Source organism: Actinospineispora spinosispora DSM 44797, from assembly GCF_000429025.1.
Classification (GTDB): Bacteria; Actinomycetota; Actinomycetes; order Mycobacteriales; family Pseudonocardiaceae; genus Pseudonocardia; species Pseudonocardia spinosispora.
The window spans coordinates 115081-170959 of the sequence record NZ_AUBB01000010.1 but is presented as its reverse complement, the minus strand read 5'-3'; the positions used below and the strand labels follow the sequence as shown (position 1 = coordinate 170959).

59 protein-coding genes (2 of these 59 running past the window's edge) are annotated in these 55879 nt (G+C 70.1%); 32 read left to right on the top strand and 27 right to left on the bottom strand.

Annotated features, from left to right (window positions below; translation table 11 throughout):
• Nucleotides 1–948, top strand: partial view of a DUF8017 domain-containing protein gene (locus tag G406_RS0104630; protein ID WP_156934679.1) — the 3' portion only. 126 nt of this gene lie to the left of the window's left edge; the window shows 948 of its 1074 coding nt (coding positions 127–1074); its start codon lies off the left edge, out of view; it ends in the stop codon at nucleotides 946–948.
• A 48-nt stretch (nucleotides 949–996) separates the two neighbouring features.
• Here the strand turns inward: G406_RS0104630 and G406_RS0104625 are convergent, their stop codons facing one another.
• Nucleotides 997–2745, bottom strand: a complete 1749-nt coding sequence (locus G406_RS0104625; protein ID WP_028932915.1) for a proline--tRNA ligase — start codon at nucleotides 2743–2745, stop codon at nucleotides 997–999.
• Between the two features lie 33 nt (nucleotides 2746–2778).
• A complete protein-coding gene (locus G406_RS0104620) occupies nucleotides 2779–4125 on the bottom strand; it encodes an FAD-dependent oxidoreductase (protein ID WP_028932914.1) in 1347 nt (448 codons plus the stop codon).
• Between the two features lie 148 nt (nucleotides 4126–4273).
• Here G406_RS0104620 and yaaA point away from each other — a divergent pair, with 148 nt between their 5' ends.
• From yaaA to G406_RS0104605, 3 genes are all read left to right on the top strand, one after another.
• Nucleotides 4274–5020 carry a peroxide stress protein YaaA gene (yaaA, locus tag G406_RS0104615; protein WP_028932913.1) on the top strand — a complete coding sequence of 249 codons (747 nt, stop codon included), beginning with the start codon at nucleotides 4274–4276 and terminating at the stop codon, nucleotides 5018–5020.
• Between the two features lie 203 nt (nucleotides 5021–5223).
• Nucleotides 5224–6198 (top strand): serine protein kinase RIO, encoded by a 975-nt coding sequence (locus tag G406_RS0104610; protein WP_028932912.1) that lies wholly within the window; start codon nucleotides 5224–5226, stop codon nucleotides 6196–6198.
• 127 nt (nucleotides 6199–6325) lie between these two features.
• Nucleotides 6326–7687 carry an FAD-dependent oxidoreductase gene (locus G406_RS0104605; RefSeq protein WP_037075128.1) on the top strand — a complete coding sequence of 454 codons (1362 nt, stop codon included), beginning with the start codon at nucleotides 6326–6328 and terminating at the stop codon, nucleotides 7685–7687.
• On the opposite strand, the gene G406_RS44605 is transcribed toward G406_RS0104605, so the two are convergent.
• Complete coding sequence (locus G406_RS44605; RefSeq protein ID WP_064742844.1) at nucleotides 7629–8372, bottom strand: flavin reductase family protein; 744 nt, start codon at nucleotides 8370–8372, stop codon at nucleotides 7629–7631. The two genes, G406_RS0104605 and G406_RS44605, sit on opposite strands and share 59 nt — an antisense overlap.
• Nucleotides 8373–8411: 39 nt before the next feature.
• The gene (locus G406_RS0104595) at nucleotides 8412–9080 is read right to left on the bottom strand and encodes an alpha-ketoglutarate-dependent dioxygenase AlkB family protein (RefSeq protein WP_037075126.1); all 669 of its coding nucleotides are present in this window, start codon (nucleotides 9078–9080) and stop codon (nucleotides 8412–8414) included.
• Between the two features lie 56 nt (nucleotides 9081–9136).
• On the opposite strand from G406_RS0104595, the gene G406_RS0104590 reads away from it, so the two are divergent.
• From G406_RS0104590 to G406_RS53645, 3 genes are all read left to right on the top strand, one after another.
• Nucleotides 9137–9622, top strand: coding sequence for a hypothetical protein (locus G406_RS0104590; protein ID WP_051341606.1), 486 nt, complete (start codon nucleotides 9137–9139; stop codon nucleotides 9620–9622).
• Nucleotides 9623–9659: 37 nt separating this feature from the next.
• Nucleotides 9660–10562 (top strand): LLM class F420-dependent oxidoreductase, encoded by a 903-nt coding sequence (locus G406_RS0104585; protein WP_028932908.1) that lies wholly within the window; start codon nucleotides 9660–9662, stop codon nucleotides 10560–10562.
• Between the two features lie 105 nt (nucleotides 10563–10667).
• On the top strand, nucleotides 10668–11261 hold the full coding sequence (locus G406_RS53645) for an Rv1733c family protein (protein ID WP_028932907.1): 594 nt from the start codon (nucleotides 10668–10670) through the stop codon (nucleotides 11259–11261).
• Between the two features lie 624 nt (nucleotides 11262–11885).
• Here G406_RS53645 and G406_RS0104575 read toward each other — a convergent pair.
• Complete coding sequence (locus G406_RS0104575) at nucleotides 11886–12677, bottom strand: TIGR03084 family metal-binding protein (RefSeq protein WP_028932906.1); 792 nt, start codon at nucleotides 12675–12677, stop codon at nucleotides 11886–11888.
• A gap of 96 nt (nucleotides 12678–12773) precedes the next feature.
• Nucleotides 12774–13040 (bottom strand): hypothetical protein, encoded by a 267-nt coding sequence (locus G406_RS0104570; RefSeq protein ID WP_028932905.1) that lies wholly within the window; start codon nucleotides 13038–13040, stop codon nucleotides 12774–12776.
• A gap of 244 nt (nucleotides 13041–13284) precedes the next feature.
• On the opposite strand from G406_RS0104570, the gene G406_RS0104565 reads away from it, so the two are divergent.
• Nucleotides 13285–13509 carry a hypothetical protein gene (locus G406_RS0104565; RefSeq protein ID WP_028932904.1) on the top strand — a complete coding sequence of 75 codons (225 nt, stop codon included), beginning with the start codon at nucleotides 13285–13287 and terminating at the stop codon, nucleotides 13507–13509.
• Here G406_RS0104565 and G406_RS0104560 read toward each other — a convergent pair.
• The 5 genes from G406_RS0104560 to G406_RS0104540 all read right to left on the bottom strand — a co-directional run bounded on the left by G406_RS0104560 (nucleotide 13506) and on the right by G406_RS0104540 (nucleotide 18680).
• Complete coding sequence (locus tag G406_RS0104560; protein WP_028932903.1) at nucleotides 13506–14744, bottom strand: SAM-dependent methyltransferase; 1239 nt, start codon at nucleotides 14742–14744, stop codon at nucleotides 13506–13508. The two genes, G406_RS0104565 and G406_RS0104560, sit on opposite strands and share 4 nt — an antisense overlap.
• A 5-nt stretch (nucleotides 14745–14749) precedes the next feature.
• Nucleotides 14750–16117 carry an FAD-binding oxidoreductase gene (locus tag G406_RS0104555; RefSeq protein ID WP_051341604.1) on the bottom strand — a complete coding sequence of 456 codons (1368 nt, stop codon included), beginning with the start codon at nucleotides 16115–16117 and terminating at the stop codon, nucleotides 14750–14752.
• A gap of 132 nt (nucleotides 16118–16249) precedes the next feature.
• Nucleotides 16250–16870, bottom strand: coding sequence for a malonic semialdehyde reductase (locus G406_RS0104550; RefSeq protein ID WP_028932901.1), 621 nt, complete (start codon nucleotides 16868–16870; stop codon nucleotides 16250–16252).
• 131 nt (nucleotides 16871–17001) lie between these two features.
• Entirely contained in the window at nucleotides 17002–17613 is a 612-nt protein-coding gene (locus G406_RS44595; protein WP_037075125.1) for a TetR/AcrR family transcriptional regulator, read from the bottom strand.
• Nucleotides 17610–18680 (bottom strand): alpha/beta fold hydrolase, encoded by a 1071-nt coding sequence (locus G406_RS0104540; RefSeq protein WP_028932900.1) that lies wholly within the window; start codon nucleotides 18678–18680, stop codon nucleotides 17610–17612. The genes G406_RS44595 and G406_RS0104540 overlap by 4 nt, the downstream gene beginning before the upstream one ends.
• A 45-nt stretch (nucleotides 18681–18725) precedes the next feature.
• Between G406_RS0104540 and G406_RS0104535 the strand changes: the two genes are divergently transcribed.
• Together G406_RS0104535 and G406_RS0104530 are read left to right on the top strand one after the other, a co-directional pair.
• Nucleotides 18726–19868, top strand: coding sequence for an acyl-CoA dehydrogenase family protein (locus G406_RS0104535; RefSeq protein WP_028932899.1), 1143 nt, complete (start codon nucleotides 18726–18728; stop codon nucleotides 19866–19868).
• A gap of 14 nt (nucleotides 19869–19882) precedes the next feature.
• Nucleotides 19883–20554 (top strand): M15 family metallopeptidase, encoded by a 672-nt coding sequence (locus G406_RS0104530; protein WP_028932898.1) that lies wholly within the window; start codon nucleotides 19883–19885, stop codon nucleotides 20552–20554.
• 6 nt (nucleotides 20555–20560) lie between these two features.
• Here the strand turns inward: G406_RS0104530 and G406_RS0104525 are convergent, their stop codons facing one another.
• Entirely contained in the window at nucleotides 20561–21004 is a 444-nt protein-coding gene (locus tag G406_RS0104525) for a hypothetical protein (RefSeq protein ID WP_028932897.1), read from the bottom strand.
• 90 nt (nucleotides 21005–21094) lie between these two features.
• Here G406_RS0104525 and G406_RS0104520 point away from each other — a divergent pair, with 90 nt between their 5' ends.
• The 11 genes from G406_RS0104520 (at nucleotide 21095) to G406_RS0104470 (ending at nucleotide 28735) form a co-directional block, all read left to right on the top strand.
• Nucleotides 21095–21694 (top strand): RNA polymerase sigma factor, encoded by a 600-nt coding sequence (locus G406_RS0104520; protein WP_084215769.1) that lies wholly within the window; start codon nucleotides 21095–21097, stop codon nucleotides 21692–21694.
• Nucleotides 21691–22290, top strand: coding sequence for an anti-sigma factor (locus G406_RS0104515; protein ID WP_156934678.1), 600 nt, complete (start codon nucleotides 21691–21693; stop codon nucleotides 22288–22290). The genes G406_RS0104520 and G406_RS0104515 overlap by 4 nt, the downstream gene beginning before the upstream one ends.
• Before the next feature lie 115 nt (nucleotides 22291–22405).
• A complete protein-coding gene (locus G406_RS0104510) occupies nucleotides 22406–22876 on the top strand; it encodes an Asp23/Gls24 family envelope stress response protein (RefSeq protein ID WP_028932894.1) in 471 nt (156 codons plus the stop codon).
• Nucleotides 22873–23148, top strand: coding sequence for a hypothetical protein (locus G406_RS0104505; RefSeq protein WP_028932893.1), 276 nt, complete (start codon nucleotides 22873–22875; stop codon nucleotides 23146–23148). Before G406_RS0104510 ends, G406_RS0104505 begins: the two co-directional genes overlap by 4 nt.
• A 65-nt stretch (nucleotides 23149–23213) precedes the next feature.
• Nucleotides 23214–23444: a hypothetical protein gene (locus G406_RS44590; RefSeq protein ID WP_169736599.1), complete on the top strand. Its 231-nt coding sequence runs from the start codon at nucleotides 23214–23216 to the stop codon at nucleotides 23442–23444.
• Nucleotides 23441–23620: a hypothetical protein gene (locus tag G406_RS0104495; protein ID WP_028932892.1), complete on the top strand. Its 180-nt coding sequence runs from the start codon at nucleotides 23441–23443 to the stop codon at nucleotides 23618–23620. The genes G406_RS44590 and G406_RS0104495 overlap by 4 nt, the downstream gene beginning before the upstream one ends.
• Nucleotides 23617–23997, top strand: a complete 381-nt coding sequence (locus G406_RS0104490) for an Asp23/Gls24 family envelope stress response protein (RefSeq protein WP_051341600.1) — start codon at nucleotides 23617–23619, stop codon at nucleotides 23995–23997. The genes G406_RS0104495 and G406_RS0104490 overlap by 4 nt, the downstream gene beginning before the upstream one ends.
• A gap of 13 nt (nucleotides 23998–24010) precedes the next feature.
• Complete coding sequence (locus G406_RS0104485) at nucleotides 24011–24556, top strand: DUF6286 domain-containing protein (RefSeq protein ID WP_028932890.1); 546 nt, start codon at nucleotides 24011–24013, stop codon at nucleotides 24554–24556.
• On the top strand, nucleotides 24553–25152 hold the full coding sequence (locus G406_RS0104480; RefSeq protein WP_028932889.1) for a hypothetical protein: 600 nt from the start codon (nucleotides 24553–24555) through the stop codon (nucleotides 25150–25152). Before G406_RS0104485 ends, G406_RS0104480 begins: the two co-directional genes overlap by 4 nt.
• A gap of 351 nt (nucleotides 25153–25503) precedes the next feature.
• Nucleotides 25504–27027: an HNH endonuclease signature motif containing protein gene (locus tag G406_RS0104475; protein ID WP_084215768.1), complete on the top strand. Its 1524-nt coding sequence runs from the start codon at nucleotides 25504–25506 to the stop codon at nucleotides 27025–27027.
• Between the two features lie 106 nt (nucleotides 27028–27133).
• Nucleotides 27134–28735 carry an alpha/beta hydrolase gene (locus G406_RS0104470; RefSeq protein WP_169736603.1) on the top strand — a complete coding sequence of 534 codons (1602 nt, stop codon included), beginning with the start codon at nucleotides 27134–27136 and terminating at the stop codon, nucleotides 28733–28735.
• On the opposite strand, the gene ligD is transcribed toward G406_RS0104470, so the two are convergent.
• Complete coding sequence (gene ligD, locus G406_RS0104465; RefSeq protein WP_051341599.1) at nucleotides 28736–29764, bottom strand: non-homologous end-joining DNA ligase; 1029 nt, start codon at nucleotides 29762–29764, stop codon at nucleotides 28736–28738.
• A 48-nt stretch (nucleotides 29765–29812) separates the two neighbouring features.
• Between ligD and G406_RS0104460 the strand changes: the two genes are divergently transcribed.
• The gene (locus G406_RS0104460; RefSeq protein ID WP_028932885.1) at nucleotides 29813–30118 is read left to right on the top strand and encodes a hypothetical protein; all 306 of its coding nucleotides are present in this window, start codon (nucleotides 29813–29815) and stop codon (nucleotides 30116–30118) included.
• A gap of 63 nt (nucleotides 30119–30181) precedes the next feature.
• The gene (gene msrB / locus G406_RS0104455) at nucleotides 30182–30607 is read left to right on the top strand and encodes a peptide-methionine (R)-S-oxide reductase MsrB (RefSeq protein WP_028932884.1); all 426 of its coding nucleotides are present in this window, start codon (nucleotides 30182–30184) and stop codon (nucleotides 30605–30607) included.
• A 3-nt stretch (nucleotides 30608–30610) separates the two neighbouring features.
• Here msrB and hemQ read toward each other — a convergent pair whose 3' ends face one another.
• Genes hemQ through hemE form a run of 3 tightly spaced genes read right to left on the bottom strand, consistent with a single transcriptional unit; the run spans nucleotide 30611 to nucleotide 33877 of the window.
• On the bottom strand, nucleotides 30611–31306 hold the full coding sequence (hemQ, locus tag G406_RS0104450; RefSeq protein ID WP_028932883.1) for a hydrogen peroxide-dependent heme synthase: 696 nt from the start codon (nucleotides 31304–31306) through the stop codon (nucleotides 30611–30613).
• 16 nt (nucleotides 31307–31322) lie between these two features.
• Nucleotides 31323–32795, bottom strand: coding sequence for a protoporphyrinogen oxidase (gene hemG / locus G406_RS44585; protein WP_051341597.1), 1473 nt, complete (start codon nucleotides 32793–32795; stop codon nucleotides 31323–31325).
• Entirely contained in the window at nucleotides 32792–33877 is a 1086-nt protein-coding gene (gene hemE / locus G406_RS44580; protein ID WP_051341595.1) for a uroporphyrinogen decarboxylase, read from the bottom strand. The genes hemG and hemE overlap by 4 nt, the downstream gene beginning before the upstream one ends.
• 74 nt (nucleotides 33878–33951) lie before the next feature.
• On the opposite strand from hemE, the gene G406_RS0104435 reads away from it, so the two are divergent.
• The 3 genes from G406_RS0104435 (at nucleotide 33952) to G406_RS0104425 (ending at nucleotide 36761) form a co-directional block, all read left to right on the top strand.
• Complete coding sequence (locus tag G406_RS0104435) at nucleotides 33952–34521, top strand: DUF3000 domain-containing protein (protein WP_037075124.1); 570 nt, start codon at nucleotides 33952–33954, stop codon at nucleotides 34519–34521.
• A gap of 336 nt (nucleotides 34522–34857) precedes the next feature.
• Complete coding sequence (locus G406_RS44575) at nucleotides 34858–35511, top strand: LuxR C-terminal-related transcriptional regulator (protein ID WP_156934696.1); 654 nt, start codon at nucleotides 34858–34860, stop codon at nucleotides 35509–35511.
• Nucleotides 35512–35567: 56 nt separating this feature from the next.
• Nucleotides 35568–36761 (top strand): HRDC domain-containing protein, encoded by a 1194-nt coding sequence (locus G406_RS0104425; RefSeq protein ID WP_051341593.1) that lies wholly within the window; start codon nucleotides 35568–35570, stop codon nucleotides 36759–36761.
• Between the two features lie 342 nt (nucleotides 36762–37103).
• Here the strand turns inward: G406_RS0104425 and G406_RS53640 are convergent, their stop codons facing one another.
• The 5 genes from G406_RS53640 to dxs all read right to left on the bottom strand — a co-directional run bounded on the left by G406_RS53640 (nucleotide 37104) and on the right by dxs (nucleotide 44379).
• Nucleotides 37104–38672 carry a DUF3710 domain-containing protein gene (locus G406_RS53640; protein WP_051341590.1) on the bottom strand — a complete coding sequence of 523 codons (1569 nt, stop codon included), beginning with the start codon at nucleotides 38670–38672 and terminating at the stop codon, nucleotides 37104–37106.
• 303 nt (nucleotides 38673–38975) lie between these two features.
• Nucleotides 38976–40103 (bottom strand): sensor histidine kinase, encoded by a 1128-nt coding sequence (locus tag G406_RS0104415; protein ID WP_028932879.1) that lies wholly within the window; start codon nucleotides 40101–40103, stop codon nucleotides 38976–38978.
• 20 nt (nucleotides 40104–40123) lie between these two features.
• Nucleotides 40124–40789 (bottom strand): response regulator transcription factor, encoded by a 666-nt coding sequence (locus G406_RS0104410; RefSeq protein WP_028932878.1) that lies wholly within the window; start codon nucleotides 40787–40789, stop codon nucleotides 40124–40126.
• A gap of 72 nt (nucleotides 40790–40861) precedes the next feature.
• The gene (locus G406_RS0104405) at nucleotides 40862–42337 is read right to left on the bottom strand and encodes a hypothetical protein (RefSeq protein WP_156934676.1); all 1476 of its coding nucleotides are present in this window, start codon (nucleotides 42335–42337) and stop codon (nucleotides 40862–40864) included.
• Nucleotides 42338–42432: 95 nt separating this feature from the next.
• Nucleotides 42433–44379: a 1-deoxy-D-xylulose-5-phosphate synthase gene (gene dxs / locus G406_RS0104400; RefSeq protein ID WP_028932876.1), complete on the bottom strand. Its 1947-nt coding sequence runs from the start codon at nucleotides 44377–44379 to the stop codon at nucleotides 42433–42435.
• Between the two features lie 102 nt (nucleotides 44380–44481).
• Here dxs and G406_RS0104395 point away from each other — a divergent pair, with 102 nt between their 5' ends.
• From G406_RS0104395 to G406_RS0104385, 3 genes are all read left to right on the top strand, one after another.
• Nucleotides 44482–45237: an SDR family NAD(P)-dependent oxidoreductase gene (locus G406_RS0104395; RefSeq protein ID WP_028932875.1), complete on the top strand. Its 756-nt coding sequence runs from the start codon at nucleotides 44482–44484 to the stop codon at nucleotides 45235–45237.
• A gap of 36 nt (nucleotides 45238–45273) precedes the next feature.
• Nucleotides 45274–46290, top strand: a complete 1017-nt coding sequence (locus G406_RS0104390; RefSeq protein ID WP_028932874.1) for a prenyltransferase — start codon at nucleotides 45274–45276, stop codon at nucleotides 46288–46290.
• Nucleotides 46291–46393: 103 nt separating this feature from the next.
• Nucleotides 46394–47122 (top strand): SIMPL domain-containing protein, encoded by a 729-nt coding sequence (locus G406_RS0104385; RefSeq protein ID WP_084215767.1) that lies wholly within the window; start codon nucleotides 46394–46396, stop codon nucleotides 47120–47122.
• A gap of 23 nt (nucleotides 47123–47145) precedes the next feature.
• On the opposite strand, the gene G406_RS0104380 is transcribed toward G406_RS0104385, so the two are convergent.
• Both G406_RS0104380 and G406_RS44565 read right to left on the bottom strand, forming a co-directional pair.
• Nucleotides 47146–48351, bottom strand: a complete 1206-nt coding sequence (locus G406_RS0104380) for a class I SAM-dependent RNA methyltransferase (protein ID WP_051341588.1) — start codon at nucleotides 48349–48351, stop codon at nucleotides 47146–47148.
• Nucleotides 48348–50471, bottom strand: coding sequence for an APC family permease (locus tag G406_RS44565; protein WP_084215766.1), 2124 nt, complete (start codon nucleotides 50469–50471; stop codon nucleotides 48348–48350). Before G406_RS44565 ends, G406_RS0104380 begins: the two co-directional genes overlap by 4 nt.
• 101 nt (nucleotides 50472–50572) lie before the next feature.
• On the opposite strand from G406_RS44565, the gene G406_RS0104370 reads away from it, so the two are divergent.
• Together G406_RS0104370 and G406_RS0104365 are read left to right on the top strand one after the other, a co-directional pair.
• Entirely contained in the window at nucleotides 50573–51235 is a 663-nt protein-coding gene (locus tag G406_RS0104370; protein WP_028932871.1) for a potassium channel family protein, read from the top strand.
• 8 nt (nucleotides 51236–51243) lie between these two features.
• Nucleotides 51244–51909 carry a potassium channel family protein gene (locus G406_RS0104365; protein WP_028932870.1) on the top strand — a complete coding sequence of 222 codons (666 nt, stop codon included), beginning with the start codon at nucleotides 51244–51246 and terminating at the stop codon, nucleotides 51907–51909.
• 70 nt (nucleotides 51910–51979) lie between these two features.
• On the opposite strand, the gene G406_RS0104360 is transcribed toward G406_RS0104365, so the two are convergent.
• Nucleotides 51980–52657: a DUF3159 domain-containing protein gene (locus G406_RS0104360; protein ID WP_028932869.1), complete on the bottom strand. Its 678-nt coding sequence runs from the start codon at nucleotides 52655–52657 to the stop codon at nucleotides 51980–51982.
• Entirely contained in the window at nucleotides 52654–53031 is a 378-nt protein-coding gene (locus G406_RS56490) for an OB-fold nucleic acid binding domain-containing protein (protein ID WP_028932868.1), read from the bottom strand. The genes G406_RS0104360 and G406_RS56490 overlap by 4 nt, the downstream gene beginning before the upstream one ends.
• A 102-nt stretch (nucleotides 53032–53133) precedes the next feature.
• Here G406_RS56490 and G406_RS0104350 point away from each other — a divergent pair, with 102 nt between their 5' ends.
• The gene (locus tag G406_RS0104350) at nucleotides 53134–53883 is read left to right on the top strand and encodes an alpha/beta fold hydrolase (RefSeq protein ID WP_064742843.1); all 750 of its coding nucleotides are present in this window, start codon (nucleotides 53134–53136) and stop codon (nucleotides 53881–53883) included.
• A gap of 172 nt (nucleotides 53884–54055) precedes the next feature.
• Here G406_RS0104350 and G406_RS53635 read toward each other — a convergent pair whose 3' ends face one another.
• Both G406_RS53635 and dut read right to left on the bottom strand, forming a co-directional pair.
• The gene (locus G406_RS53635; RefSeq protein WP_051341586.1) at nucleotides 54056–55510 is read right to left on the bottom strand and encodes a DUF3710 domain-containing protein; all 1455 of its coding nucleotides are present in this window, start codon (nucleotides 55508–55510) and stop codon (nucleotides 54056–54058) included.
• Nucleotides 55511–55879: the 3' portion of a dUTP diphosphatase gene (gene dut / locus G406_RS0104340; protein ID WP_245607009.1), read on the bottom strand. 102 nt of this gene lie beyond the right edge of the window; 369 of the gene's 471 nt are visible here — the last part of the coding sequence; its start codon lies beyond the right edge, outside the window — the gene reads right to left on this strand; it ends in the stop codon at nucleotides 55511–55513. It lies immediately after the preceding gene.

Here is a 55879-nt window from a genome sequence, read left to right as displayed (position 1 = left end):
CAACCGGCCGCACCGCTTCCCGCCCACCGTCCGGTGCGGCCGGCGGTCCCCCAGCGCCCCGCACACCGTGTCACCCAGCCTCCTCGTTCACCGGCGACGCCATCGCCCAGCCGTCCCACGCGAGCCGGACAGGGCATCGGGCTCGGGATGGAGCTCGGCGGCCGGCAGACCGGGTTCGGCGCGGCACCCCGCCAGGCACCGGTGCCGATGTACCCGTCGACGCGCGGGATGGCCGAGCCACCCGCGGGTCTCGGCTCGCACTACCCGATCCCGGCCGGTCAGAGCGCCTCCGGACCGGGCAGGTACTGGTGGGCGATCGCGCTGGGCGCGGTGGTGGTGCTGGCCGGGATCGGATTCGGGGTGTGGGCGCTGGCCGGTCGCGCCCTCGAAGCCTCTGGCCCTCGGGGGCAGCTGGTCAACGGGCTCGACCTGAGCTACCAGGTGCCGGCCGACTGGAAGACGGGCCCGAAGGACGTCGCGGACTGGCCGCACAAGACCACGCCCGACGGCTTCGCCTCGAGTGCCACCCTCGACTGCGACGGCGCACCTCACGCGAGAGCGAGGATCGGTGTCGTCCTGATGTTCCGCGGCGACGGCAGGGAGCTGCGCGGAGAGGACGTCGTGACCCAGCTCGGCCCGGACTTCGCGGCGCAGTTCTACGGCATGAACGCAACGGTCAAGGCGAGTCCGGCGACGACGGTCGAGGTCGACGGCGTGTCGACCTCGAAGTCCGTCGTCGCCGTCCGCCAGACCAGCGGCTGCGGGCTCCAGGGTCAGGTGGTCCTGCTCGCTGTGCCGTACTCGCTGCCGAGCGAGACCGGTGCGAAGACGGTGCGGCTGCTCGTCGTCCAACGCGACACCGCTGGCGGCGGTACCGACGCACCGCCCCTGGTCAAGGACCAGGGGATCAAGACACTGCTCACCAGCATCCGGATCAACAGGAAATAGCTCGTGAGTGGTACGGGCGCCCCGTGGCGCCCGTACCACTCACGAGTCTCAGCTTCTGACCAGCTCGGTGAGGTGCGCGACGGCGCCGTCCACCGGGACCTCGGTGCGCTCGCCGGAACGGCGGTCCTTCACCTCGACGACACCGTTCGCCAGGCCCCGACCGACCACGACGATCGTGGGCACGCCGATCAGCTCGGCGTCGGCGAACTTCACCCCGGGGCTCGCGGTCCGGTCGTCCAACAGCACGGTCAGCCCGGCCGCGTCGAGGTCGGCGGCGAGCTTCTCACCGCCGGCCCGGATCTCCTCGGACTTGCCCGCGATCACGACGTGCACGTCGGCGGGCGCCACCTCACGCGGCCAGATCAGGCCGTGCTCGTCGTGGCTCTGCTCTGCGACCACCGCGACCAGGCGGGACACCCCGACGCCGTAGGACCCCATGGTGATGCGGATCGGCTTGCCGTCCTGGCCGAGTGCATCCAGCCCGAAGGCGTCGGCGAACTTGCGGCCCAGCTGGAAGATGTGCCCGATCTCGATGCCGCGCGCCGCGACCAGCGGTCCGGAGCCGTCCGGGGCCGGGTCGCCGGGGCGGACCTCGGCGGCCTCGATCGTGCCGTCCGGGGTGAAGTCGCGCCCGCACACCAGGTCGATCACGTGGTGGTCGTGCTTGTCAGCGCCGGTCACCCACGCGCTGCCGCTCACCACGCGGGGGTCGACCAGGTAGCGCACGTCGTTCGCGGCGAGCGCGCCCGGCCCGATGTAGCCCTTGGTCAGGAAGGTGTTCGCGGCGAAGTCCGCGTCGTCGAGCAGCGCGACCTCGTCGGGGTGCACGGCGGCTTCGAGGCGCTTCATGTCGACCTCGCGGTCGCCGGGAAGCCCGACGCCGAGCAGCCGCCACTCCGTTGCACCCGGGGCACGCGTCTTGACCAGCACGTTCTTGAGTGTGTCGGCCGCGGTGACGGTGCGGCCGAGGTCGGCGGCGTTGAGGAAGTCGACCAGCGACTCGATCGTCGGGGTGTCCGGCGTGTGGTGCACGGCTGCAGGGGCCTGGCCCTCGATCTCGATCGCCGGCGGTGCCGGGGTCACGACCGCCTCGACGTTGGCCGCGTAGTCGGAGCCGGTACTGCGGACGTAGGTGTCCTCGCCCTGCTCGGCCTCGGCGAGGAACTCCTCGGAGGCCGAGCCACCCATGGCACCGGACATCGCCGACACGATCACGTACTTCAGCCCGAGCCGGTCGAACAGCGTGATGTACGCCGCGCGGTGGCGCTCGTAGGACGCGGAGAGCCCTTCGTCGCTCAGGTCGAACGAGTACGAGTCCTTCATGATGAACTCGCGGCCACGCAGGATGCCCGCGCGCGGGCGCTCCTCGTCCCGGTACTTCGTCTGGACCTGGTACAGGATCACCGGGTAGTCCCGGTAGGAGCTGAGCTCACCCTTGACGGTCAGCGCGAAGATCTCCTCGTGGGTGGGCCCGAGAAGGTAGTCACCGCCCTTGCGGTCCTTGAGCCGGAAGATGTTCGGCCCGTACTCGGTCCACCGGTTCGTGGTCTCGTACGGCTCCTTCGGCAGCAGCGCCGGCAGGTGGATCTCCTGGCCGCCGATCGCGTCCATCTCCTCGCGGACCACCCGCTCGATGTTGCGCAGCACGCGCAGGCCGAGCGGCAGCCACGAGTAGATACCCGGCGCGACCCGGCGGACGTAGCCGGCCCGGACCAACAGCCGGTGACTGGGCAGCTCGGCGTCGGCGGGATCGTCGCGCAGAGTGCGAAGGAACAGCGAAGACATCCTGGTGAGCACGGCAGGCAGCCTAGTGTCCAGTCGTTTCCGCCCTTACTGGGACCGGGACACGTCGAGCATCTCGCTCCTGGACACGACCTTCATCCGTTCGCGCCCACGGCTCTCCCCCAGCTGCCGTTCGTGTTTGTCCAGGCGCAGCCAGCCGTCCCAGCTCGTGTACTCGACGCCTCGCTCGATCAGCAGGTCGACGATCGCCGACGGCTCGGGGTAGACGGCCGGCACGAGACCGGGTGCATCGGTGAGCAGGCTACCCACGGTCTCCAGCGCACAGCCCTTCGTGTGGCCGATCAGGCCGACCGGGCCGCGTTTGATCCAGCCGACCGCGTACACGCTCGGCACCAGCTGGCCGTCCATCGCCAGCACCCGGCCGGCGTCGTGCGGGATGACCCCGGCGTCGTGGTCGAAGTACAGCTCGGCGACGTGGCTGCCCAGGTAGCCGACGGCGCGGTAGACGGCCTGCAGCGGGAAGTCCGTGAGCTGACCGGTTCCGCGCACCGAGCCGTCCCCCGCCAGTTGCATCCGCTCGGTGCGCAGACCGGTCACCCGCTCGGTCCCCAGGACCTCGACCGGGCGACGCAGGAAGTGCAGGTGCAGCCGCCTCGGCTCGTCCTGCCGGTCCCGCAGGGCCCAGCCCTGCAGTGTCTTCACGATCATCTGGGTCTGCTTGCTGGACCGGATCTCCGCCATCGACCCCTCGTCGAACTCCACGTCGGCGGGATCCACCACGATCTCGACGCCGGGCACGTGGTCCAGCTCGCGCAGCTCCAGCGGCGTGAACTTGGCCTGGGCGAGGCCCCGGCGGGCGAAGACGTGCACGTCGGTGGCCCGGTTACCGACGAGGCCCCGGAAGACGTCGTCCGGGATCTCGGTGTCGAGCATGTCCTCGGCCGACTTGGCGAGCACCCTGGCGACGTCGAGCGCGACGTTCCCGGCGCCGATCACCCCGACGTGCACCGCGTCCAGCGGCCAGTGCCTCGGCACGTCCGGGTGCCCGTCGTACCACTTGACGAACTCGGCGGCCCCGAAGCTTCCCGGCAGGTCGATGCCCGGGATGTCCAGCGGGCGGTCCCGTTCGCAGCCGGTCGCCATGATCACCGCGTCGTAGTGGGCGCGCAGGTCGTCGAGGCGGACGTCCCTGCCGTAGTGGACGTTGCCGAACAGCCGCACTCCCGGCTGGTCGAGCACCCGGTGCAGGGCGTGCACGATCTGCTTGATCCGGGGATGGTCGGGCGCGACCCCGTAGCGGACCAGACCGAAGGGCGCGGGAAGCCGGTCGAACAGGTCGATCTCACAGGGCGTGTCGGACTTCGTGAGCGTGTCCGCCGTGTAGATGCCCGCGGGACCCGCCCCGATGACCGCAACCCGCATCGGCCTCGCCATGCTCGACTCCTCGACTCGTAGGTCTGTGATCGTTCCGTGAGTGATCGTCCGAGGAGACCGTAGCGTAGATTAGGTAAGGCTTACCTAATTATCTTCGTCACACCCGGCGCTCCGGGCACAGGAGTCGGCGCCGGATATTCTGGCCGCCGTGCTGATCCTGCTGCCGCCATCGGAGACCAAGGCGGAAGGCGGCGACGGACCACCGCTCGAGCTGGACCGGCTGTCCTTCCCCGACCTGAACCCCACCCGCAAGGAACTGACCGGCGAGCTCGTGGCGCTGGCCGCCGACCTTCCGGCGAGTCGCGCGGCGCTCGGCCTGTCCGAGCGGCAGGACGCCGAGATCGCACGCAACGCGGCGCTGTGGACCAGCCCGACGGCGCCCGCGCTGTCCCGCTACACCGGCGTGCTCTACGACGCGCTCGACTTCGCGTCGCTGCGTGGCACCGCACTCGACCGGGCACGTTCCAGGCTGGTCGTCGGGTCCGCCCTGTTCGGGCTGGTCAGGGCCGATGACCCGGTGCCGGCCTACCGCCTGTCGGCCGGTTCGATGCTGCCCGGGCGAGGCACCCTCGCCGCTCACTGGCGGCCGGCGCTCGAACCCGTGCTCGCGGAGCAGGAAGGCCTGATCGTCGACCTGCGGTCCGGCTCGTACGCCGGGCTCGGCCGGATACCCGGGGCGATCACGGTGCAGGTGCTCACCGAACGCCCTGACGGGACCAGGAAGGTCGTCAGCCACCACAACAAGTCCAGCAAGGGGCGGCTGGCCCGGCTGCTGGCCGGTGCGAGGGCGGAACCCGGCGATCTGTCCGGCCTGCTCAAGGTGGCGCGACGAGGCGGGTTCGAGCTGGAGCGCGGCTCCACCGCCACCCAGCTCGACCTGATCCTGCGCGACTGACGAAAACTCGGTTGCCGGCCGGACAGCGGTCCGGCACAGTGACCGACGACCAGATCAGCGACCGGCTCGACCGGCGGACAAGGGAGGTGGCCGATGTTGACCATTGCCGTCCAGGACGTGCCCCGTTCCCGTCCGATCGCCCCGCTCGGCTAGTCGACACGCGCCGGTGGGGCGCCCCTTTCTGATCTTGGAGAACCCCACCAGTGCATCCGCACAACTTCGACGACTATCTCGATGACTTCTCCGACGACGCCGACGAGCGTCCGATGCGTTCCGCCGCCCGGAAGGGCCGTCGTCGCGCCGAGGACACGCCGGAGCCGACCCGTAGGGGCAGGCTGACCGAGTCCGAACGGGCCCGGCTGACCGAGCAGCGCGAGGACCAGCTCGACCAGGCCGGCGCTCCACCGTCCGGCGACCGCTGGTCGAGCTGGGACGGAGCCGAGCACGGGCCGCTGCCCCACCCGAGCTGGCTGGTCACCGAGCTGAGCGCGGTGGACACCGAACTCGGCGTGCTCAAGACCGGCAAGGAGGCCGACGTCCACCTCGTGGAGCGTCTGCTACCCGGCACCGGCCGCCGCTGCCTGCTCGCCGCGAAGCGGTACCGCGCGCCCGACCATCGGCTGTTCCACCGGGACGCCGGCTACCTGGAGGGCCGGCGGGTCCGGCGCTCCCGGGAGATGCGGGCGATGAACGGCCGGACCGCGTTCGGCCGCAACCTGCTCGCCGAACAGTGGGCGGTCGCCGAGTTCAGCGCGCTGGGCACGCTGTGGTCCCACGGTGCACCGGTGCCCTACCCGGTACAGCGGGCCGGTACCGAGGTGATGCTGGAGTTCCTCGGCGAACCCGACGGCACGGCGGCACCTCGGCTGGCGCAGCTGCGCCCGGAACCCGACCAGCTCACCGACCTGTGGTCACAGCTCGTCGGGGTGCTCCACCAGCTCGCTCGGCAGGGGTTGGCGCACGGCGACCTCTCGGCCTACAACCTGCTGGTGCACCGGGACCGGCTGATCATGATCGACCTGCCGCAGGTGGTCGACGTGGTCGCCAACCCGAACGGCCCGGAGTTCCTGGAGCGTGATGTACGCAACATCGCGTCCTGGTTCCTCGGCCGGGGCATCCCACCGGACCTCGCCGACCCCGGCGAGCTCACCGCGTCTCTGCTCAGCGAAGCGTTCTGAACCACGTCGTCAGCAGCGGGTCGGCGCGCCGGTGGCGCGCTGACCTGGCAAGGTGGAGTGTGCGCGCCACCACATCGGTCGGACCACCACACGACCGAACGCCTGCAGTGACCGGGAAGTGACCTGAATGGATGCACCAGGGAATCCGTTGACCGTCGCGGTGATCGGCTCGGGGCCGTCCGGCTTCTACGCGGCCGGCACACTGCTCGAGCACGATGAGCTCGACGCCCGGGTGGACATGTTCGAACGGCTCGCGACGCCCTGGGGTCTGGTGCGGTTCGGGGTGGCACCCGACCACCCGAAGATCAAGTCGGTGTCGTCGGTGTACGCGAAGATCGCGGCACTGGAGTCGTTCCGGTTCTTCGGCAACGTCGAGATCGGCACCCACATCAGCCACGACGAGCTGACCGAACGCTACGACGCGGTGATCTACGCCGTAGGCACACAGGGCGATCGCACGCTCGGCATCCCCGGTGAGGACCTGCCGGGCAGCGTCGCGGCGGTCGACTTCGTCGGCTGGTACAACGGCCATCCCGACTACGCCGACCTCAGTTTCGACCTGAGCAGCGAGCGCGCCGTCGTCGTCGGCAACGGCAACGTCGCGCTGGACGTGGCCCGCATCCTCTGCTCACCGTACGAGCGCCTGGCGAAGACCGACATCGCCGACCACGCACTGGAAGCACTGCGCGACAGCAACATCACCGAGGTGCTCGTGGTCGGGCGCCGGGGCGCGGCGCAGGCCGCGTTCACCACGCCCGAGCTCAAGGAGCTGCCCGAGTTCACCGAGTCCGGGGTCGACGTCGACCCCGAGCAGCTCGCCGAGGTCGACGAGGATGCCCTGTCCCGGGTGGCGAAGCGCAACGTCGGGGTGATGCGGGACTACGCGGCCGGCGACACCGAGCTCGGCAAGCGTCACATCACGCTGCGGTTCCAGCGCTCGCCGATCGAGCTGCGCGGCGACGGCCGGGTCGAGGAGATCGTGCTCGGTCACAACGAGCTGCGCACCGCCGAGGACGGCTGGGTCAGTGCGCACGACACGGGCGAGCGGGAGACCGTCGAGACCGGGCTGGTGCTGCGTGCGGTCGGCTACCGGGGGGTGCCGATCGACGGCCTTCCGTTCGACGAGCGACGGGGCATCATCCCGAACGACAAGGGCCGGGTGGTCGGCACCGAGCGCGAGTACGTGGTCGGCTGGATCAAACGTGGTCCCACAGGGATCATCGGCACGAACAAGAAGGACTCGGTAGAGACCGTCAACCAGCTCCTGGAGGACCTGGCGGCCGGCACGCTCCGTCGCCACGAGCGCGACGGCACCGTCGACATCGAGTCCTGGCTGGCGCAGCGCCAGCCCGACCTGGTCACCGAACAGGGCTGGCAGCTCATCGACGCCGCCGAGCGCGCCGCCGGCGAACCGCACGGCCGCCCCCGGGTCAAGATGTGCGACCTGGACGCCCTCCTCGACGTCGCTCTGAGCCGAACCCGCCCGTAGAACCGAGGTCGGGGGTTCGGTAGAGGGACTCGGGCACCGTCGCCAGACGTGACGGGGCCAGCTCGTTCGGGGCCAGACCGTAGAACCGCTGGAAGCTCATGATCAGCGGGCGCCAGCGGTCCGGGTCGATCCGGTCGGGCTCACCGGAACACAGCACCGACGGATCGGCATGCACCCGCAGGATCCGGGTTTCCAGGATCAGCGACCGGCCACGCCACTCCGGGTTGTCCTCCGCCATCGCGTGGTCGGCGGCGAGGACCGCCTCCAGCTGGACCGGGCACTCACGGACCCGGGGAACGTCGACGAGGTCCGAGGCCTGGGCGGTCGCACCGGCCACCCCGAACTTGTCGCGCTCGTGCCGGTAGCCGCGCCGGCCCTTGCCCTCCGGGACCGGGTCCGAGCCGGTGGTCAACGCAAGTCCGTCGACCATCGCCGTCTGCCGGTCGGACGGCAGGTTCAGCACGCACTCCCCGGTGCGCAGCAGGTTCTCCGTCGTCTTCGAGCCCGACGCCAGCCCCAGCACACAACGCCAGCCGAGCCACCACGCCGACGACATCGGGGCGAGGTTCACCGACCCGTCCTCGTTGCGCGTGCTGATCAGCACGACCGGTGTGCCGAAGTACAGGATCGGCGGCTCGGTCACCAGGTGGTCGGATGTCCACGCGTCCTCGAAGTGTGTCTGCACAATGTCGAGAACACCAGCGCGCGCCGGCCGGTTGCACCGCTACGGAGTGTCCGCCAGCCCGGACACCCGCAGGGTGATGTTCAACCGGCCACGGGGCAGACCGATGTCCGGATCACCCGTTCCCGGCAACGTCTTGGGCACGCCGTGATAGGCCAGTCGGGACGGTCCACCGAACACGAACAGGTCGCCGGAGACAAGCGGCACGTCGGTCCACGGACGGTTGCGGTTCTCCGTGTTGCCGAACCGGAACACGCAGCTGTCCCCGAGGCTCAGCGACACCACCGGCTCCCGGCTGCGTTCGTCCCGGTCCTGGTGCAGGCCCATCCTGGCGGTGTCGTCGTAGTAGTTGACCAGTGCCACGTCCGGCCGATACGCCTCTCCCACCGCCTCGTCCTGGTAGGCGTCGGCGACCGCTCGGCGTCCCAGCTCGGCCAGCCACTCCGGGAACGGCGTGACCGGCGAGCCGTCGCCGTCGTCGATCGTGCGGGAGTAGCGGTACGGCACCCAGTGCCAGCCGAGACACAGGGTGCGCACGGACATCACGCCACCACCCGGCAGCCGGGTCGCCCGCAGCCGGCCGGGCGGCCGGGCCCATTCCCGGCAGGCGTCGACCAGCCGCCGTCGGCCGGCGACATCGAGCCAGTCCGGGACGTGCACGGCGCCCTCGGCCACCGTCGTCCTGTCCCTCGGTATCAACGCGTCAGTCATCTCGCGCTCCAGTGTGGCGCCTCCCGTCACTCGCATACCGGTGGGATGCTTGGCCCATGGCAACACTCGAGCAGCTGACGCCGCGAGTCCGCAACCCGATCGCACGCCGCGACTCGGCGGCCGTCACGGGTTCGGTGGCGGTGACTCGTTCCGTGGCCGTCGCCGGCTCGGTGGCCACCACCGGCTCCGTCGCGGTCAGCGGCTCGGTCGCCACAGCGGGCAGCGTCGCGGTCACCGGGTCCGCCGCCACGGCGGGCAGCGTCGCGGTGGCGGGCTCGGCGGGCACCGCCGGCAGCATCGCCGTCGCCGGGAGCCTGCTCACCGCGGGCAGCATCGCGGTGGCGGGCAGCATCCTGGCCTGGCTGTCCATCGCCATCGTCTCCTGCATCGGCATGCTCGCCTGCCTGCGCTGCACGTCCTGCATCGGCTGCGTGGCCTGCGTGAACTGCACCGACTGCATCGGGTGCGTCGGCTGTGTGAACTGCTCCGGCCTGCGCGGCGTGGTCGGAGCGCGTGATGTTCATGTGACGCCGGCCGACTGACCCAGCGCCTCGCGCACACCGAGGTTAGGTTCGGGCCATGGCTGATCATGAGCGATTCGACATCCCCCGGATCGGTATCTGGACCGGTGCGCTCGACACCGTCCCGGCGAGCCGTTCACAGGAGCTGGCCGCCGAGCTGGAAGAGCTCGGCTACGGCGCGGTCTGGCTGCCCGAGGTGGCCGGGCGGGACCCCTTCGTCCACCTCGCGCTGATCCTGTCCGCCACGGACACGCTGATCGGCGCCACCGGCATCGCCAACATCTGGGCCCGCGACGCGGTCACCACCTCCGGCGCCGTCAAGGGACTGACCGAGGCGTTCCCCGAACGCGTGCTGCTCGGGCTCGGCGTCAGCCACCAGAACCTGGTCAGCGACCTGCGCGGACACAACTACAACAAGCCGCTCACCGCGATGCGCACCTACCTCGACGGCATGGACAACGCGCCCTACCTCGCGCAACGCCCGACGACCCCGGTCCGCAGGGTGCTCGCCGCGCTCCGGCCGAAGATGCTCGGCCTCGCCGCCGAACGCACCGACGGGGCACACCCCTACTTCGTCACCCCCGAACACACCGCGAAGGCCCGCGAGACCCTCGGCGCCGCTCCGCTGCTCTGCCCGGAACAGGCGGTCGTGCTGGAAACCGACCCGGAGAAGGCCCGCGCCATCGGCCGCGAGTACACCAAGGTCTACCTCGGCCAGCCCAACTACGTGAACAGCATCCTGGAGCTGGGCTTCACCGAGGACGACCTCGCCGACGGCGGCAGCGACGCCTTCGTCGACGCGCTGGTGGCCTGGGGCGACGCCGACCGGATCGTCGCCAGGGTGCGCGCCCACCTCGACGCCGGCGCCGACCACGTCGCGGTGCAGGCGCTGCCCGCCGAGAAGCGCGGTCTGCCCGACGAGCAATGGCGCGAACTAGCCGCACCGCTGAGCTCACTCTGAGTCCAGCGGGCGTGACGCATCTCGCCCCATGTTTCGCTCACGTTTCGTCGACGTGTCCCCCGGCGCTCCGGAATGCTGGAAGCTGGATTTAGGGAGAGTGAAACCATGCGCGCCGGCCGCGAGCGTCGTAGTCAGTCACAGCAAGAGCGTTTTCCGAAACGTGGAACCGACTGGGCCGAGGACGCCGCCGCGTGGGTGCTCGCGTCCCTCGGCCTGATCGCCGCGGTGACCTCGCTGTTCATCGGGATGCGGGTGCACGGCGACCTGATGGACCGGGCCGAGCACGAGGCACACACCCGCAGCTCCGTGAACGCCCAGCTCACCGAGGACCCGACGCCCCGCATGCCGGCCCGCATCGAGCAGGACGCGCCGCTGACCGCGAAGGCCCCCGTCCGCTGGTACGACAGCGGCGGCAACCTGCAGGTCACCCAGGCCGACGTGCCCAGCACCGACCACGCGGGCGACACGATCGTCGTCTGGACCGACCGCGACAACCACCTGGTCCCGCCGCCCACCAGCCCCTACGACGCGGTCGCCGCGGGCTACGTCTCCGGAACCATCCTGCTGTTCGTCAGCATCGCCACCCTGATCGCGCTCTGGTTCGGCATCCGCAACCTGACCTGGCGCCGCAACGAACGCCGCTGGGAGAACGACTGGGCGGTCGTGGAACCCCGCTGGAGCGGGCGGGCTGTCTTTTAGGCCTGGTTTCGCGCGGAGTTTTTCTGTGACCACCCCCTCGGCTTCGCCGTCGGGGTACTCCCAGAAAAACAAGCCGACTTCGTCGGCCGAGCGCGCGCTTGTCTGGTTGCGTTTTGCTTCGCCTGGTGCGTTTTTTGCAGTGCTTCGCACTGAACCCCCTTGCGGGGAGACTTGCGGAGCCAGCTGTGTGGGTGGCGTGGTCCCGCTGGGTTTGCATGATCAGCACGGTGTGGTGGCTGTTTTTCGCGTGGGATCAGCCACCAGCCCGTGGTGATCATGGAAACGGGCGACACCGCGCACCGCGTGGTCACACCGCGCGGTGTGCACAAGGCGCGGCGTGGACGGGAGGTGCGCGGTGTCACCACAGTTGATCACCAGACAGGCGCACTGCACCCCGAGGGGCGCGGCGCAGCCGTGACCGCACTTGGCGCCGCAGACTTCCCCCGTCCCCGCGATCCTGGCCCGCACTTGGCGTGGTCGGGCGGGGTCAACCCTGAAACCTCGCCCCCGAACATCGGACAGCCGCGCAGGCGGGCGAGGCCGGCGTCAGCCGGGGGTTGACGCCGCCCGACCACGCCAAGACACTGATCGGCCAGCGGGGACAACGCCTCGCAACCCCAGACCTCAGGCAGGCAGCGGATCCCGCCCCTTACCAGGCTCCCCGGCGAACGCCTGGGCGATGGACATCCACTCGGTTGCCACCGGCCCCGACACGGACAGCGACAGATCATCCCGATGCCGGCGCTGGGTCACGAGCAGACAGAAATCGAGAGCTGAGCCAGTTACCGTGTCGTCGGCGTCCGACGGGCCCCAGGTCCACAGGTCGCCACTCGGTGAGGTGAGCTCCACCCGCACCGGCGAAGTGGGAGCGGTGCGGCCGTGCAGCGCGTAGCTGAACGGGGCCGCACGGACGCCGATGTGCGCGACGTGGCGCAGCCGGTCGGTCGGCTCCCGCACGGCGCCGGCCGCATCGACGACGTCCTGGCCGTGCGCCCAGGTCTCCATCAGCCGCGCGGTCACCGACGAGGCCGCGCTCATCTCCGGGCCGTACCACGGCACCCGGGTCGTCGGGTCGAGCGCGGCGAACACCTCGATCAGTCGCGCGCGCGACCGATCGAACCACGCGAGCAGCTCGGACGCCGGCATGCCCCGGTACTGCTCGGCGATGCTGTCCGGGGACACCCCGCCCTCCGCGACGAGCGCCAGGAGCTTCTCCCGGAACGCATCCGGGTCGGTGGCAGACAGGATCGCGGTGTCATCGAAGTAGGCCAGGTGGCTGATCTGGTCCCGCACCGCCCACCCCTGTGCCGGCGTCGCGCGCTCCCAGCCGTCGGCGTCCAGCTCCACGAGCACCGCGCGCAGCGCCGCGGTCTCCTCCGCCAGGTCCGTGGTGAGCTGGTCCATTCCGACCGGCATTGCCGTCCTCCCGGGTACTTCGCGTGGTTCGCGGGCTCGACCGCCCACGGCATCATCGCTCAGTACGCCCCGGTCCGCGCGGCGGCGCCGAGGTGGTCAGCTGGGGCGGGACCGAATGCAGATCCGCCAGGCGACCGCCATGCTGCCCAGGACGACCGAGGCGACCATCAGCGCGGCGAACGCATCCGGACTGTGTGAGGCGAGCGCCACACCGAAGCCGAACACCAGCGCCGCCACGAGAATGCTCACCAACAGCGCCATCCGGCGGCGCTTCGGCTCGATCATGCCGACACCGGCGTCCTCGTGCCGAAGCTGCTCGACGATCCCGTCGAAATCCGCTCGTTCCTTGGGGGTCAGCGCCATGGCGGCATCTCCTCGGTGTACGCACGGGCGCCGGCGGCGTCACAGACAGCTGCGTGAACCGCAGGGAGCGTGCCCGATCGAGTGGATCAGTGAGTGAGCGGCGGCCACATGAACCCCACTCAACACGCCGATGTTACCCGATCGTGATCACGATATTTCACGCGCCCCCCTATCGAGGGACGGGCTGCCTCTCAGGCAACCCCACCTGGGCCGCCATCACACCCGACCTGACAAGCTGGGCTCCGTGCGCAACAACGCTGCCCAGCCGACCATCGGCCACGTCATCATGTTCGCCGCGGCCGCGGCCGGCTGGCTGATCCTCTTCCTGATCAATCTGACGCTGTTCACGCCCAGCGCGGGCTGGTGGATTCGCGCCGTGTTCAGCGGAATCCTGCTGGTCGCCTCGCTGGTGTTCGCCGTGGTGCTCTGGCGGCGGGTCAACCGCAACAAGGCGGCAGACCGCTCCTAGCTGCCCCAGTCCGGGCGGATCGGCATGGACGCCGCGCCGTTCTCCCCGAGCCGGACACCCAGTACCTGGTGCAGCTGGATGTTGTTGCGCTCGAAGCCGAGCTGGCACGCGGCCATGTAGAGCCGCCACACCCGGGCCCGCTGCTGCCCTACCTCGCGCACGGCCTCTTCCCAGTGGTCGTCGAGGTTCTCACACCATGCGGCCAGCGTGCGGCCGTAGTGCTCACGCAAATTCTCCTCGTGACGGACCTCGAAACCGGCCGCGTTCATCTCGTTGACCAGCCGCCCGACGCCGTGCAGCTGACCGTCCGGGAACACGTACCGGTTGATGAAGGCGTCGACCTTCTTCGGCCCGTTCGGAGTCGGCTGGGTGATGCAGTGGTTGAGCAACCGGCCGCCCGGCTTGAGCTTGCCGTACAGCGATGCGAAGTAGGCGGGTAGCTGGGCCTCGCCGATGTGCTCGGTCAGACCGATCGAGGACACCGCGTCGAAGTCGGTCTCCTGCACGTCGCGGTAGTCGAGGTGGCGGACCTCGGCGAGCTCGGTGAGCCCGCGCTCGACGATCTCCTTCTGCGCCCATTCGGCCTGCGCCCGCGAGAGCGTCACGCCGAGTGCCTTGACGCCGTGTTCCTGGGCGGCGTGCATGACCATGCCGCCCCACCCGCAGCCGACGTCGAGCAGCCGCATGCCGGGCTTCAGACCGAGCTTGCGCGACACCAGCTCGAACTTCGTGCGCTGGGCGACTTCCAGGTCCGGCTGGTCGTCGGGGAACACCGCACAGGTGTAGGCCATCGAGGGGCCGAGGACCCACGAGTAGAACAGGTTCGACACGTCGTAGTGGTGCGAGATCGCCTTGGCGTCGCGCTTCTTCGAGTGCAGCCGCCCGTGCGGCCGGGCCTCCACCGGTGGGATCGGCGCGCGGTGCAGCAGGCGGTACCGCAGCAGAGTCCTGGCGAGCCGGAGCTGTTCGTTCCTCGGGATCGAGTACAGCGTGATGTCGGCCAGCTCCGTCAGCACGGCGTGCATCGGTCCGTCGACCTCCAGCGCGCCGGTCACATAGGCCCTGGCCAGACCGAGTGACCCAGGCGCCGAGGCAAGATAGGCCAGCGCCCGCGCGGAGCGGATCCGCAGGCCGAGCTCAGCATCGGGCGGGCCCACCGCGCTGCCGTCGTAGGCCGTGATCCGGATGGATGCCTTCGGCCCGATCAACCCGTGAAACAGCTCCGCTACCCGCATCGTTCTCACCGCTCCCGTACGCACTTATCGTAAAGATCCGGTAACCGGCCACCCGGGTCATAACTCTTCTTCAGTTCCGTATATGCCGGTCCGTTGTAGTTCTGCCAGAACTCCTCAACCGTGTAGTAGGAATCCGAGTACAACGACTTGTGCCCGTCGAGGTCCGCGACCAGCTCCTCGATCCGACGGTTGTGGGTTCCCATCGGCTGGCCCTCGCCGAGCGCCACCGCCGACCAGAACCCGACGTTGACGTACAGCCGGTCGGGCTCCATGGGATAGAGCGGCCATCCGGACGGCTCGCGCAGCTTCACCGGGCACAACCACACCGGGCTGATCCCGATGTCGCGGTGGAACGCGTCGAGGAACTCGGCCAACCGCTCGACCGGCACCTCGATGTCCTGGATGACGGGCTCTTCCGGCGGCAGCCCCTGCCAGCCTCGGACGCGGCCGCTGAAGCCACGACGCCGGTCGAGCGCCACCAGCTTGCGGTAGACGTCCGAGCGCCGGTAGCGGTCGGGCCAGAGCCTGCGGATCACCGGGTGCTGCGCCCCGAGCGCCCGCGAGCACCAGAACCAGTCGGTGTCCCAGCGCCAGATGTAGTCGCGGGTGGTGAGCACGTCCTCGCGAAGCCGCTGGATGGACCGGTAGTAGATCTGCTGGCCGGTGTAGTCACTGGCGGCCCGGCCACCCGGTGCCTCGTCGGTAAACCGGCCGAGGGTCAGGTACTGCTCGCCCGCGTCGAAGACGGTGCCGTCGATGAAGTCGATCGGGGTGCCCTCGTAGCTGCCGTCCCGGCAGATCGTGGCGATCGCCTCGGCGCAGCTCGCCGCGTCGGGGAACGGCAGGTGCCGCAGCGCCACGTACCGCTTGACCGGCTGCAGCTCGACGGTCAGCGACACGGCGTAGCCGAGTGTCCCGTATGAGTTCGGCAGGCCCCGGAACAGGTCGGCGTGCTCGTTGTCCCGCGTCGCGGTGATCAACCGGCCGTCGCCGGTCAGCACCTCGATCTCGATCACCGACTCGTGCGCGAGCCCGTTGGCGAACGACGAGGACTCGATACCGAGCCCGGCGAGGGCCCCACCGACGGTGATGGTCTTCAGCTGTGGAACCACCATCGGCATCAACCCGTGCGCCAACGTCGCGTCGACGAAGCGTTCATAGGTGGTCATGCCCTGGACCTTCGCGGTCCGGGCGACCGGGTCGACCTCCAGCACCTGGTCCAACGCACCCACGTCCAACCTCGCGATCCGCGCTCCGTCGGAACGGAACCGGAAGAGGTTGGACGTGGGCTTCGCCAACCGGACTCGCTGCCCTTCGGGCACCCGCGCGTAGCGGGCTCGTAGATCGGCGGCGGCCGCCTGATGCACCGTCATCGCACTCACACAGCTGACGCTAATTGCTGAAGGCATCAGATGCATAGTCTTTCTAACGATCTCGTCGGGCACTGTTGGTCACTACTAACTTGTCGGGCGAATCCCACTGTCCAAACAGGGGACAGAGGTGTATCAGACGTGTGCGACGACCTGGTCGTAGCTCAGCCGGGGCAGTCGGTCGAACCAGGCGTTCTCGCCGGGGTGTCCGATGTTGATCACCTGGATGGTCTTCCAGCGGCCGTCGCCGAAGAACTCCTTGTCGATGCCGTCGCCGTCGAAACCGAGCATCGGGCCCGCCGCGAGCCCGGCGGCGCGCACCCCGAGGATGAAGTAGCCGGACTGCAGGATCGCGTTGTAGCGCGCGTGGTCCGTGCTGGCCTGCTCGTTGGACTCGAAGTACTGCGCCATCTCCGGCTTGATCGGGAAGACGGTCGGGATGTGCTCGTAGAAGCGCTGGTCAGCGGCCAGGACGGCGACGACGGGGGCAGCCTCGGTCTTGGCCTTGTTCCCGTCGGCCATGTGCGCGACGAGCCGCTCGCGGGCCTCTCCCTTGCTCACGAACAGCACCCGCAACGTCTGGGTGTTGGCCGACGTGGGTGCCCACTTGGTCAGCTCGTAGATCGCCCGCAGCTGCTCCTCGGTCACCGGCTCGTCGGTGAACGAGTTCGCCGTGCGCGCTTCGGTGAACAGCAGCTTGCGCGCCTCGGGGTCGAGCGCGAGCAGTTCTGCGTAGTCGGAGGATACGTCGGTCATCGGGGCTCCTGGTCGAATCGAGCGGATCACGCGGGGGCGTCTCAACCCGAAAACTCGACCACACCCGGGAGCATTCCGCGAGGTGTCCGATACCACTCCATTGAGCGTTCAACCGATAACTTGAGAAATCCTCAGCCGGCATCCGTTGCGGCCATCGAGCACAACTGCGCCCGCACCCCCGGCCAGATTCGGGCGACGTCGTGCCCGCGATCGACGAACTCGAGCAGGATCAACCCGCGCAACGCCGCCAGTACGGTCGCCAGGAACGAGCGGAAGTCCGGTCGCGCCGCCAGCTCGGGGGCGAGCTTCTGACAGAACACCATGGTCCTGCGGGTCAGGTCGTTCTCGAAGTCCCCGAGCTCGGCGCGCAGCTCCTCGTCCGTGCGGGCGGCCAGCCACAGCTCCATCAACGCCGGGTAGATCCGGTCGGTGTGCAGCGCCCAGAGCTGGTCCAGCAGAGCGAGCTGCGCCTGTTCCAGGGTCAGCTCGGGGCTGAGCGGCTCGATCACCAACTCCGCGCCGAACCGGTTCGCCACGTGCCTCAGTGCCGCCACCACCAGCTCGGCCTTCGTGCTGAAGTGATGCGCCTGCGCTCCCCTGCTGACCCCCGCCCGCTGCACCACCGCCGCTGTGGTGAGCCCGGCGTAACCCTGCTCCAACAGGCACTCGACGCAGGCCTCGAGCAGCGCGGTCCTCGTGGTCGCCCGCCGTTCGGCCTGGGTACGACGTGGTTTGGCGGTCATGTGAGCCGATCGGCGATCTCGCTGGCCACGTCGTGTTTGTCCAGGAACTCGTCGAGATACGCCCACGTGGTGGTGCGCGACCGGCGTCCGGTCAGCACCCCGAGGTGACCGCCGGGAGCCGTCTCGAACCGCACCTCGGGCGCGCCGGTCAGCAGCTCCGTGCCCCTGCGGACCGCGCGCAGCGGCGCGATCACGTCGTTCTCCCCCGCGACCACCAGCACCGGCACCCGTACGTCGGCGAGGTCGATCCGGCGACGCCCCAGGTCGAGTCCGCCGTCGGCGAGGTCGTTGGACCGCAGCATCAGGTGATAGATCTGGCCGAAGGTGCGACCGGGATAGCCGTGCATGTGGTCCATCAGGTAGTCGACGGCCTCGATCTGCTCCAGCACGTCCCGATCGTCGAGCTGCGACAGCACGGTCAGCGGCTTCGTCAGGTACTTGTCCACGGTCGAGAGCTGGAACGCCCACTTGACCACAGGGGCGGGCACGCTGCCGAGCGCCTGGTAGATCGACGACACGACCCGGCCGCCGGTGATCGCCGCGAGCGGACGCAGCGGCGCCACCAGAGGCACCGACCCGACGTCGAACGGGCTGGCGATCGCGGTCACCGAGCCAACCGGGAGGTTGTCCCGGTCCGCGCAGGTGAGCAGCGAGAACAGCCCACCCAGACACCAGCCGACCAGCTGGACCGGCGCGCCGCCCACGTGCTCGCTGACCCGGTGCGTCGCCCGGGGCACGACGTTCTCCACCCAGAACTCGATGCCCAGCCCTCGTTCGGAGAACGAGATGGGGCCGTAGTCCACGAGGTACACGTCGCGGCCGGTGCCCAGCAGGTGCTCGACGAGGCTGCATCCCCTGCGCAGGTCGTAGGCGAAATCGGGCGCACCCAGCGGCGGGATGAGCAGCACCGGCAGCCCACCGGGCTCGCTCCCGTCCTCGGGCAGGTAGCGGTAGACCGTCGCGTTGGGCGCGTAGTCGATCACTTCCCGAGGCATTCGCCGCAGGTCGGCGAGATGGCCGGCCACGGCTCGGTCCCGCACGTTGGCGGCGGCGCTCAGGAAATCCATGCCCGGATGTTACCGGCAGCTGCGCATGTATGTGACACTCGGCGTATGGAGCGGAACATCTTCGACGATGACCACAAGGCTTTCCGTGAGCTCGCGCGCACGTTCATCGAGCGCGAGATCGAGCCGCATCACGAGCAGTGGGAAGAGGACGGTCAGGTCAGCCGCGAGGTGTGGCTGGCAGCGGGCAAGGCGGGCCTGCTCGGCACCGACGTGCCGGAGGAGTTCGGCGGCGGCGGGGTCGAGGACTACCGCTACAACGCGATCATCACCGAGGAGCTGGTGCGCGCCGGCGCCAGCGGTCTCGGCTTCCCGCTGCAGAACGACGTCGTCGCGCCCTACCTGCTGCGGCTGGCCAACGACGAGCAGAAGCGCCGCTGGCTGCCCGGGTTCTGCTCCGGCGAGACCATCACCGCGATCGCGATGACCGAGCCGGGCACCGGCAGCGACCTGCAGGGCATCCAGACCACCGCGGTCCGCGACGGCGACGACTTCATCCTCAACGGCGCGAAGACGTTCATCACCAACGGCATCATGTCCGACCTGGTCATCGTGGTCGCCAAGACCGACCCGGACGCGGGCAGCAAGGGCTTCAGCCTGCTGGTCGTCGAGCGCGACATGCCCGGCTTCGAGCGCGGCCGCCGGCTGAAGAAGGTCGGGCTCAAGGCACAGGACACCGCCGAGCTGTTCTTCACCGACGTCCGAGTGCCCGCCGCGAACGTGCTGGGTGAGCTGGGCAGCGGCTTCATCTACCTGATGCAGAACCTGCCCCAGGAGCGACTGTCGATCGCGGTCGGCAGCGCGGCCGGCGTCGAGCAGGCGCTTGCGGTGACCGCCCAGTACACGAAGGACCGGCACGCGTTCGGCAAGCCGATCGGCGCTTTCCAGAACACCCGCTTCGAGCTGGCCGAGATCGCCACCGAGGCACAGATCGCCCGCGTGTTCGTGGACCGCTGCCTGACCGAGCACGTCGCGGGCAACCTGTCGGTCACCGACGCGGCGATGGCCAAGTGGTGGACCTCGGACCTGCTCAAGCGCACCGTCGACCGGTGTGTGCAGCTGCACGGCGGCTACGGCTACATGCTGGAGTACCCGATCGCCAAGGCGTTCCTCGACGCGCGTGTCCAGTCCATCTTCGGCGGCACGAATGAGATCATGAAGGAGATCGTGGGTCGTAGTCTGTTCGCCTGAGGAGGCGCGCGAGCGTGAAGCCGAACCGCCTGGTGGTCGCCCTCCTGCTCGCGCTCACCTCGGTGGTGGTGACCACCGCGTGCGCGGATGCGTCACCACCCGCCGAGGCGCTCGGTCCCTACGCGGCACACATCGGTCCGGTGGACGCGCAGCGGCTCGGCGCGAGCTGGCGGCCCGGCTGCCCGCTCGGGCCGGACCGGCTCCGGCTGGTGAGTCTGCGCTACGTCGGCTTCGACGGCCGCGAGCACCAGGGCGAGCTCGTGGTCGCCGACTCGGTGGCCCAGGAGACCGCGGACATATTCGGTGAGCTCTACGCCGCGCGGTTCCCGATCGAGCGGATGGAGACCGTCGACCACTACGGCGGCGACGACGACCGCTCCATGGCGGCGAACAACACCTCGGCGTTCAACTGCCGCCCGATCACCGGCGGCACCCAGTGGTCGAACCACTCCTACGGCACCGCGATCGACATCAACACGCTGCGCAACCCGTACGTCGCCGCGTCCGGAGCGGTGTCCCCGCCGGAGGGGAAGCCGTTCACGGACCGGACGCGAACCGATCCCGGAGTGATCCACGCCGGCGACACGACCGTGCGTTCGTTCACCAGCCGTGGGTGGACCTGGGGCGGCACCTGGACATCGCCGATCGACTACCAGCACTTCGAGAAGGGCGCCCGCGCGAGGTGAACGGCCTCAGCGGGTGAGGCCGGCGCAGGTGCGGTCGGCCGTGTCCAGCGCCGAGGCCAGGCGGGTGGGGTCCAGCTTCACCGGTGTCTGCGCCAGGTCGGCTCCGGCCGGGAGGCCGGCCTGCCCCTGCGCGTCCAGGTCGTCGAGCGAGGCCACGACCTCGCGCATCGCGCCCGCCACCGCCGGATCCGGCGCGGCCGAAGCCCGCTGAGCGGCATCTCGGGCGGACAGTTCGATCAGCGCGACGAACGGCACCAGCACCGGCTGGGCGCGCATCGCGTCGATCGGTGTCCTGGCGCCACGCGCGGCGTGCGTATAGGTCTGGCAGAACGGCGCGTTGGCCGCCGCACGCGCGGCGGCGTCCTGGCCCGGCGGCGGCGAGGAGCAGCCCGCGAGCCCCAGTCCCGCCACCAGACAGGTCCGCAACAGGATCGAACTCGGGGTGGCCATCGGCCGCAGACTACTGTCCGTGCGCGGCGGTGTGATGCACCGGACACTCCCGTGGTGAGATGACCGCGCCACCGACCCGAGCCGTGCGAGGTGATTTCGGTCGAGACCTGGGCGCCGAACAGCCCTGCCGCCGGCACCGACCATCTCGTGCTGGCGGCGGCCGCTCGCGGGGACCGCGCCGCCTTCGACCTGCTCGTCCACCGCCACACGCCGAGGATGTACCGGGTGGCGCTGCGCATCGTGGGTGAGCCGGCGGACGCGGAGGACGCCGTCCAGGACGCGTGGATCGCCGCGTGGCGGGCGTTGCCTCGCTACCGGGGCGACGCCGCGCCCGCCACCTGGTTGTATCGGGTGGTCACCAACGCGGCACTGGGCACGCTGCGCAAACGCAAACCGACCGCCACGCTGGACGGGATCGCCGACGGCGAGCGGATGATCGACCCGGCGCCCGGCCCGGAAACCGCGGCGGTGAGCGCCGACGACGCGGCGAGAGTGCACCGGGCGCTGAACACTCTGGAGCCTTCGCAACGGGTCGCGCTGGTCCTGCGGGAGTTCGAGGGCCTGTCCTACGAGGAGGTGGCAACGGTGCTCGAAACCACCGTGGCAGCGGTTCGATCACGTCTGCACCGAGGACGGGCCGCGTTACTCACCGCACTGGCTTCGGACGAATCGGGATGGGGGCCGAGATGAGTCCCGTGGACATCGATCCGGTGCTCGCCTGCGGCCGGTCGGCCGGCTACCTGCGTGACCTGGTCGCCGACGAGGCCACCGACGGACCGGAGGCGGCACGAACCCATGCGGCCCCTGGGGACCTGGAGCACCTGGACGGCTGCCCGTACTGCGCCGAGCAGCTCGCGCTCCTGCGCAGCCAGTGGACCCTCGTGCAACGGACCGCCGCCGCCCAGGTGCCGGTGCCGAACGAGTTGATCTCCCGCACGCTGGCCACGGTCAACGCGCTGCGCGGCCAGCAGTCGGGCGACCACGTCGAGATCGACCAGCACGGCGGTCAGCTACGCGTCCGCGACCGGGTCATCGTGCTGCTGGCCAGGGCACTGGCGCACGATCTGCTCGTCGAGCAGGCCAACGGTCAGGCGCGGGTACTGGCGGTCAGGGGCGACCACGACGCGTTGACCGTCGAGATCGCGTTGCCGTACGGCACTCCGATCCGTGTGCTGGCCGAGCGGCTGCGTCTCCAGCTGATCGACGCCCTCGGCGTGCAACTGGGGCCGGCGGCGCCGGCCGTCTCGGTGCACGTCGCTGACCTGCCACGTTCCACGATCGGGTGACATCGCGAGATCATTCGCCGACTCCGGGCATCTGACCTCATGACAGCGTTGATCGCCGGTGGGAACACCGGGCGGCCGCTGCCCGAGGACGATCCAGCTCAGGAGGAGAACCCACATGGCCGAGAGCCCGCAGACCAAGACCCCTGGCACGGTACCGAGCCGTCTCGCCGAGGACACGAGCCTGGGCAAGACCACCATCGCCGCATCGGTGGTGCAGAAGATCGCCGGTATCGCGGCCCGTGAGATCGCCGGCGTGCACTCCATGGGCGGCGGGGTCTCCCGCGCCTTCGGCGCACTGCGTGAGCGCATTCCGGGCGGAACCGGAACGACCAACCTGGCGGGCGTCGCCGTCGAGGTCGGTGAGAAGCAGGCCGCCATCGACCTGGACATCGTCGTGGAGTACGGCGCCTCCATCGTCGAGCTGGCCCGGGCCGTCCGGCGCAACGTGATCGGTGCCGTCGAGCGGATGACCGGGCTCGAGGTCATCGAGGTCAACATCGCGGTCAACGACATCCACCTCCCGACCGAGGACAACGAGCAGGTCGCCGAGATCACGCCGACGGTGCCGTCCTCCCGGGTCGAATGACCGATCCCGAGGCGGTGCTCGCGCAGCGGATCGCGGTGGCCGTCCTCGCCCACCCCTCGGTGGTGCGCCTGGACAGTGGCCCGCTCAACGCCATCGCCACCTTCCTGCCGGACGAGCGCCTCGCCGGGGTCCACGTCGCCGAGGGGATCGAGGTCGGCGTCGTGCTCGGCATGGCGCGCCCGCTTCCCCAGGTCGTCGAGGAGCTGCGCCTCCAGGTGTCGGCCCTCGCCGGAGGCGCTGCCGTGGACGTCACCGTGGCCGGTATCGAATGACCGGGCCGGACCGGATCGCACTCAGGTCGGCGGTCCGGGCGTTCGTCCGCACTCACCATCCGGACGTGGGTGGTGATCCACAGGTGTTCACCGCCGGGCTACGCAGACTGCGTGAGTCCGGTGGTGGCGCCGCCGGGTTCGTCGCCGACGACGACCCTCGGCTGAACGTCCCGGTGACCATCGTGACCACGAGGTCCAGGGCACTGACCTGGCTCATCAGACTGGGCAGACGGATCCGGCTCCGGCTCACCCACGCGGCCAAACGCCGGACCGACAAGAGGAGCAACCCCAGATGAATGCGTCCCGGACCGGCCTGCTGGCCGGTCTCCTACTCGGTATCGCCGCCGCCGTCGGCGGGTTCATCGGCTTCCTGATCGCGCTCGTGCTGGGTGCGATCGGCCTGATCGTCGGCCGTGTGCTGGACGGCGAGCTGGACATCAACGCGGTCATCGGGCGAGGTCGAGACCGATGACGATCACCCCGGAGCTGACCGCTCCGCCGGGAACCGAACCCGCTGAACGCGGCCGGCTCGACATCAGCCCCACGGTACTACGCAAGATCGTCGAGCACGCCGTCGACGGCGCACCGGGAACACTTCCCGGCACCCGCAAGGTGGCGGGCGTCGGGGTCGGCCAGACCGGCAGCACCGCGAAGGTCGCGGTCGGCGACGATCTCGTCGACATCAAGCTCGACCTGGTGGTCCGATACCCCGGCTCGGTACCGAAAGTCATCGAGCAGCTGCGGGAACGAGTCATCGCCGAGGTGGACCGGATCACCGGCCACCGGGTGCGCATGTTCGACGTGACCGTGTCCGGGCTGCACCGCGAGCAGACCTCGCGCCTGATCTGAGTGGAGTACGACGATGCGAGTTCTGCTGCGGGTGCTCTCGCCGCTGCTCGGGCTGGTGGTCGCGGCGGCCGGCGCGATGCTGGCGGTCGAGGTGGTAGCCGCGTGGCTGCTCGGCGACCGTCCCGGCTACACCGGTCTGCTGCTGCCCTGGGGCACCTGGCGGGCCGTTCTGGAACAGATCACCTGGCGCAGCGTGCTGATGATCGGCTGCAGCGTGGCCGTCGCCGTGATCGGGCTTCTGCTGCTGCTCGTCGCGGGCACCGCCCGGCGACGGGACATCGCGCTGACCGACCCCGCTGACGAGATCTCGGTGACCGCGTCGCCGAAGGTGCTCGCCCGGCTGGTCGGGCAGCGGGTGCGCTCGACCGACGACATCACCGCGGCCTCGGTCATCGCCTCCGCACGGTCGGTGCGGGTGCAGGCGATCGGTCGGGGCGAACGTCCCTCCTCGTTGCGTCCCTCGGTGCGCACCAGGGTGGACGAGCTGCTCGACGATCTGCCGCTGGCACGCCGGCCCAAGGTGTCGGTGTCGGTGCGGGCCGAGCGGGGTCTGCGATGAGCCGCCGGTCACGCCGCGCCCTCGCCCGCTCCGCTCGCGCGGAACGGTCGCTCCTGGCCCTGCTGGGGATCGTCCTCCTCGCACTCGGGGTCTTCGGTGCCCTGGTCGGGTTCGGGGTCTTCGGCGACGGCCGATCCAGCCGGCCGGTGGTCGACCCCCTCGCTGTCGGTTTCCTGCACGACAACGCTCTCGTCGCCTCCGTGGCCGCGATCGTGCTCGGGGTCGTGCTGGTCGTTCTCGGGCTGACGTGGGTCGCGCGGACGCTTCGTCCTGAGCGGCGGCCCGATCTTGTGCTCAGCTCCGGTGAGGCCTCTTCGCTGCGGGTCACGGCTGGGGCAGCGGCCTCGGCGGTGAAGGACGATGCCGAGCGGCTCGACGGGGTCACCCGGGCTTCCGCCCGGTTGGTCGGTCGGCCTTCCGCTCCGGCTCTTCGAATGACGTTGTGGCTGACCGATGGGGCTGATGTTCGTACCGTGTGGCGGGATCTCGAGGAGTCGGTGCTGTCTCGGGTTCGGTCCTCGTTGGGGATTTCTTCCTTGCCTACCGCTATTCGGCTGGAGCTTGATCGGGTGGCTTCTCGGTCTCGGGTCAGCTAGGTCTTCTCTGTTCCGGCTGGCCTCCGGGGCGTCATCCCCGCTGGCTTCTGGGGTGTCATCCCCGCTGGCTCGACAGTGTCTTGGCGTGGCCGCCCGCTCTCAACCCCCGGCTTCGCCGGCCTCGCGCGGGTTCTTGGTTGCGCTGCCTCGGGGGCGAGGTTTCAGGGTTGACAGCGGGCGGCCACGCCAAGTGCTGGCCAGGATCGCGGGGATGGGGGTGGTGTGCGTTGCCGCCGTAGGCGCTGTGCGCGGCCTGCTTCGTGTTGTGGCTTGCTGGCCTGGATATATCACCCTTTTTGGCCTAGTCTCTGGCGCCGGTTTTTGTCGGGGGGCGCCCGTAGCGTCTGGGTTATGGCAGCGGCTGGTGTGGTTCCGGAGGGGTTGGCGTCGATGGCGCCAGGCCCGGAACTCGCCGCTGCCCTGGCCCGGATCGACCGGGTCTCGGTGTCCAACGGTGACCTCGTGGAGGTGCTGAAAGCTCGGTATCGCCTGCAGGCCCATGTGGCTGCCCAGCTCGCCGCGGACATCGCGGCGTTGGGTGGGCGTGACCCCGAAGCCGATCCGCGTGAGATCGCGTTGGTGGCTGAGCCGGGTCGGTATGTGGCTGATGAGTTGCGGGTGGCGTTGTCCTGGACCCGGCGTAAGTCGGATGCGGAGCTGGAGTTTTCCTGGCTGCTGCTCTCGCGCCTGCCGTTGGTGTTCGATGCCTTGGATTCGGGGTGGATCGATCTGCCCAAAGCTCGCATCTTCGCCACCTACCTGGCCGATCTACCCGACGCCCAGCGCACCGAAATCTGTCAGGCGGTGTTGCCCAAGACTCCGCCGTGGACGACCGGGAAGCTGGCCGCGAATCTGCGCAAGCTGGTCATCGGCTCCGATCCCGACCGTGCCCAGGACCTGTATGAGAAGGCCTTCGAGCGCCGCTCGGTGGTCGGCTACCTGAACGAGGACGGCACCGCCACCCTCTCCGCCTCGGGTATCGCCCCGGAGGACATGGCCGCCGCCTGCACCAGAGTCAACGCCCTGGCCCGCGCGATCAAACGGGCTGGGCATCCGGACAGGGTGGATCAGATTCGCGCGGACGTGTTCTGCGGCCTACTCGACGGCACCCTGCACGGTCTAGATCGCGCAGGGATCGTCGCCCACTTCCGGGGTGAGGCATCGGCGGGAAAGCCCCAAGGGATCGAGATCCGCGCCGAACTCGCCACCCTGCTCAACCTCAGCGAACGTCCAGGCGAGCTACCCGGCTGGGGACCCATCCTCGCCGCTAACACCCGCCGGACCGTTCTCCAGCAACGGGGCGGGTCGTGGACTTTCGCCGTCTGCGACGAACACGGCTACCTCCTGGTGCCCGGTGTGCTGCGCTCCCGCCCGACCCACGCCACCCGAGGGCGTGCCGGTGGCGCGGTCGAGCTGCAGCTCACCGCCGGCTTGTTGGCGGAACTGGTGAAGAACCCGCCGCCGGGATGGGAACGGGTGATCGCCGACATCGCCGCCCAAGTCGCCGCCTGGCCACAGACCCGAACGTCCATCAACTCCCGTCCCGGGCGCCGCTTCCCGGTCAGCGCACTCCGGCTCTACAGCCAGAGCCGCGACCGCGGCTGCCTCGGCCCAGGCTGTCGCCGCCCCGCACGGGAATCGGAGTTCGACCACACCATCGACTTCCACCACGGCGGCCCCACCACCGACACCAACGGCGGCCAACTCTGCGCCCACGACCACGACCTCAAAACCCGAGGCCGATGGCGCCTCCAACAACCCACACCAGGCCAGTTCCGGTGGACCAGCCCATTCGGCCAGACCCACCACACCCGGGGCGACCCGATCATCACCCCACCACCCTCCACACCGGGCGATGATCCACCGCCCTTCTGACCTGATTCGGCTTCAGGGCCGCCGGGCTTACCGAATTCTCACCCTCCGCCTAGCACCCTGTACCTTGCGGCGCATTCGGCGTCGCTCGACATTCCGGGAGACAGGCGTGCGCATTGCTGGTCGGCGACCTGGGCCGGCCGTGCTGGCGGTCGGTCTCGCCCTGGTCGCCGTGCTGGTGAGTTCCTGTGCCGTCGGGCCGTCCAGCCGTCCGCCGGTCGCGGTTCGGGGCGCGAGCGCGGTCGACGGGGCGCCCGAGGCGCCGCCGCCTCCGCCACCCGCGCACGGGCCGACGCTGCCCGTTCCGGACGTCGGGAACGCCGACGAGGCGGGGTTCCTGGACTGCACGGAGGACATCCAGCCGGTGCTGCCGGTGCCGGTCCCGGCGGATCGGGCGCTGCGCTACGAATGTTCCGACGTTCCGGTCGACTCGGACTACTCGATCGGCAGACGGCGGCAGTCCTCGATCGGGCTCATGCGGGTGTCGCTGAGCGACCAGCCGCCGGACGCCAGGCCCCCACTGCTGGTGCTGGGCGACAGCGACGGGGAGACCGGGACGCTGCGTGCCGCGCGTCTCGCCGCGCAGGTCCCGTTGTCGGTCCTGCAGCATTTCACCCTCGTCGGGATGGACCGTCGGGGCGAAGGCACCAGCCGGCTGGACTGCGCACCGCCCGATACCCGCAGTGAGCTGGTCGACGCCGACCTCACCGGCACCGGTCAGGCCGGGGTCGACATGCTGCTGGAAGAGGCACGCAAGGCCGTCCAGGAGTGCAGCCTCACCGAAGGCGACACACTGACCAAGTACGACACCGCGGACACCGCCGGTGACATCGAGCATGCGCGACAGCTGCTCGGGGTGCGGACCCTCGGCGGGATCGGGCTCGGCGACGGTGCCAGGGCGATGGCGGTCTGGGCGCAGCAGTCCCCGGCCTCGGTCGGCAGGCTCGTGCTGGACTCGCCGCCCGACCCGACCCAGGACGCCATCGGGGCGACCGATGCTCGGGCGTCGGCGTCCGAAGCGACGTTCGACGCGTTCGCCAGGGACTGTCAGTCCCGCGCCAACTGTCCGCTCGGCACCGACGCCAGAGCGACCCTCACCTCGCTGGCCGGTCAACTGCGAGCCCGCCCCATATCCGGTCCGGACGGGGAGCTACTCACGTCCGGGGCGATGCTGAACGCTGTGCTGATCGGGCTGGACGACCCGAGTGAGTGGCCCGATCTGGCCTCGTCGATCGGGGCGGCGCGCAACGGCGACGCCGGTGGGCTGCTGCGTCGGCTGGACCAGCTGCTCGGACTCAACGGCCGGTTCGACCTCGCGCTGGCGACCCGCTGCAACGACACCGCGCAGCGGGTCAACCCGCCGCAGCTGGCGAAGCTCATCGAGAAGTGGCAGACCGACCATCCGCTGTTCGGCTCGGTACTCGCGCAGCAGCTGCTCTACTGCTCCGCGTGGCCGGTCCCCACCGATGCCGCCAAGGAGGGGCCCGCGACCTCGGCGCCGCCCATGCTGGTGCTGGCCACCGCGCTGAGCCCCCGCGTGCCGTCGCAGGGCTACCAGCGCGCGGCCGACCAGCTGGCACCCGCGACGCTGGTGAACTGGCAGGGCGCGGGCCGGGGCGCCTACCCCCGCACCACATGCGTCACGAACGCGGTGGACAGCCTCTGGGTGCAAGGTACGGTTCCCCAGGCGAGCGTCCTCTGCCCGCCCTGATCAGGTCTTCTTCGCCCTGCTGGGCTGCACCCGCTTCGGCTCGCCCGGCATCTTCGGGTAGTCCGGTGGATAGGGCAGGTCACCCAGGTCGTCCTGGGTGTCCCGGTCGACCCACTCCAGGGCCGTCTCGAGACCGCCGGTGTGGGCGTCCATGTCCGCGTGCGGGTCGCCGCGCTCGGTGAGCAGACCGGGCACCGTGCGCAGGTCGAACTGCTCGGGATCGACGTCGGCAAGCTCGTCCCAGCGCAGCGGCAACGACACCGTGGCGTTGGGCCTGCCGCGCACCGACCAGGCGCTCGCCACCGTGCGGTCCCTCGCTGCTTGGTTGTAGTCGAGGAAGACCCGCTCGCCGCGCAGCTCCTTCCACCACTCCAGGGTCGCCTGTTCGGGCAGCCGCCGCACCACTCGCCTGCCGATCGCGATCACCGCGCGCCGGACCTCGGTGAACGTCCACTCGGGGCGGATGCGGACCAGGACGTGCACACCCCTGCCTCCCGATGTCTTGGGCCAGCCGACCAGACCTGCTTCCTCCAGGACCTCACGCAGCACCCCGGCCACGGTGACCGCGTCGTCGAAGTCGGTGCCGGGCTGCGGGTCGAGGTCGATGCGCAGCTCGTCAGGATGGTCGGTGTCGGCGCTGCGCACCGGCCACGGGTGGAAGTCCAGGGTGCCCAGGTTCGCGGCCCACGCGAGCACAGCGGGCTCGTGCGGGCACACCTCGTCGGCGGGGCGACCGCTCGGGAACGTGATGCGCGCGGTGCGGACCCACTCGGGTGCGCCCTTGGGCAGGCGCTTCTGGTAGAACGGCTCACCCTCGACCCCGTCGACGAAACGTTTCAGCGTCGTCGGCCGGTCCCCGATCGCACGCAGCAGCGGCTCGGCGACGCTCAGGTAGTACTCGACGACCTCGCGCTTCGTGATGCCACGAGCCGGGAAGTACACCTTGTCCGGGTTGGAGACCCTGACCAGCCGGTCCCCCTCCGGACCGGGCACGGTCAGCTCCACCGCCGGCGAACGCGTCGGGCTCATGAGGTCTCGCCTTCCAGGTCGCAGTGGGGCAGACGCTACCGTGAGCGCATGCCCAGCCGTGACCCCGCCGAGCCCGCCCACGGCGGCGACCCGCTCGACGACGAGCTGATCGGGCTGGACCCCGACGACCCGGAGACCCAGGCGTTCGCCGCGCACCTGGACCGGATGCACCGCGACCGCCCCAGCTTCACCGTCGAGGGCTACCTGGACGGGGTGTCGGACTTCGCCGACTCGGCCAACCGGGCGCAGGGCGGGCGCCGGCTCGGCGCGGTCGTGCTGGTGGTCCTGCTGCTCGTCGTCGCCGGATACCTGATCGTGGACGCGCTCGGGTTCGTGCTGAGCACCTGGCTCTGAGGCGCTGAAGCGTCACCGTTTCGTTCCACGACAGACCGTGCCCGAAGGTATTAGCGTGGAGGCATGAAACCAGTGACCGGGGACGCCCCCAAGGTGGTCAAGAGCGAGCAGGAATGGCGTGCGCAGCTCACCCCCGAGGAATACCACGTGCTCCGTGAGGCAGGCACGGAACGGCCGTTCATCGGCGAGTACACCGACACCAAGACCGTCGGCGTGTACTCCTGCCGGGCATGCGGCACCGAGCTGTTCCGCAGCGACACGAAGTTCGACTCGCACTGCGGCTGGCCGTCGTTCTTCACCCCGCTGGCCGGTGACGCGGTGATCGAGCGCACCGACACCTCGATGGGCATGGCCCGCACCGAGGTGCTGTGCGCCAACTGCCACAGCCACCTCGGCCACGTGTTCTCCGGTGAGGGCTACGGCACCCCCACCGACCTGCGCTACTGCATCAACAGCGTGTCCATCAAACTGGAGCCCGCGCAGGACTGAGGGTTACGGCAGGACCGCCACCAGGTCGGCGATGTCCAGCTTGGGCCCGGTGTAGAACGGAATCTCCTCGCGGACGTGGCGACGGGCGTCGGTCCCGCGCATCAGCCACATGAGGTCGACGATGCGGTGCAGCTCGTCGGCCTCGAACGCGAGGATCCACTCGTAGTCACCGAGACCGAAGCTGGCGACGGTGTTCGACCGCACGTCCGGGTGCTCCCGAGCCTTCTTGCCGTGCTCGGCGAGCATCCGGCGACGCTCCTCGTCGGGGAGCAGGTACCAGTCGTAGGAACGCACGAACGGGTAGACGCAGATGTACTTCCGGGCTTCCTCGCCGGCCAGGAAAGCCGGGATGTGGCTCTTGTTGAACTCGGCGGGCCGGTGCAGGGCGGCCTGGCTCCACACCGGCACGCTGGCCCGGCCGAGCGCGGTGTCCCTGCGCAGGTCCGCGTAGGCGGTCTGCAGCGGCTCGATGTCGGCCGCATGCCACCAGATCATGTAGTCGGCGTCGGCGCGCAGGCCGGACAGGTCGTACACACCGCGCACGACGACGCCCTTGCCCTCCAGTCCGGAGATGAACTCACCTGCCTGCTGGGCGGCGGCCGCGCGGTCCTCCCCCAGCTTGCCCGGTTCGATCCGGAACACCGACCACATGGTGTAGCGGATCGTGTCGTTGAGTGCGTTGTAGTCCAGCCGGCTCATGGCGCCCATCATCCCACTAGGAGCGGTCGGGTCCGGCGACGAGCGTCCGGAGACCGGGCTGGTGTGACGAGAGGAACGCGGCCAACCGGTCGGCGGCCGACCGGCCGGTACCGATGCAGGCCGGCACGCCCACGCCGTGCAGCATCGCGCCCGCCACCGCGAGCCCGGGGCGGCGCGCCACCGCCTGTTCGAGCTCCTCGACGAGGCGGCCGTGCCCGACCCCGTACTGCGGAAGCCCGCCGCCCCAGCGCTGCACGTGCACCTCCACCGGGGCCGCGGTGATACCGGTCAGCGTGGCCAGGTCGGTCGTGGCTCGTCCGGCCAGCTCGTCGTCGGGCACCCGCAGCGTCTCGGCATCGCCGGCCCGGCCGAGCGAGGCACGCAGCCGGATCAGGCCGTCCGTCGCGTCCGGGGCGAGGTGCGGCCACTTGCGGGCGGAGTGGGTGAAGGCCTTGACCCCGAGCGGTTCGTCAGCGGCGACGAGCACCCCGGAGGTCATCGGCAGCGTCGCCGCGTCCTCGGCCCGGAATGCCAGCGCGACGACGACCGGTGATGCCAGCTCGACCTCACCGGCAGCACGGGCACCTTCGGGCGCAGCTCCGGCCAGCAGCCTGCGCAGCGCGGGCGCGGGTACCGCGAGCAGGACCGCGTCGACGTCCAACGCTTCGGACATCGGTCCTGAGCTGCTCGCCGAGCCGATCTCCAGCCGCCACCCTGTGGCGGTCTCGGTGAGCTCACGGACCGGCAGGCCGAGTCTGACCTCGGCATCGGCGGCTGCCAGCAACGCTTCGACCAGGACCCGGTAGCCGCCCCGGACAGCGCCGAACACGGGCGAGGGAGCCCCGGTCGACGGCACCGGAGGAAGTAGCCGGTCCGCGGCCGCGGTAAGCGACGGGGCACCGGCGTCGAGCGCGGCCGCGAGAGTGGGGATCGTGGCGCGCAGCCCGAGTCGGTCGACCCGGCCCGCGTAGACCCCACCGAGCAGTGGATCGACGAGCCTCTCGGTCAGCTCGTCGCCGAACCTGTCCCGCAGCAGCCCGCCCAGTGCGACGTCCCCGCCGGCCGACCAGTGCAGCGGCCTCGTGGCCTCGCCCGCCACCCGGTCCAGCCCTTCGGCGGACAGGAGATCGTCGAGCCTGCTGCCGGTACCGGGGATGCCCAGCAAGGTCCTCGCCGGCAGCCCGGTGGTGTGGCCGGCCGCACGCACGCTCGCCGAGACCGGCGCGGGATGCACGAGAGTCTCGGTCAGAGCCAGCTCACGCAGGAGCGCGGGTACCTCTGGCCGACGTGCGAGGAAGGCCTCGGCGCCGACGTCCATCGGGACACCCGCGAGGTCGATGGTGCGCAGGACACCGCCCAGCCGGTTCGACTGCTCGACGAGCGTGATCCGGGCATCCGGTCCGAGCACCGCGCGAAGCCGATGCGCGCCGGCGAGCCCGGAGATTCCGCCCCCGACCACGGCGACATGCGGCGGTCGAGGACGACTCACAACGAGTGCACCAGCTCCACGAGCCGGGTCAGGACGTCGGGATCGGTCTCCGGCAGCACGCCGTGGCCCAGGTTGAACACGTGCCCTTCGGCGGCCTTGCCCTCCGCGAGGATGCGCCGGGCCTCGACCTCCACCGCGTCGGAACCGGCGAACAGCACCGCGGGATCCAGGTTGCCCTGCACCGCGTGGCCGGGGCCGATCCGTCGAGCGGCGACGTCGAGCGGAATCCGCCAGTCGACACCCACCACGTCCGCGCCAGCCTCGGCCATGGCGCCGAGCAGCTCGCCGGTGCCCACCCCGAAGTGAATCCGGGGTAGCCCGCAGTCCGCGAGACCGGCGAGCACCGCCGCCGAGTGCGGCAGGACGTAACGGCGGTAGTCGCGCTCGGACAGTGCTCCGGCCCACGAGTCGAACAGCTGCACCGCATCCACTCCGGCGGCCACCTGTTCACGCAGGAAGGAGAGGGCCAGCTCGGCCAGATGACCCAGCAACGCGTGCCAGGTATCCGGGTCGGAGTACATGAGAGCCTTGGTGCGCTCGTGATTGCGACTCGGGCCGCCCTCCACGAGGTACGAGGCGAGAGTGAACGGCGCACCGGCGAAACCGATCAGCGGCGTGCCCTCGGCCCCGGTGCCCAGCTCCGCAGTCAGCAGGCGAACGGCCTCCGCGATCGGCGCGACCGCCTCCGGGCTCAGCGTCGGCAACGCGGCGACGTCGGCGGCGGTCCGCACCGGGGACTCGACCACCGGTCCGGTGCCGGCCACGATGTCGACGCCGATGCCCGCCGCACGCAGCGGAACCACGATGTCGCTGTAGAGGATCGCGGCGTCCACATTGTGGCGACGGACCGGCTGCAGTGTTATCTCGCAGACCAGATCAGGAGTGAAACAGGCTTCGAGCATGGCGGTGTTGCGCCGGACCGCGTGGTACTCCGGCAACGAACGCCCGGCCTGGCGCATGAACCACACCGGCTGCCGGGATGGGCGCTCGCCCCGGGCGGCCGCGAGGAAGGGGGCTCCCGCGAGGTCTCGTCGCTGGCCGTGAACCGGGTCTAGGCCGGTGGCGGTGGTTATGTTCGACATGACCAGGTCATCCTCGCATGCTCGGCGGCGCGCCTGACGCCTGAGGTGGCACCGGACACCTACTCTCGCTCGACGTGAGTCCGCCAATATTCCGCCAGGCAGTGGACGCGCTGCGGGCCGTCCAGCCCAGGTCGGAGCTCCGACTGGTGGACATCGACCCGCCGCGTCGCCTCGCTCCGCACAGCTTCGCCATGGGCGTCGAGCTCGCCGAGGACGCTGTCACCTCGGGTCCGAGTGACGCCGAGGTCGACGTGACCGGTCGTCTCGTCCTGCTCCACGACCCCGAGGCCCGGGACGCCTGGTCGGGCACCTTCCGGATGGTCTGTTACCTGCGTGCACCGCTGGACGTCGAGCAGGGCGACGACCCCTTGCTGCTCGCCGTGGGCTGGTCCTGGCTGACCGACGCGCTGGACACCTGCCGGGCCGGGTATGCCGCACTGGGCGGCACGGTCACCCGCACCTGCTCCGCACGGTTCGGCGACATCCCCGGTCCGACCCGCAGTGACGACGTCGAACTCAGGGCGTCCTGGACCCCGACCGATCAAGAGTTCGGTCATCACGCCGAGGCTTTCTACCGGCTCGTGACCCACGCGATCGGGTTACCAGAGGTTGGCGTATCTTTGATGACGGAACGTCACAGTTGAGCCCGGACTCAACGCTCCCCACGGGCTCAAACGGTGCCGTTTTGACAAGAAGTCACTCTCTGAAGTCAATACGATCACCCGAACGAGTGACAAGAGTCGACCAACGCCGTAGATCTCGTATGAAAAAGTTTCGCCGAACGCGCGCGGTTAGGCCGCTTGGGGGCTACCCTGCGTCCACGACACCTCCTCGGACGCGCGGCCTACACAGCCGATCGGACGAGGTCCCGGTGCCGGTCGGGGGGCACGACCGACTCCAGGGAGGTAAGTGACGTGGCTGTAGTCGGCCAAGGCACGCCTGTCCGCACCGTAGGTGCTGGCTCCGTGCTGCCGCCCGCCATGGTCCCGCATCCGCGGGAAGAGCTGTTCACGGTGTTGGTGGTCGATGACCACCCGCTGTTGCGCGAGGCGATCTCGGCGCGACTGCGCACCATGGGCGCAGGCACGGTGCATGAGGCTGCTTCAGTGGCCGAAGCCCGAGCACGAGCACAGGCCAGCGGTCCTTGCGACCTCGCGGTACTGGATCTGGGGCTGCCTGACGGCAGCGGCCTTGACCTGGTCACCGAGTTGCGGTCACAAGGGTGGAACCGCCTGGTGGTGCTCGCCTCATCAGATGATCCGTATGCGGTGCGTTCGGCCTTCCAGGCCGGTGCGCAGGCATATCTACTGAAGTCGGCATCGGCGGCGATAGTCACCGACGGCGTGAAGCGAGTGCTCGACGGCGGCGTCTACGCCGACCCGACGGTTGCTCCGCTGCTCGCCACGGGCACCCGCGTCCCCGGTACGGACAACACCCCTCGGGAGCTGTCCGCACGCGAGGTCGAGGTACTGCAGCTCGTCGCCGACGGGCAGTCCAACAAAGAGATCGGCGAAGCGCTGAACCTCTCCGCGTTGACGGTCAAGAGCCACCTGTCCCGGATCGGGCGCAAGCTCGGCACGGGAGACCGAGCGCAAATGGTGGCGCTGGCCATGCGTGCAGGGGTCATCCGCTGAGCTCGCCACGCATCGCGCCTCCTCGAGACGACTCTGTCCTCTCCGAGGAGGCGCCGGTGAGCGAACCGGTGCCGCTCCTGGCACCGGCCGACGGGCTCCCCGATGTCATCCGAACCGGCGCCGCCCTGCGCTCCGTCGCCGAGTCCTTCGCCGCCGGCGACGGACCGGTGGCGGTCGACGCCGAGCGCGCGTCCGGTTTCCGGTACTCGTCCCGCGCCTACCTGGTGCAACTTCGCCGGGCAGGCGCGGGCAGTGCCCTGATCGATCCGATCCCGGTAGCGGACCAGTTCGGTCCGCTCGCCGCCGCGCTGGACGGCCCCGAGTGGGTGTTGCACGCCGCGTCCCAGGACCTGGCGTGCCTCGCCGAGCTCGGGTTGCGTCCCGCGCGGCTGTTCGACACGGAGCTGGCCGGCCGGCTGGCCGGGCTGCCCCGGGTCGGGCTCGGTCCGATGGTCGAGCAGCTGCTGGGCCTACGACTGGAGAAGGGACACGGCGCGGCCGACTGGTCGACCCGTCCCCTCCCCGAGGACTGGCTGGTCTACGCCGCGCTCGACGTCGAGGTGTTGATCGAGCTGCGCAACCTGCTCGACGACATGCTCACCGAGCAGGGCAAACGTGAATGGGCCTCGCAGGAGTTCGAAGCGGTCCGCACCGCGCCCCCTCCCCCGCCGAGGATCGACCCGTGGCGCCGCACCTCCGGCATCCACCGGGTCCGCAAACCACGCCAGCTGGCGGCCGTCCGTGAGCTGTGGCTGGCCCGCGACTCACTGGCCACCCAGCGCGACATCGCGCCCGGCCGGGTGCTGCCGGACTCCGCGATCGTGGAAGCCTCGGTCACGGCCCCCAGTTCGGCAGCCGAGCTGTCCGGACTGCCGGTGTTCCGAGGCCGAGCCCAACGCCGGTTGTCCGCCTACTGGTGGACGGCGCTGCGCAAGGCCGCCGAGCTGCCCAACGCCGAGCTACCGCCCGCCACGCTCCAGTCCGACGGGCCACCCCCGGTCAACCGCTGGGGCGACCGCGACCCGGAGGCGGCCGCTCGGCTGTCCGCCGCGCGCGCCTCCATCGCGGAACTCAGCGAACACCACACGGTGCCGGTGGAGAACCTGCTGCAACCCGACCTGCTGCGCCGCCTGTGCTGGCAGCCGCCCGAGGGCCCGGTCGAGGACGCGCTACGCGCGGGCGGCGCCCGCCAATGGCAGATCGACCTGCTGGCAGAACCGCTTACGGCCGCCCTGCTCGCACGTCCTTAAGGGCCTGTTCCGCGCGGAGTTTTTCTGTGACCACCCCCTCGGCTTCGCCGTCGGGGGTACTCCCAGAAAAACAAGCCTCGTTCCTCGGCCGGGCGCGCGCTTGTGGTCGATCTGGGAGCAGCCCTGGTTGTTGGCGAGGTTGGTTGCGGACATCCACTACGCCGGCCTTCGCCGGAACTCCTTCGGAGCTCTCGCGGAGCCGACTGTGTGGGCGGCGTGGTCCCGCTCTAGTGATCATGAAAATGGTGACATCGCGCACCGCGTGGTCACACCGCGCGATGTGCACATGGCGCGGTGTGGACGCAAGGTGCGCGGTGTCACCGTTCGGGACTCCCCGCAATCTCAGCCCAGACCGGGAAGCCCGGCACCGAGACCGTCGATGATCTCACCCAGCACTCCGGGGGTCTCCTCGTGGATGGGCTTGCGCACCACCCTGGACGTCCGCTCCTCGTCGCCGTCGGAGTCGTGGTCCTCGTCCCACACCCGCTCGTGCTGCTCGGTCCGCTCGACGTCGTGAGTGGCCTTCGGGGTGCGCGGACGGTCCTGTTCTCCGGTGCCCTCGGCCACCCGGGACGTCCCGCTCTGGGTGTCGCTCAGCCTGCCGAGCATCGGCAGGGCGGTCTCCGCGCCGCTCGGCTGGCGAGGACTCGGGACCGGGAGCGCCTGGATCGGGCCGCGCGGCATGGGCGCACCGGGACCGGTCTGCGTTCCGGGCGTGTGGGCGCCCGGAACCGAACCAGGTACCGGTGCGCCCGGTACTGAACCGGGTGCCGGCGGGAGGACGCCGGACTGTGCCGGCCCCGGATTCGTCAACGCGGTCGTCGGCGGCGGAGTCGCCGCCGAGGGGGTCTGAGTGACCGGCTTCGGGCCGCGCATCGTCGCCCAGGCGCCCGCGCCACCCAGCACCAGGACCAGGCCCGCGATGCCGACGGTCAGCCCCGTCGCCATCCCCGGAGTGGCCCAGCTCCGGCCATGCGAGCTGACACTCGCGGCGCCGGCGGGCACCGTCTCGTCTTCGCGGTCGAGCTCCGCCTGGTGCTCCGACGCGCTCGGTGCCTCCGTCGAGCGGACCACGGTCAGCTCAGGGCGGCGGGTCTCCGACCGGTGCGCTCCGTCACCGTTGACCGGAGCCCGCTCGGCCACCGGCAGCGCCGCCCCGTGATAGGCCGCCTGCCACTGTGCGGCCGCAGCCTCACGGCGCCGAGGCTGCTGCTCCATCGGGGACCGGGGTTCCATCGGCTCACGGGGAGCCGTGTTCGTCTGCTGTCGCTGACGAACCGAACCGGGCTCGTCCTTCGCGCCGGGCGACGGTGTCGGCCCCAGCCTGAACATCAACGTCTCCGCCGAGGAGCTCGCGGCGGGAGCATCACCCGGCTTGTCCCTCGCGGCCCCGACCGGCTCCGGGGGCACGATCAGCGATAGTGCGGTGCGGGCGGGCAACGGCTCCGGTCCCCTGGTCACCACGCTGCCCCGCAGGAGCTCACGCAGGATCGCGGCGAGCTTCGCCGAGCCCTCCACCGGTCCCGTGGCCTCGCCGTAGAGCATCCACCTCGGGCCGTCGACGCCGATGAACCAGGACAGCTCGCCATCCGAGATGGCCTGCAGCTCCCGCCCCCAGCGGCCCTGCTCGGACACCACCTGAGCCCCGTCGCTCGCGTGTGAGGAGGCGATCTCCTCCACCATCTCCGGCCACAGCGGAGCGCTGCGCGGGGCCGCGAGAACGCTGAGGCTGACGCGCCCAGCGGGCACGTCGAGCTGCACCGCCCTCGGCTTCGCCGTCCCGGCGTGCTCGACCAGCTCGGCCTCGTCCGGCATACGGAACCGAAGGGGACCGAAGTTCAACGCATCATCGGACTCGGGCACCTCACCCGCACCCGAGTCGTACGGACCCGCCTCACTGACACCGCTCACGCCGAACCGTCACCCGCCATCCGCTGCTTCACAACTGTCCCAGAAGTTATCGAGCACCACAGGACTCGTTCAATGCAACGAGCACTGTCCGAGACGGTTACGCACCCATGATCACCCTAACGGGCGGCTCGACATCTCGATCAAGCGATACTGAGCACTCTCCGTGCATGTAGGTCACGCTGTGTCGAGATCCCTCGACTCACGGTCGAGTTTGAGTGGCAGATGTGACAGACCCCGACTCCGGATCGTCAAGAGCGGCGCCGACGAGCGGGCCGCCCCACGCGGGCGACGGCCGAATTCGGCTCAGCGAACCGAGGGAAGGCGGACCGTGACCGCCAAGCCGCCTCCGGCTACCGATTCGGCGACGACCGTCCCTCGATGCGCCGACACCACAGCACGCACGATCGACAGCCCCAGCCCCGAGCCGCTCCCAGCCGCACGACGGGCGCCGCGCCGGAACGGCTCGAACAGCTCCTCGACCGTCGCGTCCGGCACCGACGCGCCGCTGGAGGCGACCCGCAGCAGCGCACGGCCGTCCGGGCCGACCTCGGTCGCCACCTCGAGCCAGCCGCCCTCGAGGTTGTGCCGTACCGCGTTCTCCACGAGGTTGCCCACGACCCGTTCCAGCAGCGCCGGATCGCCGGCCGTCGATGCGGGCACGCACTTCAACCGGACCCGCAGCCTTCGCTCATCCGCCTCGGCGCGCACCGCGGCCAGCGCCGGACGGACCAGCTCCGCGAGGTCGACCTCCACTGTGGGCCCGGCGACCCCCGCTTCCGTGCGTGCCAGCAGCAACAACCCCTCGACCAGCGCATCCGCCCGATACGTCGCGCCTCGAACCACCTCGGCCATCCGGCGCAGCTCAGGCACGTCCGCCTCGGGATCCGCGAGGGTCACGTCGACCTCGGTCCGCATCACGGCGAGCGGCGTGCGCAGCTCATGACTCGCGTTGGCGACGAACCGCCGCTGCATCTCGAACGCGTCGTGCAGCCGGTCCAGCATCGCGTCGAAACTGTCCGCGAGCTCCGTCACCTCACCGTGCCTGCCCACGAGCGAGATCCGTTCGTCCAACGACTCGGCCGACAACCGGCGGGCAGTACCGGTCACCGTGCGCAGCGGCCGGAGCACACGTCCGACCACGAGCCAGGACACGACCGCCGCGGCGACGACCACCAGCGGGAACGCCAGCAACCCGGTGCGCAGAACATCGGCCCGGGCCGCATCCGCCAGTGCCCTGCCGAGCACCTCGGCCGGCACCCAGGCCTCGCGTACCCGCACCCGGGTACCCGGCGGCAACGCGGGGACCGCGCTCACCACCCCGCCCACCAGGAGCCAGCCCAGCCACAGCAGCAAGGCACTGACCAACGCGGCCAGCACGGTGCACAACACGGTGAGCCTCAGCCGCAGCCCGGGCCCCCGACCGTGTGCCATATCCGTGTGCCCGCGCGGCGCTAACCGGCCGACGGAACGCGGTACCCGGAACCGACGACGGTCTCGATGATGCCTGGCTCACCCAGCTTCTTGCGCAGCGTCATGACGGTCACCCGCACGGTGGTCGTGAACGGGTCCGCGTGCTCGTCCCACACCCGCTCCAACAGCTCCTCGCTGCTCACCACAGCGCCGCCCGCACCGAGGAGCACCTCCAGCACGCCGAACTCCTTACGGGTCAGCTCGACCGGGCCCGCCGTGCGCCGCACCGTGCGACGCGCGGGATCCAGCACGACGTCACCCGCCGCCAGGACCGGCGGCGTCGCCGGCGTGGCCCGCCTGCCCAGCGCGCGCATCCTGGCCACCAGCTCCGGGAAGTCGAACGGCTTGGCCAGGTAGTCGTCGGCACCCAAGGTGAGACCCTCGACCTTGTCCGCGAGCGTGCCGCTCGCGGTCAGCATGATGACCCGCGTCATGCCGCCCTCCTTGGCCAGCTCGGCGCACAGGTCGTCGCCGGACATCCCGGGAAGGTCCCGATCGAGGACCACCACGTCGTAGCGGGTGATGGTGGCCTTCTCATGGCCGCTGTCGCCGTCGTACGCGACGTCGACAGCCATCCCCTCCCGCCGCAGCCCCCGCGCCAACGCATCCGCCAGCGCCCGTTCGTCCTCGACAACAAGTACCCGCACAGGCTCAGCGTAGGACCATCCGCCATCGGTGGTACTCGGGCATCGGAACCGGCCGTGCGACCTCATCAGCGGTCAAGCACGAGCCAGGAGTCGACGTGCTCCGGCGACAACCGCCGACGCCAGTAGCCAACCGCCTGTCACCATGATCATGACGACCGCTTTATTGGAACCGGTCGGATCCCAGGCCTTCTCCTGTCCAAGGTCAACGATCGGTATTGCCAGGTCCAGCGAATAGATGAACGGATCCCAGGTCGGATGCTCGCCTTCCTTGAGTGGCGCGACTGGGTGGCCGAGGAACCAGAACGTGCCGAACAGGACCAGCACGCTGAGCCACAATAGAGCTCGTGCCGGTACATACCCGTAGCCGAACAGGACATCCTGCAGCCGACCCCAAACCTGGCTGGCGAACGTTCCGCGGCGCAGCAGGTGACGCTCTCTTGCGAGTCGAACGGCACGGGCGGAACGCTCGTCACCCGCGCCCTGATAGTGCATGGCAAGTTGCTCAAAGGACGAGGCACTGACATTGCTGTCCTTCAGTATCCAAGCTATTCTCTCGCGAGCCGGAATATACTCGGTCCCGCTTATTCTGTGATACTTGAGACCTTCCAGGTCGAGCGAGTCAGCTGCCGGCCAGCTCTTCACCTCGTCGATGAGAGAGTTGACGCGGACGTCGCGCAGAATTACCCGGCCGCGCGGTGGCTCACGCAGGTCCAGACGAATCCTCGATACCACCGACCTGGTCAGGTTCACTGCGGTAGGCATCCCCTGCAGCTCGGAATCGTGAAACGTAACAATGTTTCCGACCTGTATTGCCAGCAGCTCCACCGGACCAGTAGACACAAATCCCCAGTCGGCGAAGAATCCACCCTGCATCGTCGCGATGCTGGCGTCAACGCCACCGATCCGCGCGCCGGTGAGGATCACCGAGTTCTCCACGTGAGCCTCAGCAAGGTTGATCCCGGCAGCCGACCGCATGCCTAACCCCACGAACGCCCCGGCAACCTGAATCCTCGGCGCGTAGACAGCCCACGTGCAGTCAGTCGCGATGAATATCTCCGCCAGCACCACGTCACCGTCAATACGAGCGCCCGTCAGCCGCACCGGCGAGCGAACGTCCCAGTCAAGCACCCGCCGCCTGCTTTGGACATGGTCGCCGACCGGCTTTAGGTATCCGGAATCGCTCCCCTCGAGTTGCCCCTGACTCAACCCGTTCCCCACTTGCGCACCGCGCAACACCAAGTTTCCGTTGAGCCGAACATGCTCGGCCGCGAGTGCCGCCATACGCGTATCGGTCAAATCAATCGAACCGGCGGTTAGCCCACTCAGCAGCACATCGCCGTCGAACGAACACCCGCTCAGATCGATGTCGATCCCAAGACGGAGATTCGACAAGTCGAGTGACCCGGAAACTTGGCAATCGCGAATACGAGCTGGACGCGCGATCGGCGAACCTTCCGCACGATGGATAAGAAATTCACGAATCTGATCGCCAGATACCGATCGCCTGTCGCCTGATGAGCCACTGCGGTCGCCGTCCAGACGAGACAACCGCGATTTCAGCCACCCATGCCCACGACTCAAAGGCCCGCCCCCTGTTAGCTGTAATATGATAGCGCAGCTGACCGTGGCGCCACCAACCGCCTTCAGTCGGTTCGGCGGCCCAGAGCATCGGCATCGGCATCGGCACCACGGAGTCCGGCGTCGATGACCGGTAGCGCCGCGGCCCATTCAGTCACCCGGCGGGCCACGTCCTGGGCGGTGAGGCCCACCGAGGCCAGCACGTCCGCACGGCTGCCGTGGTCCAGGAACTTCTGCGGCAACGCCAGGGTGCGCAGCGGCACGTCCACCTCGGCGTCGCGCAGGGCGGCCCCGATCGCCGAACCGATGCCGCCGTGGCCGCCGCCGTCCTCGACGGTGACCACGAGCCGATGCGCCCTGGCCATGCCGACCAGTGCCTCCGGGACCGGCAGGACCCACCTCGGGTCCACCACGGTGACCTTCACTCCCTGGTCGGCGAGGCGGTCGGCGGCGGCGAGACCGAGCTCGCCGAAGTTACCGACGCAGACCAGGAGCACTTCTGCTCGTTCGGCGCCCTGTTCCGGCTCGCGCAGCACATCCATGCCACCGACCCTGCGGACCGCCGGAATGTCGGGGATGACCGCGCCCTTCGGATAGCGCAGCACGGTCGGACCGTCCTCGACCGCGACGGCCTCACGCAGCTGCTCACGCAGGCTGCTCGCGTCCCTCGGCGCCGCGACCCGGATACCCGGCACGATGCCCAGCAACGAGAAGTCCCACATACCGTTGTGGCTGGCACCGTCGGAGCCGGTGACACCCGCCCGGTCCAGGACCACGGTCACCGGCTGCTGGTGCAGCGCCACGTCCATCAGCAGCTGGTCGAACCCACGGTTGAGGAACGTCGAGTACAGCGCGACGACCGGATGCAGGCCGCCCATGGCCAGGCCCGCCGCCGAGGTCAGCGCGTGCTGCTCGGCGATGCCCACGTCGATACAGCGATCCGGGTAGGCCGCCGCGAACGAGGCGAGCCCGACGGGGTGCAGCATCGCGGCGGTGATCCCGACGATGTCGGGTCGCTCGGCGCCGAGCGCCACCATCTCGTCACCGAACACCGACGTCCATCCGGTCGTCGGCGAGCCGAGCGGCGCGCCGGTCGCCGGGTCGAAGGCGCTCGGGCTGTGCATCTGCTCGACCTCGTCGTTCTCGGCGAGCGGATAGCCGTATCCCTTGCGTGTGGTGGCGTGCACGATCACCGCGCCGCCGAAGTTGCGGGCCCTGCGCAGTGCCGCCTCCATGGCCACCAGGTCGTGTCCGTCGACCGGGCCCACGTACTTCAGCCCCAGGTCGGCAAACATGGCCTGCGGGGCCAGCGCGTCCTTCACCCCGGCCTTGAGCGCGTGCAGGCCGTTGTAGACGGCCGGGCCGACCAGCGGGGTCTGGTTCAGTGCACGCTTGCCCGCGTCGAGCGCCCACTCGTACCCGGGGCGCAGCCGCAGCGTCGCCAGATGATCGGCGAGCCCGCCGATGGTCGGCGAGTAGGACCGCCCGTTGTCGTTGACCACGATGACCAGGTTGCGGTCCTTGGCGGCGGCGATGTTGTTGAGCGCCTCCCAGCACATGCCGCCGGTCAGCGCGCCGTCGCCGACGACCGCCACGACGTGGCGACGAGCCCCGTTCAACGCGAACGCCCTCGCCATGCCGTCGGCGTAGGACAGCGCGGTGGACGCGTGGCTGTTCTCGACGAGGTCGTGCTCGCTCTCGGCGCGCGACGGGTAGCCGGACAGTCCTCCGGTCGCCTTGAGCTTGGCGAACCCGTCGCACCGCCCGGTGAGGATCTTGTGGACGTAGGCCTGGTGACCGGTGTCGAAGATCAACGCGTCGTGCGGTGACTCGAACACCCGGTGCAGCGCCATGGTCAGCTCGACGACCCCGAGGTTCGGACCGAGGTGACCGCCGGTGCGGGACACCGTGGCCACCAGGAAGTCACGAATCTCACCGGCGAGGTTCTGCAACTCGGCGGTGTCGAGTCGCTTCAGGTCGGCGGGGCCGCGCAGGTTTCGCAACAAGGACACCCGGCCGAGTGTACGGAGCTTGATGTGGATCAGCCTGATGTGTGCTCCCCACACGCCTGCCCGGCTTGCCATCAAGCCGACTTCACCCGCAACAGTGGCCGTATGGTGCACCCTTCCCGTCGAATCGCACTCGTCACCGGGGCGAACCGCGGCATCGGCTTCGAGATCGCAGGTCAGCTCGCCGACCTCGGGATGACCGTTCTCCTCGCCGCCCGCGGCGGCCCGGCCGGTCGGCACGCCGTCGAACGGCTGAGACTGCGGAACGGATCGCGTGCGGTCGAACCGGTCACACTGGACGTGACCGACCCGACCACCGTGCGCGCCGCGGCGGCCACGGTCGCCGACCGCCACTCACGGCTCGACGTCCTGGTCAACAACGCCGCGATGCCCGAGCCCGCGGTGCCGGGGCGGGCATACCACCCACCGAGCAGCTGCGATCTCGACACCCTACGTGCCCTGTTCGAGACGAACCTGTTCGGCGTCGTCACGGTCACCAACGCCTTCCTGCCACTGCTGCGCCGGTCCGACGGAGGCAGGATCGTCAACCTGTCCAGCGGTCTCGCCTCCCTGTCCGCCATGAGCGCCGAGGAGGGGCCGTTCTCCTCGATCCCGCCCAACGGGGCCTACATCCCGGCCAAGACCGCGCTGAACTCGCTGACCGTCCAGTACTCGAGGGAGCTACGGGAGGCTGGGATCCTGGTCAACGCGGCGGACCCCGGGCCGTGCGCGACCGGTCTGAATCCCACCGGTCCGCGCAGTGCGGCTCGGGGCGCGCTGGTCGCGGTCCGGCTCGCCACGCTCGGCCCGGACGGCCCCTCCGGCGGGTTCTTCTCCGACCAGGGCCAGGTCGCCTGGTAGCCCGAGGTCGACACACCGGGGAGTAGCCTCCCCGATGTGACCGACGCCACTGGACCGAGCCGTTCGCGGCCGGCGTCCTGGGCATACGCGCTGCGCACCACGAACCCGCCGCCCGGGCCGATCGACCAGCTGGACAGGGTGACCAGGTGGATCGTGGTGAGCAGGGCCGCGGTCCTGCCCATGACGCTCGTCGCCGGGCTGGTGGCGGCCCTGCTCACGATCGGCGATCCACGCCTCGACTGGCGCTGGCTGCTGCTGTCGATCCTCGGGATCACCCTCGCCCATCTGGCGAACAACCTGATGAACGATCTGTACGACACCCGCGCCGGCTCCGACACCGCCGAGTACCCGCGTGCCCTCTACGCGCCGCACCCGATCCTGTCCGGGCTGGTCAGCAAGCGTGCACTGCTCCGCGCCGCGATCGTCGTCAACCTCGCCGACCTGGTCATCCTGGTGGTGCTGACCCAGGCCAGAGGCTGGCCGATGGTCGCGTTCGCCCTCGCCGGCTTCCTGCTCAGCGTGGCCTACACGGCGCCTCCGCTGAGGCTCAAGAAACGCGGTCTCGGCGAACCCGACGTGCTGATCGTGTGGGGTCCGTTGATGGTGTGCGGGACCTACTACGCGGCGGTGGGCCACGTCGGGTGGCATGTACTGCTCGCCTCGCTGCCCTACGGCCTGCTGTGTGTGGCCGTGCTGATGGGCAAGCACACCGACAAGATCCCGTTCGACGCACCGCTGGGCATCCGCACCCTGCCGGTCGTGCTGGGTGACCGGAGTGCCCGGCTGGCGACGCTCGGGCTGATGATGGCCTTCTACCCGCTGGTCGGGCTGTGCGTACTGCTCGGTGCGATGCCCTGGCCCGCGTTGCTGGTGCTGCTGGGCGTACCCCGGCTGGTCAAGGTGTGGCCGCACCTGTTGCGCCCGCCGCCGGATGAACCTCCCTCGGGTTTCCCGGTGTGGCCGCTCTGGTACGCGGCACTGGTGTGGCTGCACACCCGGCAGGCCGGTCTGCTGCTCGTACTGGGTCTGTGCGTCGGCGCGGCGATCTCCTGACGAGTGACCGGGGCCGATTCCGGACACGATCGGTGACTGGTGCAACCTGACAGGCACCTCACTCCGTCCAAGTCGATGAAGCCCCCCGCGAACGGAGAACTCAGTGAAGCGTCAGCTACCGTCCCTGCCCGTCCTCGCCGCCGGTCTCGCACTGGGAGCGCTCGTTCTGACCGGCTGCGCCTCCCCCGGCACCGCCACCGATGCCGGCGGCGACCGGACGGGCATCACGGCGAGCGGCGTCGGGACCGTCACCGGCACGCCCGACGTGGTGACCCTCGTGCTGGGCGTGCAGACCCAGGGGCCGAGCGCCAACGGAGCGCTCGGCGCCAACCGCCAGCAGGCCAACGCGTTGATCACGATGCTGAAGAACAAGGGCGTCGCCGACGCCGACATCAGGACCAGCCAGCTGTCGGTCAATCCGTCCTACAACTCCGGCGACGGACGCATCACCGGCTACGAGGTCACCAACCAGGTCACCGCGACGCTGTACAACGTCGCGTCGGCGGGCGGCATCATCGACGCCGCCGGCGAAGCCGCCGGGGACGCCGTCCGCGTCCAGCAGCTCACCTTCTCGATCAAGGACGACAGCGACCTGCGCGCCAAGGCCAGGGCCGACGCGGTGAAGCAGGCCCAGAAACAGGCGGGTCAGATGGCCGAGGCCGCCGGTGTGCGGCTCGGCAAGCTCCGGTCGATCTCCGAGGCGCCGGTGTCGGCACCGCCGGTACCGATGTACGAGCGTTCGCTCGACGCGGCGGCGGGTTCCACCCCGGTCCAGCCGGGCAACCAAAAACTCACCGTCGCGGTGACGGTCGTCTACGACATCGACCAGTAGAGAGCGACCTAGCGCACGAACACCTAGCGGACGAACAGAGCCACGGCTTCCATGTGGTGGGTCATCGGGAAGGCATCGAAGGCTCGCAGACGTTCGAGGCGGTAGCCGTGGCCGGCCAGCAGCGAGACGTCGCGGGCCAGCGCCGCCGGGTCGCAGGCCACGTGCACCAGGCGGTCGGGGCCCGCGTCGGCGAGCTGGTCGACGACCGCGCGGCCGAGGCCCTTGCGGGGCGGGTCGGCGACGACGACGTCCGGCCTGCCCTCCTGGGTGAGCTCGTCCAGGGCGTGTTCCACGCGGCCGGTGCGCCACCGTACCCAGGGCAGGTCGGCCAGCGCGGCCATGCCGGACCGCACCGCGGCCCGGTCGGACTCCACGACCGTCACCACGCCGGTCCCGCCTGTCTGCTCCGCGAGCACCGCGGCCAGCACACCCGCGCCGCCGTAGAGGTCCCACGCGCGGCCTCCGGACGGAACGTCCGCCCACTGCCGGACCACGTCGGACAGGGTGTCCGCGAGCGCCGGGTGTACCTGCCAGAACGCTCCGGGAGCGACCGTCCACTCCCTTCCGGCAGCCCGGTGCGACACCGGGGCCGGGTCGCGCTCCGAGCCGGAGCTGACGTGGACCTCGCCGTCGCTGTCCAGCTCGACCTGCACCTCGTCGCCCGGTCGCCACTGCCGGGACAGCACCGGCGCCAGCATGCCGGTCGGGGCCAGTGAGCAGTCCGCGATCGGGATCACGTCGTGCTCCCGGTGCGCCCGGAAACCGGCCCAGCCATCCGGCCCGACCGCCAGCCGCACCCGCTGACGCCAGCCCAGCGGCCCACCGGGAAGCTCTTCCACCTCGACCGATCGCCGCACCCCCGCCAGCCGCTGAAGCTGCTCGGCGAGCACCTCGCCCTTGAGCGCACGCTGAGCGTCCGGCGTGGCGTGCTGGAAGTCACAACCGCCACAGCCGCCGGGGCGCGCCCAGACACACGGTGCCTCCACCCGGTCGGGAGAAGCCAGCAGGACCGTCACCGTGTCGGCCCGGCAGAACGAGCCGTGCCGGTCCTCGGTCACCACCACGCGCACCCGCTCGCCGGGCAGCGCGTGCCGGACGAACACGACCCGGCCGTCCACCCTCGCCACACAGTGACCACCGTGCGCGACCGGGCCGACGTCCAGCTCCAGTACCCGGTCCAGCCAGCTCTCGGCGACGGTCTGTTCCACTGTGTCCTTCGCGGCGTTCATCGGGGCGGTGTGGATGCGCGTGTGGTGGGGCCCTGCGAACCCGTCGGTCCGGTCGGATCGGTGGGTACGCCCGGTCCGTCACTGTTCGGCGGGCCGGGGATGCCACCCCGGGGCGGGCTGATACCCGGGTAACCGCGGCGGACCGCACCGGGCGCGCTCTCCGGCCTGCGCCGCGAGATCGCCCGCTGCTTCGCCCGTTCCGAGGACGCCAGCTGCCAGGGCACGCTGGTGACCATCACACCGGGCTGGAACAACAGGCGGCCCTTGAGGCGCAGCGCACTCTGGTTGTGCAGCAGCTGCTCCCACCAGCGGCCGACGACGTACTCCGGGATGAACACGGTCACCACGTCGCGGGGGTTGTCGGTGCGGATCCGTTTCACGTACTCCAGCACCGGCCGGGTGATCTCCCGGTAGGGCGACTCGACGACCTTCAGCGGGACCGGGATGGACCGGTCCTCCCATTCCTTCGTCAGCCTTCGGGTGTCCGCGTCGTCGACGTTGACGGTCACCGCTTCCAGCACGTCGGGCCGGGTCGCCCTGGCATATCCGAGCGCTCGGACGGTGGCCAGGTTCAGCCCGGAGACCAGCACGAACGCGTGGTTGCGTGCCGGGAGCACGGGGAGCTCCTCGCCCAGCTCGATCTCGTCGTGGACCCGCGAGTAGTGGCGGTGGATGGCCAGCATCAGCGCGTACGCGCCGCCCATCGCGGCCAGCGCGATCCACGCGCCCTGGGTGAACTTGGTGATCAGCACGAGCACAAGCACGGTGCCGGTCATCGTCAGGCCGAACCCGTTGATCGCCTGCGAACGGCGCATCCGCCGCCGGGAGGTCGGCTCCGTCTCCTTGGCCAGCAGCCGGTTCCAGTGCCGCAGCATGCCCGTCTGGGACAGGGTGAACGACACGAACACGCCGACGGTGTACAGCGGGATCAGGCGGGTCACCTCGGCCTGGAACCCGACGACGAGCACGACCGCGAAACCGGCCAGGAACAGGATGCCGTTCGAGAACGCCAGCCGGTCACCCCTGGTGTGCAGCTGGCGGGGCAGGTAGCGGTCCTGCGCCAGGATCGAGCCGAGCACCGGGAACCCGTTGAAGGCCGTGTTCGCGGCCAGCACCAGGATCAGCGCGGTGAACACGACCACGAAGTAGAAGCCCGGCCGGAAACCGGTGAACACCGCGTCGGCGAGCTGCGCGACCATCGTCTGCTGCTGGTACCCGGGTGGCGCGCCGTGCAGCTGCACCGCCGGGTTCTCGGCCACCTTGATACCGGTCATCCTGGCCAGCGCGATCATGCCCATGACCAGCGCGACCGCGATCCCGCCCAGCAGCAGCAGGGTCGTCGCGGCGTTGCGGGACTTCGGCTTCTTGAACGCCGGAACGCCGTTGCTGATCGCCTCGACGCCGGTCAGCGCCGCACAACCCTGGGTGAACGACCGCAGCACGAGGAAGACCAGTGCGAACCCGGTGAGGTGGTCACCCTCCTCGACCAGCTGGAGGTTGGCACTCGCGGCGTGGACCGGGTCGCCGAAGATCAGGATTCGGACCAGGCCCCAGATGATCATCGCCGCGATGCCGAACATGAAGGCGTAGGTCGGAATCGAGAAGGCGGTACCGGACTCCCTGATACCTCTCAGGTTCATGGCCGTCAGCAACACGATCGCGCCCACCGCGAAGGTGACCTTGTGCGTCGCGACGAACGGCACGACCGCGCCGATGTTGGCCGCGGCCGACGAGATCGACACCGCGACCGTGAGTGTGTAGTCGACCAGCAGGGCGCTCGCCACGGTGAGCCCGGCGTACCGGCCGAGGTTGACCGTGGCCACCTCGTAGTCGCCGCCGCCGGAGGGGTAGGCGTGCACGTTCTGCCGGTAGCTGGTGACCACGGTGAGCAGCACGACCACGACACACAGGCCGATCCACGGGGAGAACGCGTAGGCTCCGGCACCGGCGATCGACAGGGTCACGAAGATTTCTTCGGGGGCGTACGCGACCGAGGACAGGGCGTCGGAGGCGAACACCGGCAGCGCCACTCGCTTCGGCAGCAGGGTGTCACCCAGTTTGTCGCTGCGTTGCGGGCGGCCAACCAGGAGGCGCTTGAGCGCGGTGGTTACCTTCGGCACGGGCGCAGCCTATGCGCAGCATGCGCGCGGCATCGGTGCTGGCCCCAAGAATTCGCTGTACCGTTCCGCCGAACGTGGGACTCGAGAGGGAGACTGCTTCCGTGCGTGTAGTGATCATGGGCTGTGGGAGGGTCGGGTCGGCCTTGGCCGCCGGCCTCGAGCGGCAGGGTCATGAGGTAGCGGTCATTGACCGGGACTCCAAGGCCTTCCGCCGACTCAGCGCCGACTTCAGAGGCGAACAGGTGTGCGGCATCGGCTTCCACCGCGATGTCCTGCGCAGAGCGGGTGTCGAGGAGGCCTCCGCGTTCGCGGCCGTGTCCAGCGGCGACAACTCGAACATCATCGCGGCCAGGGTCGCGCGGGAGACGTTCGGGATCGAGCGCGTGGTCGCCAGGATCTACGACGCCAGACGAGCCGAGGTCTACGAGCGCCTCGGCATCCCGACCGTCGCGACCGTGCCGTGGACGACCGACCGGCTCATGCGGATGCTCCTGCCCGACGGCGTGGCGAGTGCCTGGCGCGATCCGTCCGGCACAGTGGCCGTGCTGCCCCTGCCGGTTCACGAGGGCTGGGCGGGCCATCCGATCGCCGAGCTCGAAGAGGCAACCGGGTGTCGGGTCGCATTCATCCTGCGTTTCGGCGCGGGGGTACTACCCAACGAAGACACCGTGATCCAGGCCGAGGACACCATCTACGTGACCGCCGTGTCGGGCACCGTGAGTGATGTCACCGTGGCCGCGGCAGCCGAACCCGAGGGGAGTTGATGAGCACCATGCGCGTCGCCATCGCGGGTGCCGGCGCCGTCGGTCGGTCGATCGCCGCCGAGCTGCTCGACAGCCAGCACGAGGTCATGCTCATCGAGCGGGACCTCTCGGCGATCGAACCGGAGACCGTCGAGCGGGCCGAGTGGGTCAACGCGGACGCCTGCGAGCTCGCCTCCCTGGAGGAGGCCGGTCTGCAGAGCTGCGACGTGGTCATCGCCGCCACCGGGGACGACAAGGTCAACCTGGTGGTGTCGCTGCTGGCGAAGATGGAGTTCGCGGTCCGTCGCGTGGTGGCCAGGGTCAACGACCCGCGCAACGAGTGGCTGTTCGACGAGACCTGGGGTGTGGACGTCGCGGTGTCGACCCCCCGCATGCTCGCCGCGGTCGTCGAGGAAGCCGTCAGCGTCGGTGACCTGGTGCGGCTCATGACGCTGCGCCAGGGCCAGGCCAACCTGGTCGAGGTGACATTGCCCGAGGCGACCCCGCTCGCCGGGCGGCCGGTGCGCGATCTGAGGCTGCCGACCGACTCCGCGCTGCTGGTGATCCTGCGCGGCGGCCGGGTCATCGTCCCCCAGGGTGACGACTCGCTCGAAGGACTCGACGAGCTGCTGCTGGTCGCCAGCCCGGACGTCGAGGAAGACGTCCGGGCTGCGTTGAACCAGCGGGAGAGCTGAGCCGGAGGAACAGGCGCCGGTCGGGCGGCCCGGTCAGATCAGACAGATCAGACGGGTCAGATCAGACAGATCAGACGGGCTGGGCCTCGGCCGACCGGTGCTGCGCCCGGCGCACGGCCCAGAAGGTACCCAGCAGCGCCAGAGCGGTGAGCGCGTAGCCGCCGATCCTGGCGACCGCGAGCCAGCCGGGTTGGTTGGCGTCGTACAGCCAGTGCTGGGCGCCGAACTTCACGGCGAACATGAAGCCCCACAGCAGCGTCGCGAACGTGTAGGCCTTCCGCAGGTCCCGGTCCGCGCGCCAGCCCTGGCCGTCGCCGTTGATGCCGTGCCAGATCACGCCGGCGAGCGGCCAGCGGATCAGGACCGAGCCGAGGAAGACCACCGCGAGCAGGCCGCTGTACCAGATCCCGAGCAGGAAGAAGTCGCGTGCCTCGCCGCTGCGATAGGCGATCAACGCGCCGATCCCGACCCCGAACAGACCCGACACGGCGGGCTGAAGTGGTTCCTTGCGGATCAGCCGCCACACGGCGATGGCCACCGCGACGCCGATCGCCGCGATCAGGGCCGGTGTCAGCGAGCTCACCGAGTTGACCAGCACGAACACCACGACCGGAACCGCGGAGTAGATCATCCCGGGGATGCCACCCATCTGTTCCAGGATGGTCGGCGTGGGCGGTGCGGCGGTCTCCGTCTCGGTTTCGGAGGCGGTGGCCGGAGAGCTGTCCTGACGGGTGTGCCGGCCCGTCACGAGGCCTGCCGCAGTTCGTAGTAGGGGTTGTAGAGCACCTTGCGGCCGTTGCGGATCGCCATTCGGCCCCGAACCTTGATCCGACGCCCCGGCTCGATGCCGGGGATCCGCCGACGGCCGACCCAGATCAGGGTGACACCGTCGGTACCGTCGAACAGCTCGGCTTCGAGTGTGGCGGCCGCGTCCTTCGGACTGAGTTCCACGGAGCGAAGCCTACCGACCACGGTGACCTCGTCCCCGCAGCGGCAGTCACAGGCGCGCTGGGCGCCGGACTTGTCGGTGTCTCGAGTCAGATCATCGGCGTCGAGGTCCTCGACGTCCGAGGTCAGCTTGCGCATGAACTTTCTCAGGAGGCCACCATCGGTGGATCCCATGCCCGCTCCAGGTGTGACGCAGTCATCGGCCGACCCGGCCGACTGATACCACAGTAACTCGCCGAACGACCATTAAGTAACGCTTGGGGCACCATGAATGTCATGCGCTCGTCACACCTCGGCGTGTTCGGTACCGGCACGCCGCTCGCCGTGCTGCTGCCCGGAAGCGGCTCCGACGAGGTCTTCGTCCGAGCCGCGTTCACCGATCCGCTGCGCACGCTCGGATACGACGTGCACGCGCCGGCCCCCGGCAGCGGCGCGGGTGTGGTCCAGAGCTATCTGGACGCACTGGACGAGGCGGCGAAACGAGGAGTTCCCCTGGTCGTCGGGGGTGTGTCGCTGGGTGCGCAGGTCGCGGCGCGGTGGGCGGCAGCGCGGTCGTCGCGCGGTGACCGGACCGTCGTGGGCCTGCTGCTCGCGCTGCCCGCGTGGACGGGTCCGCCCTCGGACGCTCCCGCCGCGCTCGCGGCGTCGCTCACCGCCTCGGCGGTGCGCCGGGACGGGCTGGCCGCCACGGTGGCGGCGACCCGGGCCCAGACGCCCGACTGGCTCGGCGCCGAGCTGGCCAGGGCGTGGAGCGGGCACGGGAGCGGGCTCGCCGACTCGCTCGACGCCGCGGCCGCGTCACCGGGTCCGGACGCGGCCGATCTCACGGCACTGCGGGTACCGGTGGGCCTCGTCGGGATGACCGACGACCCGATCCATCCGCTGTCCGTCGCCGAGGACTGGCTCACCCACCTGCCGCGCGCGGCGCTCGTCACCATGCCGCTGCGCGAGCTGGGAGCGGATCCGGCGAACCTCGGCAGAGCCGCCACCACCGCCTGGCTCCGCGCCGGTGGCGGCGCTGGATGACCTACTCACAAGTCTTCGCCGGAGCGGGCACGCGCGGGGCGACGCCCGAAGCCCGCCGCACGACCTCGCAGATCTTGATGTCGCGTCGCAGACGCTGCAGTGTCTGCGACGCGACACGAGGCTCTGCGAAGTGGTGCGGATGTGACCGGCGGATCGATGAGGCAACACACATCTAGTCGGGGCGACGGTGGCGGCCTCGCCGGGGTACCCGGGGAAGCCGGTCCTGGCTGAGCGACGCGTCGTTGGTCAGCCAGTTGTGCAGCGAGTCCGACGGCTCCGGCTCCGAGGGCTCCGGCGCCCGGTCGTCCGAGGACACCGACCACGGGTCGGGGGCCAGGGGGTCGCTCCGCAACGGCGGGCGGGGCGCGGGCGGGGGCTGGTACGGCGGTGCCGCCGGAGGCGGCGGCCTGCGGGTGTCGTCCACCGCGCCCCGGTCCGGCGGCCCCGGGACGGCGGGGCCTCTCGCCGGATAGGGATCGGGCCAGAACGACGGGGCATCGGTGAGCCGCGCCCACGCGGGCTGGTGCTCGACCGCATCGGCGCTGACCACCGGCGTCGCCATGGTCCAGGTCGATTCGACGGACAGGCGCGGAATGCCCGCGGTGTCCCATTCGGTGATGGCCGGGACGGGTGGCAGGGCGTTCGGCCGACCCCCGGGGCGCTGCCCCGGCGGCGTCACGGGTCGCAGTTCGGAGCGCCGGATGCCGATGGACCGGCTCACCTGATCGGAGCTCCACTCGGGCGCCGTCCTCGGCGCGGACGACGTGGCGGCTGGCTGGCCGAACTGCTCGTACGCGGCGGCGGCCGGCTGGTACCCCTGGTCCTGGCGGCGAGAGTCCGCCGCCGGCTCACGCGGCGACATCGGCTCCCGGGGTCGCATCTGCTCACGCGCGGCCGGTGGGGCCTGCCGGGACGCACCGTGCCATTCGTCGGCATCCCAGTCGTCGTCGGCGGCCGGTTCGGGCGCGAGCGGAACGAACGCGTCCTCGTCGCTGCGCTCGGCCGAATGCCGCCGGGCCTCGTCGACCCGTTCCTCGAGGTGCTCCGGCAGCTTCAACGGGAGCACGGTCTTGACCGGAAGCGGATCGACACCACGCACGACCACCGTGCCGCAGATCATCTCGCGCAGGGTGCTCGCCAGCTCGGCCGCACCCTCGGCGGGGCCGGTCGCCACGCCGTAGAGCATCCACCTCGGCCCGTCGACGCCGATGAACCGGGACAGCGCGCCGTTCGAGCCGGCCTGTACCTCCCGGCCCCACTCCCCCCACTCCGACCGGACCCTGGCCCCGTCGGCGCTCAGCGACGTGGCGATCTCCTCGGCCAGCTCGCGCCACAAGGGGCTGGTCCGGGGCGCGGCCAGCGCGCTCAGGCTCACCCGTCCCGACGGCACCAGCACGTGCACCGCGCGCAGCAGCTCACCGGTGCCCTTCTCGACCTGCAGCTGTGCCCTGGTGGGCATCGGGATGCGCAGCGAGCCGAAGTCGAGGGCGCCCTCCTCGTCGGGGGCGTCGGGGTCCTCGGAGTCGTACGGGCCCGCGTCGGCGCCGGACAGCCCGAGCGACGGCCTCACCGGGACCATCGACGGGCTCTCGTCGAGCTCCAGCTCCTCCTGCGCGCGCTCGGACAACTAGCCCTCACCGCCGACGGAACCTAGTGCGACGACCGGAGCCGAACCGACACCGGTCGAGCCGTAACCACCCTCGCCACGCACGGACGAGGGCAGCTCGGTCACCTCGTCGAACACGACGCGCTCGACGCGCTGCACCACCAGCTGCGCGATCCGGTCGCCCCGGCGCAGGCGCACCGGTTCCACCGGATCGTGGTTGATCAGACACACCTTGATCTCGCCGCGATAGCCCGAGTCCACCGTCCCGGGCGCGTTCACGATCGACAGCCCCGCGCGCGCCGCGAGACCGGACCGGGGGTGGACGAACCCGGCGTAGCCGTCGGGCAGGGCGAGCGCGACACCGGTGCCGACGACCGCCCGCGCGCCCGG

Bases quoted from the DNA above. Each gene is read 5' to 3' on its own strand.
- G406_RS0104620 (WP_028932914.1), bottom strand. From the start codon at position 4,125: ATGGCGAGGCCGATGCGGGTTGCGGTCATCGGGGCGGGTCCCGCGGGC.
- G406_RS0104605 (WP_037075128.1), top strand. From the start codon at position 6,326: ATGGATGCACCAGGGAATCCGTTGACCGTCGCGGTGATCGGCTCGGGG.
- G406_RS0104595 (WP_037075126.1), bottom strand. From the start codon at position 9,080: ATGACTGACGCGTTGATACCGAGGGACAGGACGACGGTGGCCGAGGGC.
- G406_RS0104590 (WP_051341606.1), top strand. From the start codon at position 9,137: ATGGCAACACTCGAGCAGCTGACGCCGCGAGTCCGCAACCCGATCGCA.
- G406_RS0104585 (WP_028932908.1), top strand. From the start codon at position 9,660: ATGGCTGATCATGAGCGATTCGACATCCCCCGGATCGGTATCTGGACC.
- G406_RS53645 (WP_028932907.1), top strand. From the start codon at position 10,668: ATGCGCGCCGGCCGCGAGCGTCGTAGTCAGTCACAGCAAGAGCGTTTT.
- G406_RS0104575 (WP_028932906.1), bottom strand. From the start codon at position 12,677: ATGCCGGTCGGAATGGACCAGCTCACCACGGACCTGGCGGAGGAGACC.
- G406_RS0104570 (WP_028932905.1), bottom strand. From the start codon at position 13,040: ATGGCGCTGACCCCCAAGGAACGAGCGGATTTCGACGGGATCGTCGAG.
- G406_RS0104560 (WP_028932903.1), bottom strand. From the start codon at position 14,744: ATGCGGGTAGCGGAGCTGTTTCACGGGTTGATCGGGCCGAAGGCATCC.
- G406_RS0104555 (WP_051341604.1), bottom strand. From the start codon at position 16,117: ATGACGGTGCATCAGGCGGCCGCCGCCGATCTACGAGCCCGCTACGCG.
- G406_RS0104550 (WP_028932901.1), bottom strand. From the start codon at position 16,870: ATGACCGACGTATCCTCCGACTACGCAGAACTGCTCGCGCTCGACCCC.
- G406_RS44595 (WP_037075125.1), bottom strand. From the start codon at position 17,613: ATGACCGCCAAACCACGTCGTACCCAGGCCGAACGGCGGGCGACCACG.
- G406_RS0104540 (WP_028932900.1), bottom strand. From the start codon at position 18,680: ATGGATTTCCTGAGCGCCGCCGCCAACGTGCGGGACCGAGCCGTGGCC.
- G406_RS0104535 (WP_028932899.1), top strand. From the start codon at position 18,726: ATGGAGCGGAACATCTTCGACGATGACCACAAGGCTTTCCGTGAGCTC.
- G406_RS0104525 (WP_028932897.1), bottom strand. From the start codon at position 21,004: ATGGCCACCCCGAGTTCGATCCTGTTGCGGACCTGTCTGGTGGCGGGA.
- G406_RS0104515 (WP_156934678.1), top strand. From the start codon at position 21,691: ATGAGTCCCGTGGACATCGATCCGGTGCTCGCCTGCGGCCGGTCGGCC.
- G406_RS0104510 (WP_028932894.1), top strand. From the start codon at position 22,406: ATGGCCGAGAGCCCGCAGACCAAGACCCCTGGCACGGTACCGAGCCGT.
- G406_RS0104505 (WP_028932893.1), top strand. From the start codon at position 22,873: ATGACCGATCCCGAGGCGGTGCTCGCGCAGCGGATCGCGGTGGCCGTC.
- G406_RS0104495 (WP_028932892.1), top strand. From the start codon at position 23,441: ATGAATGCGTCCCGGACCGGCCTGCTGGCCGGTCTCCTACTCGGTATC.
- G406_RS0104490 (WP_051341600.1), top strand. From the start codon at position 23,617: ATGACGATCACCCCGGAGCTGACCGCTCCGCCGGGAACCGAACCCGCT.
- G406_RS0104485 (WP_028932890.1), top strand. From the start codon at position 24,011: ATGCGAGTTCTGCTGCGGGTGCTCTCGCCGCTGCTCGGGCTGGTGGTC.
- G406_RS0104480 (WP_028932889.1), top strand. From the start codon at position 24,553: ATGAGCCGCCGGTCACGCCGCGCCCTCGCCCGCTCCGCTCGCGCGGAA.
- G406_RS0104475 (WP_084215768.1), top strand. From the start codon at position 25,504: ATGGCAGCGGCTGGTGTGGTTCCGGAGGGGTTGGCGTCGATGGCGCCA.
- ligD (WP_051341599.1), bottom strand. From the start codon at position 29,764: ATGAGCCCGACGCGTTCGCCGGCGGTGGAGCTGACCGTGCCCGGTCCG.
- G406_RS0104460 (WP_028932885.1), top strand. From the start codon at position 29,813: ATGCCCAGCCGTGACCCCGCCGAGCCCGCCCACGGCGGCGACCCGCTC.
- msrB (WP_028932884.1), top strand. From the start codon at position 30,182: ATGAAACCAGTGACCGGGGACGCCCCCAAGGTGGTCAAGAGCGAGCAG.
- hemQ (WP_028932883.1), bottom strand. From the start codon at position 31,306: ATGAGCCGGCTGGACTACAACGCACTCAACGACACGATCCGCTACACC.
- hemE (WP_051341595.1), bottom strand. From the start codon at position 33,877: ATGTCGAACATAACCACCGCCACCGGCCTAGACCCGGTTCACGGCCAG.
- G406_RS44575 (WP_156934696.1), top strand. From the start codon at position 34,858: ATGGTCCCGCATCCGCGGGAAGAGCTGTTCACGGTGTTGGTGGTCGAT.
- G406_RS0104415 (WP_028932879.1), bottom strand. From the start codon at position 40,103: ATGGCACACGGTCGGGGGCCCGGGCTGCGGCTGAGGCTCACCGTGTTG.
- G406_RS0104395 (WP_028932875.1), top strand. From the start codon at position 44,482: ATGGTGCACCCTTCCCGTCGAATCGCACTCGTCACCGGGGCGAACCGC.
- G406_RS0104380 (WP_051341588.1), bottom strand. From the start codon at position 48,351: ATGAACGCCGCGAAGGACACAGTGGAACAGACCGTCGCCGAGAGCTGG.
- G406_RS0104365 (WP_028932870.1), top strand. From the start codon at position 51,244: ATGCGCGTCGCCATCGCGGGTGCCGGCGCCGTCGGTCGGTCGATCGCC.
- G406_RS56490 (WP_028932868.1), bottom strand. From the start codon at position 53,031: ATGGGATCCACCGATGGTGGCCTCCTGAGAAAGTTCATGCGCAAGCTG.
- G406_RS0104350 (WP_064742843.1), top strand. From the start codon at position 53,134: ATGCGCTCGTCACACCTCGGCGTGTTCGGTACCGGCACGCCGCTCGCC.